Origin of the sequence: Methylobacterium ajmalii (genome assembly GCF_016613415.1) — a bacterium.
GTDB classification, from domain to species: Bacteria; Pseudomonadota; Alphaproteobacteria; order Rhizobiales; family Beijerinckiaceae; genus Methylobacterium; species Methylobacterium ajmalii.
In genome coordinates, this window is the sequence record NZ_JACWCT010000103.1 from 1 (window position 1) to 57671 (window position 57671).

48 protein-coding genes are annotated in these 57671 nt (G+C 71.3%); 26 read left to right on the forward strand and 22 right to left on the reverse strand.

Annotation, left to right across the window (positions count from 1 at the left end; all coding sequences use genetic code 11):
- The 5 genes from HPY23_RS19565 to HPY23_RS19585 all read left to right on the forward strand — a co-directional run.
- A partial coding sequence (locus tag HPY23_RS19565; RefSeq protein WP_200649665.1) for a tetratricopeptide repeat protein occupies positions 1–909 on the forward strand: 909 nt, incomplete at its 5' end.
- Between the two features lie 230 nt (positions 910–1139).
- The gene (gene ccmE, locus HPY23_RS19570) at positions 1140–1670 is read left to right on the forward strand and encodes a cytochrome c maturation protein CcmE (protein WP_091881357.1); all 531 of its coding nucleotides are present in this window, start codon (positions 1140–1142) and stop codon (positions 1668–1670) included.
- 152 nt (positions 1671–1822) lie between these two features.
- Positions 1823–3820: a heme lyase CcmF/NrfE family subunit gene (locus HPY23_RS19575; protein ID WP_091881359.1), complete on the forward strand. Its 1998-nt coding sequence runs from the start codon at positions 1823–1825 to the stop codon at positions 3818–3820.
- A gap of 4 nt (positions 3821–3824) precedes the next feature.
- A complete protein-coding gene (locus HPY23_RS19580; RefSeq protein WP_091881362.1) occupies positions 3825–4304 on the forward strand; it encodes a cytochrome c-type biogenesis protein in 480 nt (159 codons plus the stop codon).
- The gene (locus HPY23_RS19585) at positions 4301–5296 is read left to right on the forward strand and encodes a P1 family peptidase (RefSeq protein WP_091881365.1); all 996 of its coding nucleotides are present in this window, start codon (positions 4301–4303) and stop codon (positions 5294–5296) included. The genes HPY23_RS19580 and HPY23_RS19585 overlap by 4 nt, the downstream gene beginning before the upstream one ends.
- Positions 5297–5542: 246 nt before the next feature.
- Here HPY23_RS19585 and HPY23_RS19590 read toward each other — a convergent pair whose 3' ends face one another.
- Positions 5543–8062, reverse strand: coding sequence for an esterase-like activity of phytase family protein (locus HPY23_RS19590; protein ID WP_244537475.1), 2520 nt, complete (start codon positions 8060–8062; stop codon positions 5543–5545).
- A gap of 229 nt (positions 8063–8291) precedes the next feature.
- On the opposite strand from HPY23_RS19590, the gene crcB reads away from it, so the two are divergent.
- The 4 genes from crcB to HPY23_RS19610 all read left to right on the forward strand — a co-directional run bounded on the left by crcB (position 8292) and on the right by HPY23_RS19610 (position 13201).
- Positions 8292–8663 carry a fluoride efflux transporter CrcB gene (gene crcB, locus HPY23_RS19595; RefSeq protein ID WP_060846850.1) on the forward strand — a complete coding sequence of 124 codons (372 nt, stop codon included), beginning with the start codon at positions 8292–8294 and terminating at the stop codon, positions 8661–8663.
- A gap of 75 nt (positions 8664–8738) precedes the next feature.
- On the forward strand, positions 8739–9128 hold the full coding sequence (locus HPY23_RS19600; protein WP_082742477.1) for an Rdx family protein: 390 nt from the start codon (positions 8739–8741) through the stop codon (positions 9126–9128).
- A complete protein-coding gene (locus HPY23_RS19605) occupies positions 9125–11779 on the forward strand; it encodes a sensor histidine kinase (RefSeq protein ID WP_236012707.1) in 2655 nt (884 codons plus the stop codon). The genes HPY23_RS19600 and HPY23_RS19605 overlap by 4 nt, the downstream gene beginning before the upstream one ends.
- A gap of 93 nt (positions 11780–11872) precedes the next feature.
- A complete protein-coding gene (locus HPY23_RS19610) occupies positions 11873–13201 on the forward strand; it encodes a CHASE3 domain-containing protein (RefSeq protein WP_060846851.1) in 1329 nt (442 codons plus the stop codon).
- Positions 13202–13267: 66 nt separating this feature from the next.
- On the opposite strand, the gene HPY23_RS19615 is transcribed toward HPY23_RS19610, so the two are convergent.
- The gene (locus HPY23_RS19615) at positions 13268–13501 is read right to left on the reverse strand and encodes a GcrA family cell cycle regulator (protein WP_048430796.1); all 234 of its coding nucleotides are present in this window, start codon (positions 13499–13501) and stop codon (positions 13268–13270) included.
- 335 nt (positions 13502–13836) lie between these two features.
- Here HPY23_RS19615 and HPY23_RS19620 point away from each other — a divergent pair, with 335 nt between their 5' ends.
- From HPY23_RS19620 to HPY23_RS19630, 3 genes are all read left to right on the forward strand, one after another.
- Positions 13837–15483, forward strand: coding sequence for an inorganic phosphate transporter (locus tag HPY23_RS19620; RefSeq protein ID WP_060846852.1), 1647 nt, complete (start codon positions 13837–13839; stop codon positions 15481–15483).
- 92 nt (positions 15484–15575) lie between these two features.
- Positions 15576–16589, forward strand: a complete 1014-nt coding sequence (locus HPY23_RS19625; protein ID WP_091881371.1) for an NAD-dependent epimerase/dehydratase family protein — start codon at positions 15576–15578, stop codon at positions 16587–16589.
- Between the two features lie 59 nt (positions 16590–16648).
- On the forward strand, positions 16649–17902 hold the full coding sequence (locus HPY23_RS19630; protein WP_091881373.1) for a TetR/AcrR family transcriptional regulator: 1254 nt from the start codon (positions 16649–16651) through the stop codon (positions 17900–17902).
- A gap of 18 nt (positions 17903–17920) precedes the next feature.
- Here HPY23_RS19630 and HPY23_RS19635 read toward each other — a convergent pair whose 3' ends face one another.
- Both HPY23_RS19635 and HPY23_RS19640 read right to left on the reverse strand, forming a co-directional pair.
- Complete coding sequence (locus tag HPY23_RS19635) at positions 17921–18391, reverse strand: AAA family ATPase (RefSeq protein WP_091882072.1); 471 nt, start codon at positions 18389–18391, stop codon at positions 17921–17923.
- On the reverse strand, positions 18388–18948 hold the full coding sequence (locus HPY23_RS19640; protein WP_091881376.1) for a cytochrome b: 561 nt from the start codon (positions 18946–18948) through the stop codon (positions 18388–18390). Before HPY23_RS19640 ends, HPY23_RS19635 begins: the two co-directional genes overlap by 4 nt.
- Positions 18949–19139: 191 nt before the next feature.
- Here HPY23_RS19640 and radA point away from each other — a divergent pair, with 191 nt between their 5' ends.
- The 7 genes from radA (at position 19140) to HPY23_RS19675 (ending at position 27401) form a co-directional block, all read left to right on the forward strand.
- On the forward strand, positions 19140–20594 hold the full coding sequence (gene radA, locus HPY23_RS19645; protein ID WP_091881380.1) for a DNA repair protein RadA: 1455 nt from the start codon (positions 19140–19142) through the stop codon (positions 20592–20594).
- Between the two features lie 284 nt (positions 20595–20878).
- The gene (locus HPY23_RS19650) at positions 20879–21472 is read left to right on the forward strand and encodes a CvpA family protein (protein WP_091750089.1); all 594 of its coding nucleotides are present in this window, start codon (positions 20879–20881) and stop codon (positions 21470–21472) included.
- Between the two features lie 277 nt (positions 21473–21749).
- Positions 21750–23252 (forward strand): amidophosphoribosyltransferase, encoded by a 1503-nt coding sequence (gene purF, locus HPY23_RS19655; protein WP_091882075.1) that lies wholly within the window; start codon positions 21750–21752, stop codon positions 23250–23252.
- A gap of 79 nt (positions 23253–23331) precedes the next feature.
- Positions 23332–24090, forward strand: coding sequence for an SDR family NAD(P)-dependent oxidoreductase (locus HPY23_RS19660; protein ID WP_091881383.1), 759 nt, complete (start codon positions 23332–23334; stop codon positions 24088–24090).
- Positions 24091–24410: 320 nt separating this feature from the next.
- A complete protein-coding gene (locus HPY23_RS19665; RefSeq protein ID WP_091881385.1) occupies positions 24411–26498 on the forward strand; it encodes a putative bifunctional diguanylate cyclase/phosphodiesterase in 2088 nt (695 codons plus the stop codon).
- 100 nt (positions 26499–26598) lie between these two features.
- Positions 26599–27003, forward strand: coding sequence for a dihydrofolate reductase family protein (locus HPY23_RS19670; protein WP_060846860.1), 405 nt, complete (start codon positions 26599–26601; stop codon positions 27001–27003).
- 59 nt (positions 27004–27062) lie between these two features.
- Entirely contained in the window at positions 27063–27401 is a 339-nt protein-coding gene (locus HPY23_RS19675) for a type 2 periplasmic-binding domain-containing protein (RefSeq protein ID WP_091881388.1), read from the forward strand.
- Positions 27402–27510: 109 nt separating this feature from the next.
- On the opposite strand, the gene HPY23_RS19680 is transcribed toward HPY23_RS19675, so the two are convergent.
- Positions 27511–29202, reverse strand: a complete 1692-nt coding sequence (locus tag HPY23_RS19680; protein WP_091881392.1) for a methyl-accepting chemotaxis protein — start codon at positions 29200–29202, stop codon at positions 27511–27513.
- Between the two features lie 469 nt (positions 29203–29671).
- Between HPY23_RS19680 and HPY23_RS19685 the strand changes: the two genes are divergently transcribed.
- The gene (locus tag HPY23_RS19685) at positions 29672–29842 is read left to right on the forward strand and encodes a hypothetical protein (protein WP_167543911.1); all 171 of its coding nucleotides are present in this window, start codon (positions 29672–29674) and stop codon (positions 29840–29842) included.
- Positions 29843–29851: 9 nt separating this feature from the next.
- Here HPY23_RS19685 and der read toward each other — a convergent pair whose 3' ends face one another.
- The 3 genes from der to HPY23_RS19700 all read right to left on the reverse strand — a co-directional run bounded on the left by der (position 29852) and on the right by HPY23_RS19700 (position 32847).
- Positions 29852–31198: a ribosome biogenesis GTPase Der gene (gene der, locus HPY23_RS19690; RefSeq protein WP_060846863.1), complete on the reverse strand. Its 1347-nt coding sequence runs from the start codon at positions 31196–31198 to the stop codon at positions 29852–29854.
- A 104-nt stretch (positions 31199–31302) separates the two neighbouring features.
- The gene (locus HPY23_RS19695; RefSeq protein ID WP_167543957.1) at positions 31303–32115 is read right to left on the reverse strand and encodes a tetratricopeptide repeat protein; all 813 of its coding nucleotides are present in this window, start codon (positions 32113–32115) and stop codon (positions 31303–31305) included.
- Between the two features lie 138 nt (positions 32116–32253).
- On the reverse strand, positions 32254–32847 hold the full coding sequence (locus HPY23_RS19700; protein ID WP_091881397.1) for an NnrU family protein: 594 nt from the start codon (positions 32845–32847) through the stop codon (positions 32254–32256).
- A 105-nt stretch (positions 32848–32952) separates the two neighbouring features.
- Here HPY23_RS19700 and HPY23_RS19705 point away from each other — a divergent pair, with 105 nt between their 5' ends.
- A complete protein-coding gene (locus HPY23_RS19705; protein WP_091881400.1) occupies positions 32953–34116 on the forward strand; it encodes a glycoside hydrolase family 183 protein in 1164 nt (387 codons plus the stop codon).
- Between the two features lie 64 nt (positions 34117–34180).
- The gene (locus HPY23_RS19710) at positions 34181–34774 is read left to right on the forward strand and encodes a COG3904 family protein (RefSeq protein WP_139234852.1); all 594 of its coding nucleotides are present in this window, start codon (positions 34181–34183) and stop codon (positions 34772–34774) included.
- A gap of 25 nt (positions 34775–34799) precedes the next feature.
- On the opposite strand, the gene HPY23_RS19715 is transcribed toward HPY23_RS19710, so the two are convergent.
- Positions 34800–35024, reverse strand: a complete 225-nt coding sequence (locus HPY23_RS19715) for a hypothetical protein (RefSeq protein WP_139234853.1) — start codon at positions 35022–35024, stop codon at positions 34800–34802.
- Between the two features lie 154 nt (positions 35025–35178).
- On the opposite strand from HPY23_RS19715, the gene HPY23_RS19720 reads away from it, so the two are divergent.
- Positions 35179–36105, forward strand: coding sequence for an oxidoreductase (locus tag HPY23_RS19720; RefSeq protein WP_091881405.1), 927 nt, complete (start codon positions 35179–35181; stop codon positions 36103–36105).
- Between the two features lie 23 nt (positions 36106–36128).
- Here the strand turns inward: HPY23_RS19720 and HPY23_RS19725 are convergent, their stop codons facing one another.
- Complete coding sequence (locus HPY23_RS19725; RefSeq protein WP_060846870.1) at positions 36129–36539, reverse strand: phospholipase A2 family protein; 411 nt, start codon at positions 36537–36539, stop codon at positions 36129–36131.
- A gap of 306 nt (positions 36540–36845) precedes the next feature.
- Between HPY23_RS19725 and HPY23_RS19730 the strand changes: the two genes are divergently transcribed.
- On the forward strand, positions 36846–37046 hold the full coding sequence (locus HPY23_RS19730) for a hypothetical protein (RefSeq protein WP_060849328.1): 201 nt from the start codon (positions 36846–36848) through the stop codon (positions 37044–37046).
- Between the two features lie 1194 nt (positions 37047–38240).
- Here the strand turns inward: HPY23_RS19730 and HPY23_RS19735 are convergent.
- The 6 genes from HPY23_RS19735 to HPY23_RS19760 all read right to left on the reverse strand — a co-directional run bounded on the left by HPY23_RS19735 (position 38241) and on the right by HPY23_RS19760 (position 42222).
- Complete coding sequence (locus HPY23_RS19735; protein ID WP_167543913.1) at positions 38241–38399, reverse strand: hypothetical protein; 159 nt, start codon at positions 38397–38399, stop codon at positions 38241–38243.
- Between the two features lie 264 nt (positions 38400–38663).
- Positions 38664–38966: a hypothetical protein gene (locus tag HPY23_RS19740; protein ID WP_091881411.1), complete on the reverse strand. Its 303-nt coding sequence runs from the start codon at positions 38964–38966 to the stop codon at positions 38664–38666.
- Between the two features lie 150 nt (positions 38967–39116).
- Positions 39117–39701, reverse strand: a complete 585-nt coding sequence (locus tag HPY23_RS19745; RefSeq protein WP_091882079.1) for an NUDIX domain-containing protein — start codon at positions 39699–39701, stop codon at positions 39117–39119.
- A gap of 32 nt (positions 39702–39733) precedes the next feature.
- A complete protein-coding gene (locus HPY23_RS19750) occupies positions 39734–40006 on the reverse strand; it encodes a sulfurtransferase TusA family protein (RefSeq protein ID WP_091881414.1) in 273 nt (90 codons plus the stop codon).
- Positions 40007–40185: 179 nt separating this feature from the next.
- On the reverse strand, positions 40186–40620 hold the full coding sequence (locus HPY23_RS19755; RefSeq protein WP_060846875.1) for a hypothetical protein: 435 nt from the start codon (positions 40618–40620) through the stop codon (positions 40186–40188).
- 234 nt (positions 40621–40854) lie between these two features.
- On the reverse strand, positions 40855–42222 hold the full coding sequence (locus HPY23_RS19760) for a glutamate--cysteine ligase (protein ID WP_091881416.1): 1368 nt from the start codon (positions 42220–42222) through the stop codon (positions 40855–40857).
- Between the two features lie 526 nt (positions 42223–42748).
- Between HPY23_RS19760 and dnaE the strand changes: the two genes are divergently transcribed.
- The gene (dnaE, locus tag HPY23_RS19765; protein WP_091881419.1) at positions 42749–46285 is read left to right on the forward strand and encodes a DNA polymerase III subunit alpha; all 3537 of its coding nucleotides are present in this window, start codon (positions 42749–42751) and stop codon (positions 46283–46285) included.
- 366 nt (positions 46286–46651) lie between these two features.
- On the opposite strand, the gene HPY23_RS19770 is transcribed toward dnaE, so the two are convergent.
- The 6 genes from HPY23_RS19770 to HPY23_RS19795 all read right to left on the reverse strand — a co-directional run bounded on the left by HPY23_RS19770 (position 46652) and on the right by HPY23_RS19795 (position 55547).
- Entirely contained in the window at positions 46652–48724 is a 2073-nt protein-coding gene (locus HPY23_RS19770; RefSeq protein ID WP_200601775.1) for a rhamnosyltransferase WsaF family glycosyltransferase, read from the reverse strand.
- Positions 48661–50304 (reverse strand): rhamnan synthesis F family protein, encoded by a 1644-nt coding sequence (locus HPY23_RS19775; protein WP_200601776.1) that lies wholly within the window; start codon positions 50302–50304, stop codon positions 48661–48663. Before HPY23_RS19775 ends, HPY23_RS19770 begins: the two co-directional genes overlap by 64 nt.
- Before the next feature lie 86 nt (positions 50305–50390).
- The gene (locus tag HPY23_RS19780; RefSeq protein WP_091881424.1) at positions 50391–51581 is read right to left on the reverse strand and encodes a glycosyltransferase family 61 protein; all 1191 of its coding nucleotides are present in this window, start codon (positions 51579–51581) and stop codon (positions 50391–50393) included.
- Positions 51582–52158: 577 nt separating this feature from the next.
- Positions 52159–53343, reverse strand: coding sequence for a winged helix-turn-helix domain-containing protein (locus HPY23_RS19785; RefSeq protein ID WP_413231114.1), 1185 nt, complete (start codon positions 53341–53343; stop codon positions 52159–52161).
- 14 nt (positions 53344–53357) lie between these two features.
- Positions 53358–55187 carry a dihydroxy-acid dehydratase gene (gene ilvD, locus HPY23_RS19790; RefSeq protein ID WP_091881430.1) on the reverse strand — a complete coding sequence of 610 codons (1830 nt, stop codon included), beginning with the start codon at positions 55185–55187 and terminating at the stop codon, positions 53358–53360.
- Positions 55188–55280: 93 nt separating this feature from the next.
- A complete protein-coding gene (locus HPY23_RS19795; RefSeq protein WP_091881432.1) occupies positions 55281–55547 on the reverse strand; it encodes a hypothetical protein in 267 nt (88 codons plus the stop codon).
- A gap of 262 nt (positions 55548–55809) precedes the next feature.
- Between HPY23_RS19795 and HPY23_RS19800 the strand changes: the two genes are divergently transcribed.
- The gene (locus HPY23_RS19800) at positions 55810–57663 is read left to right on the forward strand and encodes an ABC transporter ATP-binding protein (RefSeq protein WP_091881435.1); all 1854 of its coding nucleotides are present in this window, start codon (positions 55810–55812) and stop codon (positions 57661–57663) included.
- Positions 57664–57671 lie beyond the last annotated feature (8 nt).

Below are 57671 nucleotides of genomic sequence, written 5' to 3' on the forward strand. Positions count from 1 at the left end.
GATCCCGGCCGCACCGCCGGCGCCGTCGGCGAGCCGGCCCTGCGCCGGCGCCGCGCCGCCTCCGCCTTCGCCCTCTCGACGGTGCCGCTCGTCGCGCTCCTCGTCTACGGGATCTACGGCTCGCCCGACCTGCCGGCCCGGCCCCAGGCCGATCGCCTGGCCCACGCGAAGGCGGCCGGCAACGATCTCGCCGCGGCGGTGGCGCAGATCGAGGCGCATCTCGCCAAGGCGCCCGAGGACGGCCGCGGCTGGGCGGTGCTCGCCCCGGTCTACCTGCGGGTCGGGCGCGTCGAGGACGCGATCAAGGCCTACGAGAACTCCCTGCGGATCCTCGGCGACGACGCGGGCCGGCTCGCCGATTACGGCGAGGCCCTGGTGGCGGCCGATGACGGCGTCGTCTCCGCCAAGTCCCGCGACGCCTTCGAGCGGGCGCTCCGCCAGGATCCCAGGGCGGTCAAGCCGCAATTCTACCTCGCCCGCGCCGCCGAGCAGGACGGCGACCGCGACAAGGCCCGCACCCGCTACGCGGCGCTCGTCGCCGCCTCCCCGGCCGAAGCGCCCTGGCTGCCGATGGTGCGCGAGAGCCTGGCCCGCCTCGACGGCACCCCGCCGCCTGCAGCCAACCCCGCCGCGGGCGCTGCCCCGGCCACGGCCCCCGCGATGAGCGAGGAGCAGCGCGGCATGGTCCGGGGCATGGTTGAGGGGCTGGCGCAGCGCCTCGCCGAGAAGGGCGGGACGGGCGAGGAATGGGCCCGGCTGGTGCGCTCCTACGGGGTGCTGGGCGAGCGGGCGAAGGCCGAGGAGACGCTGGCCAAGGCCCGCGGCGCGCTCGGGAGCGACCCCGGCAAGCTCGCGCCGGTGGAGGAGGTGGCCCGCGAGATGGGATTGGGTGCGAGGGCGGCCCCTTGACGATCGCCCCCGCCCCGCAGAGGGGAAGATCCGGGGGCGCGGGGCCTTCGGACGGCAGAGGCTCGCGAATCATCCCACGGTGCGCCCCCGCCTTTTTCCCGCCTCGCCAGGCGAGCCGGGCCGATGCACAACACACCAACAGAGCCGGCTCCCCACGCCGGCCCCTCGGGAGACGCCCCTGATGACGACAGCGACCCCCCTCCCCCGCCGCCCGCGTTGAGACCCGCCCCATGACGCGCCGGCGCCGCCGTTCCGTCCTCATCCTCGTCTGCGGCACCGTGCTGGCGGCGGCCCTCGGGCTCGTCCTGACGGCGATGCGCGACACCATCGTGTTCTTCCGCTCCCCCACCGAGGTGGCGAGCCAGAAGGTCGTGCCGGGCACGCGCTTTCGCCTCGGCGGGCTGGTCGAGGCCGGCTCGCTCAAGCGCGAGGCCGACGGGCATGTCGAGTTCGCCGTCACCGATACCGGCTCGACCGTGGCGGTGCGCTACCGCGGCCTGCTGCCCGACCTCTTCCGCGAGGGCCAGGGCGTGGTGACCGAGGGCGTGCTGCAGGCCGACGGGACCTTCCGGGCCGACACGGTGCTGGCCAAGCACGACGAGACCTACATGCCGCGCGAGGTCGCCGACGCCCTCAAGGCGCAAGGCCGCTGGCAGGAGGGCGGCGCGGGCGGCCCCGCGAAGCCCGCGGGCGGCAAGCCCCAGCAGGCGCAAGCCGGCGAGGACCAACCCGGATCGGTCTCGCGCACCGCCGTGAAATAGTCACGCCCCGTGCGGCGGAAGGTCTTGGCGGCTCGGCCCGGGAAGCGGATTAAGGTGATGCCCGCGTTCCGCCGCAGCGGGACGCCGGGTCGCGAGACCCGTCGGCCGATCGTCCGCCGCGCTCGACACCCGCTTACCGAAAGGTCGCCCCGTTGCTGATCGAGGTTGGTCATTACGCCCTCGCCCTCGCGCTCGCCCTGTCGCTGACGCAGATGGTGATGCCGGTCTGGGCGAGCCGCGCCGGCGACCCGGTCCTGCGCAGCATCACGGTGCCGGCCGCGCTCGCCACCTTCGCGTGCATCGCCTTCGCGTTCGGGGCGCTGACCTACGCCCACGTCACCTCGGACTTCTCGGTCCAGAACGTCGTCGAGAACTCGCACTCGATGAAGCCGCTGATCTACAAGATCTCCGGCGTCTGGGGGAACCACGAAGGCTCGATGCTGCTCTGGGTGCTGATCCTGGCGCTGTTCGGCGCCGTGGTGGCGCTCGCCCGCAACTCCGTCCCACCGGTGCTGCGCGCCAACACCCTCGGGGTGCAGGCCGCGATCACCGCGGTGTTCCTGCTGTTCATCCTCGTCACCTCGAACCCCTTCGCCCGGCTCAACCCGGCCCCGATGGAGGGCCGCGACCTCAACCCGCTGCTCCAGGATCCCGGTCTCGCGATCCATCCGCCGCTGCTCTACCTCGGCTATGTCGGCTTCTCGATCACCTTCGCGTTCGCCATCGCGGCGCTGATCGAGGGCCGGATCGACGCCGCCTGGGCGCGCGCGGTGCGGCCCTGGACGCTCGCCGCCTGGTGCTTCCTCACCGTCGGCATCGCCATGGGGTCGTACTGGGCGTACTACGAGCTCGGCTGGGGCGGCTGGTGGTTCTGGGACCCGGTCGAGAACGCCTCGCTGATGCCCTGGCTCGCCGGCACCGCGCTGGTCCACTCCACCGTGGTCATGGAGAAGCGCGACGCCCTGAAGGTCTGGACGGTGCTGCTCGCCATCCTGACCTTCTCGCTGTCGCTGCTCGGCACCTTCCTGGTGCGCTCGGGCGTGCTGACCTCGGTCCACACCTTCGCGACCGATCCCACCCGCGGCACCTTCATCCTCGGTATCCTGGTCCTGTTCATCGGCGGCTCGCTGGCGCTCTACGCCTGGCGGGCGCCCACCTTGCGCCAGGGCGGCCTGTTCGCGCCGATCTCCCGCGAGGGTGCGCTGGTGATGAACAACCTGTTCCTGTCGGCGGCCTGCGCCACGGTGCTGGTCGGCACGCTCTATCCCCTGGCGCTGGAATCGCTGACGGGGGAGAAGATCTCGGTCGGGCCGCCCTTCTTCAACCTGACCTTCGTGCCGCTCGCGGTGCCGCTGCTCCTCGTGGTGCCGTTCGGCCAGACGCTGGCCTGGAAGCGCGGCGACCTCGCGGCGGCGAGCCAGCGGCTGTTCGTCGGCTTCGCGCTCGCCATCGCGGTCACGCTTCTCGCCGTCGCGGTCACCTGGGGCGGGCCGGTCGGCGCGCCGCTGGGCATCGGCCTCGGCGCCTACCTGATCCTCGGCGCCGCCTTCGAGATCGTCACGCGGGCGAGGGCCAAGACGGTGGGCGTGTCGCTGCGCCGCGCCGCCGGCCTGCCGCGCTCGGCCTGGGGCACGGCGCTCGCTCATGCCGGCGTCGGCGTCACGGTGATCGGCATCGCCGCCCAGGCCTGGAGCGTCGAGGCGCTGGCGACCCTGCCGCGCGGCGGGGAGCTCCGCGCCGGCCCCTACGTCGCGGTGCTGGAGGGCGTCCTGCCCCGCACCGGACCGAACTACACCGAGACGGTGGCCCACCTCACCATCCGGGAGGGCGGCGACCCGGTCGGGGTGATCGAGCCGGGCAAGCGCTTCTACGCCTCGCGCAACATGTCGGTGAGCGAGGCGGGCCTGCTCACCCGCGGGGTGAGCCAGGTCTATGCCAGCGTCGGCGAGACCGGCACCGACGGCCGCGTCGGTATCCGCCTCTACTACAAGCCCCTGGTGCTGCTGATCTGGCTCGGCGCCGTGGTGATGGCGCTCGGCGGCGGCCTGTCCCTCACCGACCGGCGCTTCCGCGTCGGCGCCCCGGCCTCGCGGCCGGCGATCCGCGACGCCGCCGGGCCGGTGCCGCCCCATTCGGTTCCGGCGGAGTAGCCGCATGCCCGCCCCTTCCCCGGCCCTGCGCGCCCTTCTGCTCGCCCTCGTGCTCCTCGCGCCGGTCGCGGCCGGTGCGGTCCAGCCCGAGGAGGTGATGAAGGACCCCGCCCTCGAGGCGCGGGCCCGGACGATCTCGGCGGAGCTGCGCTGCCTGGTCTGCCAGAACCAGTCGATCGACGATTCCGACGCGCCGCTCGCCCGCGACCTGCGGCTGATCGTGCGCGAGCGCCTGCGCCAGGGCGACGGCGACGAGGCGGTGCTGAGCTACGTCGTGCAGCGCTACGGCGAGTTCGTGCTGCTGCGCCCGGTGCTGGCCTGGCACACCGCCTTCCTGTGGTTCACCCCGGTCCTGGTGGTCGGCCTCGGCGGCCTCGCCCTGTGGGCCGCCGCCCGCCGGCGCCGGCCGGCCCCGCCGCGGGGGCTCACCGCCGCCGAGGAGGCGGCCGTCGCCGAGTTGGTGCGCCGGGCCGAGTCGCGGTGAGCGGCGGCCTCACCGACATCGCCGGCATCCGCGTCGGCCACGCCGAGGACCCCCGCGCGCAGTCCGGCGTCACCGCGGTCGTGTTCGACGCACCCACCGTGGCGGCGGTCGACATCCGCGGCGGCGGGCCGGGGACGCGGGAGACCGATCTCCTCGATCCCGAGCGCACGGTGCCGGGGGTCGATGCCCTGGTCCTGTCCGGCGGCTCGGTCTTCGGGCTCGATGCGGCCTCGGGCGTCACCGCCTGGCTCGCCGAGACCGGCCGCGGCTTCGCGGTCGGCCCGGCCCGGGTGCCGATCGTGCCGGCGGCGATCCTGTTCGATCTCCTCAACGGCGGCGACAAGGCGTGGGGCCGCTATCCCCCCTACCGCGACCTCGGCTTCGCCGCCGCGGCGAAGGCCGGCACCGGCCCGGTGGCGATGGGCTCGGTCGGGGCCGGGCTCGGCGCCCGGACCGCGAACCTCAAGGGCGGGCTCGGCAGCGCCTCGGCTGCGGTCGAGGGCACGGGCCTGCGCGTCGCGGCGCTGGTTGCCGTCAACGCGCTCGGGCGGGTCACGGTCGGGGACGGGCCGCATTTCTGGGCCGCGCCGTTCGAGATCGGCGCCGAGTTCGGGGGCTTGGGCTCGCCCGCGACCCCGGCGCCCGACGCCTTCGCCTGGCCGGTGAAGCCGATGCCGGGCGCCAACACCACGATCGCGGTGGTTGCCACCGATGCCCGCCTGACCAAGGCCGAGGCCCGCCGCCTCGCCGTGATGGCGCAGGACGGCCTCGCCCGGGCGATCGTGCCGGCCCACACCCCCCTCGACGGTGACCTCGTCTTTTCCGCCGCGACCGGCGCCGTGCCGCTCGCGGATCCGGTCGGGGATCTGGCCCGGCTCGGCGACGCGGCGGCGCGGGTGCTGGCGCGCGCCGTGGCGTTGGGGGTCTACCACGCGCGCGCCCTGCCGGTGGCGGGGGCGCAAGGGGCATGGCGGGATCGGTTCGGGGGGTGAAGGCGCAGCGGTTCCTGCTCGAACCCGCCCCCTCTCCCGGATGACTGGAGCGTCAGCGGAAGGAGATCCGGGATCCAGCAGAGAACTTGCCGCCAAGCGGCTCAGCCTCTGCAACGTTGTAGACGGGCGGACGCTTCGCGACCTTTCGTGCTGGATTCCGGATCTCCTTCCACTTCGTTTCAGTCGTCCGGGAAAGGGCGGCGGATCCTACGGGGTGGTGGGCACCTGCTGCCGGGTGCCCACCCCTCAGAACTGGTACCGCAGCCCCGCTGTCACCCCGTGCGCGACCCCGGCCCGGGTGCCGATCGCCGCCTGGTAATCCACCCGCCAGCCGAGACGCTCGGTGAGGCTGCCCTGGAGGCCGGCGCCGGCGGTGACGAAGTCGGATTGCAGGAAGGGCACCGCCGCGGTCGCGGTGGCGAGCGGGTTCTGGACGCTGGCGAGACGGAAGAGCCCGGCGCTCCGCTGCGGACCGAGCCCGGCATTGTAGGCCACCCGCACCGAGGGGACGATGCCGGACAACCCGTAATAGGCCACCTCGGCGCCGAAGCGGGCGGTGGTCTGGAGCACGGTGAGGCCGCCATACGCGACGTTGTTGCCGGCCGCGCCCTGCTCGGTGAACCCGTCGATCCGGGCCGAGTAGTAGCTCAGGCCCGCGAAGGGCGTCAGCCGGAAGGCGGCGCGGTCGAAGACGAGGCCGGCCTCGCCGTCCAGCGCCAGGGCGGAACCGGAGGTCCGGGCCGCGGCGGTGAGCCCGTAGGCGGCCGGGCGGCGCAGGCCCGAGAAGTCGACGATCGGGGCGCCGCCGACGATGCCCTGCGCATAGAAGCTCGGGCCGTAATAGCCGCCATAGGCCGCGACCGTGAAGGCGCCCTGGTCCTGCCGGAAGCCCTGCTGGTAGGCTCCTTGCGGCCGCGACAGCGAGCCGCCGCCCCCGCCCACCGCGAGGCCGGCCCGCCACGGGCCGGTGAGCGGCAGGTCGAGGCCGGCCGAGCCCTGCGCGACGGTGCGGTCGAGGGAAAGGCCGCCGTTGCGCGGCTGGTCGGCGAACACGACGTCGCCCCCGACCCAGAGCGCCGGGCCGGCGGTGCCCCAGGCGCCCTGGCCGGCCCCCGCCGGCAGGTTGGCCCCGCGGCGCAGGGCCGAGAGATGGTCCTGCACGCCGCGCGTCGCGGAGGCCGCCGCGGTGATCGCGCCGGCCCCCAGGCCCTGCAGCACCGTCGGCGCCGTCTCCTTCATCACCGCGAGCGAGAGCGGGTCGACGTAGGTCGGCAGGGTCAGCCGGTAGGCGAGCAGGATGTTGTCGTTGTTGATGCCGGCGTCATAGGGCTGGCCGTTGATGACGCCCTGGCGGGTCAGGAAGTCGTTGTCGTTGCCGACGAGCAGGAAGTAGTCGTTGGGCGCCCGCTCGCTCAGCACCGGCACGAGGCCCATCGCCTCGATCTTCTCGGGGAGCGTGGTCTGGGTCGCCGGGCCGGTGGTCAGGTTCATCCCGAAGCGGTTGAGCTGCACCGGGTTGAGCAGGTTGACGACCTCGGTCGCCTGCACCGGGGCGAGGCCGGCCCGCAGGGTGCCGTTCGGGGCGATCGGCGTCGTGCCGTCATAGGCGCTGCCGGCGATGTTGGTGGCGCCCGCCGTGTCGACGAGGAGCACGCTCTTGTAGACGATCGGCGTGGTGTTGCCGGTGCCGAGCCCGTTCGAATCCCGCGATAGGACCAGGAACTGGGTGTCGTTGAGCGCCACCATCTCGCTCTGGGCCGCGGTGCGGTTGGGCGCGCCGCCATTGCCGCTCTGCTGATAGACCGGGAGCTGCAGCACGTATTCGCGGCTCGGCGCCGCCGGGGTCGGGGTGCCGGAGATGTCGTAGTAGAGGATGCGGGTATTGGCCCGCTGCTGCTGGTTGGGGCCGGAATCCTGCAGCGTCGCGCTCTGCAGGATGGCGACGAGGCCGCGCCCGTCCGGGGTCAGCGCCAGGGCCTCGAGGCCCTGGTTGTTGCGCCGCCCGGTGTCGGGCGGGTTGAGCGAGTTGAAGTTGAGCTGGCCGTTCGTCACCGGCTGGAGCGCCGCCGGGATGCCGATCAGGCCCTGCAGCTGGCCATTGCGGTTGAAGTAGTAGACGTTCGGGCCGTACTCGTCGCTGACGTAGAACGAGCCGTCGAGGCGGCGCGCCAGGCCCTCGGCGTCGAGGCTGATGCGCCCCGCGCTCGGGCCGGCGGCGGCCGAGGGCAGCACCGCGCCGAGCTGCGCGGTGGTGCCGGCGGCCGGATCGAGGCCGCTGAAGCGCTGGCCCTTGGCGTCGGTGAGCACGATGCCGCCGTCCGGCGTCAGGGTGACCTGGGCTTGCGAGGTCGTGGCCTGCGGCAGGGCCGCGCCCGCATAGGGCGTGAAGCTCAGGGAGAAGCGGTTGAGCCGGCCGGCATAGTCGCTGAACAGGCCGCCGTCGGGGTTGTTGTAGCCGCGGTCGGGCAGCGTGTAGAGCGTGCCCGTGTAGGTGTCGCCGCTGCGCCGCCAGGTCGCGAGGTCGACGGCGAGCGACGAGAACGAGCCGAGGGAATCGCCGAGGAAGTCGCGGGTGTTGGCCGACAGCCGGCCGACGCCCTGCAGGCCCTGGTTGACGATCGTCGTGCCGCCGGCCGCCACCGAGACCGGATCGTCCGTGCGCTGCAGGTTCGGCACCCGCGCCTCGATCGACTGGGCCTGCGCGAGACCCGCGCTCGCGAGGAGGCCGCCCGCCGCCACGGCGGCACGGATGGAGATGGTGGTCACGATTCGCCCCCGAGGCTGACTTTGCGGCAGCGATGCGGCGGGGACGTGACGGTGGCATGACGCGGCGTGGCCCCGCCGAACCGGACGGAACCCGGTGCGGCCTGCCGGCCACGGTCGCGGGGCTGGCCTCGCCTCCCCCGTCGCTCCTCTCCCGCTGCACCCCTCCTGCTCGCCCTCGGCGCCGGGCCGTGGCAGAAGGCGCCCGGCATCAAGCGGAGGCGTCGGAGCGGTGAGCTATCTGGTGGTCTTTCTCGGCGCCGGCCTCGGCGGGGCCCTGCGCCACGGCGTCAACCTGTGGGCGGCGCGGGCGGGGAGCGGCTTCCCGTTCGGCACGATGGTGATCAATGTCGTCGGCTCGATCCTGATGGGCGTGCTCACCGGCTGGTTCGCCGCCCGGGGCGGCGGGCCGCAGGCGCTGCGGCTCTTCCTCACCACCGGGGTGCTCGGCGGCTTCACCACCTTCTCGACCTTCTCGCTCGAGGCCTTCCTGCTGTGGGAGCGGGGTGCCCACGGGGCGGCGCTCGCCTACGTGGCGGTGTCGGTGGCGGCGGGCATCGCCGGCGTGGCGGCGAGCCTCGTGGTGCTGCGCCAGCTCGCCTGAGCCGTGCGCCGGATCACGCCCGGCGAGCCGGCACGGTTGACAAGTCGGGGGGATCGGGGAGGAGTCGAACCTGAAATGAGCGACAACGCCCCCCCTCCCGCGACCGAGGCCGACGCGCTCCCCGCCGGCACGCCCCCCGTCCCGGCGGAGGGCCGCCCGCGCATCGCCATCACCTACTGCACGCAGTGCAACTGGCTCCTGCGGGCCGGCTGGATGGCGCAGGAGCTGCTCTCGACCTTCCGCGACGCGATCGGCGAGGTGGCGCTGATCCCCGGGAGCGGCGGCGCCTTCGCGATCACCTGCGACGACGCCCTGATCTGGGAGCGCAGGCGCGACGGCGGATTTCCCGACATCAAGGCCCTCAAGCAGCGGGTGCGCGACCGGATCGAGCCCGGGCGCGACCTCGGCCATGTCGACCGGGCAAGCCGAGAAGACCCGACAAGCCGACAGGGCCCGACGCCTTGACCCTCCCGCGCCGCCCGCGCGCCACCGTGATGATCCGCCGCCGTCTCAGCGCCCTGCGCCGGGACGGGCTGTCGACGCAGGTCTACCTCGTCGCCCTGGTGGTCGCCCTGGTCGGGCCGGGCCTGCTATTCACCGCCATCCTGCTCGGCCGCTACGCCGCTCTCGATCGGGTCCGCTTCGAGCAGGACGCCCGCGAGAGCGTGCGCGGCATCGCGCTCACCATCGACCGGGACATCGCCGGGCTGGTCTCGGTGCTCCAGACCCTGGCGGCCTCGCCGCGCCTGCGCAAGAGCGGGCTCGACGGCTTCGAGACCCAGGCCCGGGCGGTGCGGGAGACGACGGGGCTCGACCTGTCCCTGCGCCGGCCGGACGGGACGCAGCTCGTCAACACCGCGCTGGCGCCCGGCGCGCCGGTGCCGCAGGCCCCGCACGAGGAGGATGCCGAGGTCCTGGCGACGCGCCGGCCGGTGGTCGGCGGCGTCCGGATGGGCGCCCCCGGGCGGCCGCCGACCTTCGACGTGGCGGTGCCGGTCGTGGTCGACGGGGCGCCGGCCTACGTGCTCAGCGTCACGGTGCCGGTGGAGCGCCTGCACCAGATCCTGGTCCAGGACCTCGCGCCGGGCTGGACCACCGGCATCGTCGACCGCAAGGGCCTGCTGCTCGCCCGCTCCGCGGAGCACGCGACCCTGGCGGGCCAGCCGATGCTGGCCGCCCTGCGCGGCCGCCCGACGGCGGCTTCCGGGATCTGGGAGGGGGTCGACCGGCGCCGGCAGCCGGTGCTCTACGTCGAGACCACCGTCCGGGCGACCGGCTGGATCGTCGGCGCCAGCATCCTGCGCGAGCGGGTCGAGGCGCCCCTGCGCCACTGGATCGTCGCCTTCGGCGGCTTCGGGCTCCTGGCGCTCGCCGCGTCCTCGCTCCTGGCGGTGCGGCTCTGGGCGCGGGTCGCCGGCCCGCTGCGCCAGCTCGCCACCGCGGGCGGGGCGCTCGCCGCCGGCCAGCCGGTGCCCCGGGTCTCGACGCCGATCCGCGAGATCCGCCAGCTCGCCGACGTGCTGGCCGACGCCTCCCAGAGCCTGCGCCGGCGCATCGCCGAGCGCGACGAGGCGCTGGCCGAGCAGAGCCGCAGCCTCGTCGCCCTGCGCGAGAGCGAGGCGCGCTTCCGCCACATGGCGGATTCCGCCCCGGCCATGATCTGGATGACCGATGCCGAGGGCGAGCTCGTCTTCGTCAACATGCACTACGAGTACCTGTTCGGCCGCTCGGTCCAGGCGCTGGCGCAGGGGCGCTGGCGCGAGGTCGTGCATCCGGACGACCTCCTCGGCTTCCAGCAGACCTTCCAGCAGGCCTTCGCGGCGCGCACGCCGTTCCGCCACGCCACCCGGGTGATCGACCGGCACGGGGCGACGCGCTGGATCCTGTGCGAGGGGGTGGCGCGCCTCGACGACCACGGCCGCTTCCTCGGCTATACCGGCTGCAACGTCGACGTCACCGAGGCCAAGGCGGCGGAGCTCGCCCTGCGCGAGGGCGAGGAGCGCCTGCGGCTGGCGCTGGCCGCCGGCCGGCTCGGCACCTGGGAGATCGACCTCGCCTCCGGGCAGCACCGTCTCTCGGCCCGCTCGTCCGAGATCTTCGCGCACGCCCCCCTCTCGCACGAGGGCTGGACCCGCTCGGTCCATCCGGACGACCGGGCCCGGATCGAGACGGCTCTGGCCGACCTGCTGGCGGGCGAGGCCGACTACCGCACCGAGTTCCGGATCCGGCCCGAGGCGGAGGCGCCGCACGGCAACGGCGCCCGCTGGGTCAGCGCCCAGGCGATCGTGCAGCGCGATGCCGGCGGCCGGCCGCGCCGGGTGATCGGCATCCACCAGGAGGTGACCGAGCGCAAGCGCGCCGAGGAGCACCTGCGCCTCCTGGTGCACGAGCTGAACCACCGGGTGAAGAACACGCTCGCCACCGTGCAGTCGATCGCGATGCAGAGCCTGCGCGGCATGAAGGGATCCACCGCCGAGGCGGCGAAGGCCGCCTTCGAGGCCCGGCTGATCGCCCTGGCGCGGGTCCACGACGTGCTCACCCGCGAGAGCTGGGAGGGGGCGGAACTCGCCGAGGTGGTCAAGGACGCGCTGGCGCCCCTCGGGGGCCCGGGCGGCCCGTCCGACGTGAGCGAGGGCCGGCCGCGCTTCTCGGCCGCCGGCCCGGCGGTGCGCCTGCCGCCCCGCATCGCCCTCTCGATCGCCATGGCGCTGCACGAGCTCGCCACCAACGCGGTCAAGTACGGGGCGCTCTCGGTGCCGACGGGCCGGGTCGCCCTGTCGTGGAGCGTCGCCGAGGGGCGGCTCTCCCTGTACTGGCGCGAGAGCGCAGGACCGCCGGTCGTGCCCCCGACCCGCACCGGCTTCGGCTCGCGCCTGATCGAGCGCAGCCTCGCGCGCGAGCTCGACGGCACGGTGAGCCTCGGCTTCCCGCCCGAGGGCGTGACCTGTACCATCGTGGCGCCCCTGGCCGACCCGGCGCCGCCGCTGGCGCCGCCCGGCGGTCCGAGCGAGGCGCCGCAAGAGGACGACGCCCGCCGCGGGAGCGGGGCGGCGATGCCCCGTCCCGGCGCCGGGCCCGGTCCTGAAGGCGCTCGGTTGCGGCGGGAGCGAGTGTAGGTCGGCCGGTCGATTGCGGCCGGCACCGGCCTCCCCATATCGCACGGTGAGCCGAGGGCCCGTCCCGCGCCCTGTCCCGGACGAGCCCCGCCGATGACGCCAGACGCCCCCCTTCCCGCCTCGCCGGCCCGCACGCGTCCGGCGCGGATCGGCCCCCGGGCCGGGATGACCTTCGTGGGCGCGGTGCTGCTGCTGCTCGTCGGTTCGGCGAACGGCCTCCTGCTCGCCTGGCAGAGCAGCGTGCAGCACCGCATCACCCACACCCTGTCGATCGACCGCGCCCTGATGCAGGTGCTGGCCGACCTCCTCGACAGCGAGACCGGGCAGCGCGGCTACCTGCTGACCGGAGACGCCGCCTTCCTGGTCCCCTACACCCAGGGCCTCGGCCGGGTGGCCGCCGAGATGCCGCGCCTCGCGGCGGAGCTGCGCGGCAACGGCGAGCAGGAGGCCCGGCTCGCCGCCCTGCGCCCCGCCATCGACCGCAAGTTCGCCGAGCTCGACCGCACGATCGCCCTCGACCGCGCGGGCGACCGCACCGGCGCCCTCGCCCTGGTGCGGGCCGGCGAGGGCAAGGCGGAGATGGACGAGATCCGCCGGATCGTCGAGACGATGCGCAGCCGCGAGGACGAGCTGCTGATCGGCTACCAGCAGCACGCCCACCAGATCGAGACCTGGGTCGGCCTCGGCAGCGTCGTGTCGGTCGGCATCATGGCGCTCTTGGCGGTGCTGGCTCTGCGTGAGGCGGCCCGGCGGGCGGCCCTGTCGCGCTTCCTGCCGGCGGAGCTGGCGCCGCTCCTGGAGCGCGGCGGCAGCCTCGATCAGGGCGGAGGCCTGCGCCTCGGCGAGCGGCGGCACGCGGCGATCGCCTTCGTCGACATGCGCGGTTCGACCACCATCGCGGAGCGGGCCGATCCCGAGACGGTGGCGGTCCTGATCACGGGCTTTCGCCGCTGCGTCGCCCAGGCGGCCCGGGAGACCGGCGGCCTGATCGACAAGTTCATGGGCGACGGGGCCCTGGTGGTGTTCGGGGTGCCGGAGGTCCGGGCCGACGCCGCGGCGGGCGCCCTCGCCTTCGCGGGGCGGCTCGAGGCGCTGGTCGAGGCCTGGAACGCCGCCTCTGCGCACGATCCGGTGCGGATCGGCATCGGGGTGCATTGCGGCGAGGTGTTCGTCGGCGTGGTCGGCGACGACGACCGGCTCGAGTTCACCGTGCTGGGCGATGCGGTCAACGTCGCGGCCCGGCTCGAGCAGGCGACCAAGACCTTCGGAACGACCACCCTCGTGTCGCAGGCCGCCCTCGACGCCGCGCGGGCGAGCGACGCCTCCGGGGGCGAGACTTGGTGCGAGACCTGGCGCGAGGTCAGCCGGACCGCGCTGCGGGGCCGCAGCGAGGCCTTCCCGATCTACGGTCGCGCCGCGTGAGCGCCGGGACGACGGCCCGCGGAGGAAAACCGGTTCGGGACGGGTAGCGGTCCCGGTCGGCCTCTGCTATCGCAGCCGCCCCGGACGGGTCGGCTCGAAGACGATCCGGCGGTGGAAGGCGCACCAGCTCTTTCCGTCCTGCACCGGCGCGCCGCAACAGACCGCACGGTCGTTGGGTTCGCCGATGATGAATTTGCACACGAAGGCGCCCGACTGGGCGAAGGGAACCCGGAGGCTCGGGGAGGGCTCCTCGACGGCGTCTGCGGTCACGATATGCGACATGCGCACGAGCTGGTTCATCGGGTACTGACTCGCTGGCCTTCCGTCACCCTCGACCAGAAGGGCATCGGGCCGGTTCGTTGGAGGCGACGGACCCGCGCGAAAAAGCAGCGCCGGACTCGTCGCCCATGGGACCCGCGCCTCCATGACCCGTGCGCACACGCATCGCAGCGGCAGCGGTGATCTGTCGAATTTGGGGTTGCGTTTTGCAGAACGCAAGCCCCTTAGGCATTTACACATGGTTTTCACACGCCCGGCCGCCTCCGCGGCTGTCCGCGGCGGCGCGGTTCCCGTCATCGACTTGCCATTCGGGCGCCCTATTCCTTGACGGGCAGCCCCGCCGGAGCGAGTCCACCATGTCCGACGCCGCCCTCGCCCGACGCCCTGCCGGCGCGGCGCCCGGTCCCGCCCGCACGGGGCCGCGCCTCGACCATCGCCTCCACCCGGCCGCCACGATCGGGTTCATGGCGGTGCTGGCCGCGGGCCTGGCCTATGCCGGCTACAACCTCGTCGCCGACATGCGGCAGGCCGGGCAGCCGCCGCTCGCCGTCGGGGCCTTCGCGCTGCTCGGCCTCGCCCTCCTGATCGCGCTCGCCTTCGAGTTCGTGAACGGCTTCCACGACACCGCCAACGCGGTGGCGACCGTGATCTACACCCACTCGATGCCGCCGCTGACGGCGGTGATCTGGTCGGGGACGTTCAACTTCCTCGGCGTGATGGCCTCGACCGGGGCGGTGGCCTACAGCGTCGTGACGCTGCTGCCGGTGGAGCTGATCCTCCAGGTCGGCTCGGGCGCCGGCTACGCGATGATCTTCGCGCTGCTGCTCGCCGCGATCGTGTGGAACCTCGGCACCTGGGCGCTCGGCCTGCCGAACTCGTCCTCGCACGCGCTGATCGGCTCGGTGATCGGCGTCGGCCTCGCCAACCAGCTGATGGCGCCGGGCCACGCCGCCTCCGGCGTCGCCTGGGGCCAGGCGCTCGGCGTGCTCGAATCGCTCCTGTTCAGCCCCCTCGTCGGCTTCGTCTGCGCGGCCGGGCTGCTCGTCCTGCTCAAGCGCGTGGTGCGCCGGCCCGAGCTCTACCGGGCGCCGGAGGGCGACGCGCCGCCCCCGCCCTGGATCCGCGGCCTCCTGATCCTGACCTGCACCGGCGTGTCCTTCGCCCATGGCGGCAACGACGGCCAGAAGGGCATGGGGCTGATCATGCTGATCCTGATCGGCGCCGCCCCCACCGCCTACGCACTCAACCGCACCATGCCGGATTCGAGCACGCCGGCCTTCGTGCAGGGCTCGCAAGGCGCGAGCCGGGTGTTTCGCGCCCATGCCGGCGGGGCGGCGGTGCCCGACGCGGCCGGCGCCCGGGCCAAGGTCGGCGAGGCGCTCAAGGCCGAGGCGCCGCCCAAGGCGCTCGCCGCACCCGAGGTCCAGGCGGCGCTCGCCGGCCTCTCCGACGACATCGCCGCCCAGGTCCAGGGCTACGGCGCCATCCGGCACGTCCCGGCGGAGGCGACCCAGAACCTGCGCGCCGACATGTACCTCGCGGGCGACGCGGTGCGCCTGCTCACCGGCGAGCACTCGTCCTACGCCGACGACGAGAAGCGGACGCTCCAGGACTACCGCCGCACCCTCGACGACGGCACCCGCTACATCCCGACCTGGGTGAAGGTGGTGGTCGCCCTGGCGCTCGGCCTCGGCACGATGGTGGGCTGGAAGCGGATCGTCGTCACGGTCGGCGAGCGCATCGGCAAGCAGCACCTCACCTACGCGCAGGGCGCGTCCGCCGAGGCGGTGGCCGCCGGCACGATCGGGCTCGCCGAGGCCTACGGCCTGCCGGTCTCGACCACCCACATCCTGTCGAGCGGCGTCGCCGGCACGATGTGGGCCAACGGCACCGGCCTGCAGATGGCCACCGTGCGCAACCTGGCGCTGGCCTGGATCCTGACCCTGCCGGCGGCGATCACCCTGGCGGGCGGGCTGTACTGGGCGCTGCGGCACGTCTTCTGACGCCCGCTCCGGAGGGGCGGGCTGGCAACCCGCCCCGCGGCGGTGTAACCGCCCCGGGCGGGCGCGTGTCCGGCCCGCGCCAGGGACCCGGCATGCGCTTCCTCGTGACAGGCACGGCCGGCTTCATCGGCTTCCACCTCGCCCACCGCCTGCTGCAGGCCGGCCACGAGGTCGTGGGGGTCGACGGGCTGACCGACTACTACGACGTCGCCCTGAAGCGGGCCCGGCTGGCCCGGCTCGCGGCCCTGCCGGGCTTCTCGTCGCACGAATTCCTGCTGGAGCAGCCCGGCGCCTTCATGACCCTGATGGGCGAGGCGCGGCCGGACGTGGTGGTGCACCTCGCGGCGCAGGCCGGGGTGCGCTACAGCCTGGAGCACCCGGAGGCCTACGTCGCCGGCAACGTGGTGGGCACCTTCCAGGTGCTGGAGGGCTGCCGGGCGCATCCGGTGCGCCACCTCCTCTTCGCCTCGACCTCCTCGGCCTATGGCGGCAACCCGACGGTGCCGTTCCGCGAGACCGACCGGGCGGTGTGGCCGCTGACCATCTACGCCGCCTCGAAGCTCGCCGGCGAGGCGATGGCGCATTCCTACGCCCACCTGTGGAAGATCCCCACCACCGCGTTCCGGTTCTTCACCGTCTACGGGCCGTGGGGCCGGCCCGACATGGCGCTGTTCCTGTTCACCCGGAAGATCCTGGCCGGCGAGCCGATCGAGGTCTACGACCACGGCCGCGCCGTGCGGGACTTCACCTATATCGACGACCTCGTCGAGAGCATCAGTCGGTTGATCGACCGGCCCCCTCCCCCGCCGGGCTCCGCCCCGGTCTCGGCCGCCGACACCCTGAGCCCGGTCGCGCCGTTCCGGATGGTCAATATCGGCGGCGGCCGGCCGGTGAGCGTCGCGGCGATGCTCGACGCCCTGGAGGCGTCCCTCGGCGTGCGGGCGGTCCGCCACCTGCGCGACCTGCCGCCCGGCGACGTCGAGCGCACCGAGGCCAGCCCCGATCTCCTGCGCGACCTCGTCGGCTACGTGCCCTCGACCCCCCTCGAAACCGGCATCCCGGCCTTCGTCGCCTGGTACCGCGCGCAGTACGGCATCGACCGCTAGGGGAACGCCGCGACACTCGACGGCTTGTCACGGCGCCCGCGACAGTGCTCAATCCCCCCATGCCCCGCAGCCTCGACCCCGAGACCGTGCCCGCCCCCGAGGCGGCGCCGCGCCAGACCCGGCGCTACGCCCAGAAGCGCGACGCGATCCTCCACGCCGCCGCCGCACTGATCAACGAGGCCGGGGTGAAGGGCACGACGCTCGCCGACGTCGCCCGCAGCGTCGGGCTGATGACGAACAGCGTGACCTACTATTACCGCCGCAAGGAGGACCTGGCGGCGGCCTGCTTCCTGCACACGATCGGGGTGCTCGACGGGCTGGTGGCGCAGGCCGAGGCGGCGCCCGGCGGGCCCGCGCGGCTCGCCCGCCTGCTCGACCTCGCGGTGGCCCACCGCGCCGCCATGGCGGTCGGCGAGGAGCCGGACATCGCGGTCCTCAACGACGTGCGGGCGCTCCCCGCCCTCCAGGCCGAGAGCGTGTTCTCCGCCTACAACGCGCTCTTTCGCCGCCTGCGCGGGCTGTTCGACGACGACGGGCTCGACCGGGCCGACCGCAACGCCCGCACCCACCTGCTGCTCTCGGTGCTGCACTCGACCCGGCTGTGGATCCACCGCTACGAGCCGCGGGACTACGCCCGGGCCGGCGCCCGGATGGCCGACCTCCTCACCCGCGGCCTCGCCGGCCCGGCCTCGGAGTGGCGCCCCGCTCTGCTGCCCGAGCCCGAGCCGCCGGAGGAGAGCGAGGTCTCGCCCGAGGCCTTCCTGCGCGCGGCCACCATCCTCATCAACCAGCAGGGCTATCGCGGCGCCTCGGTCGAAAAGATCTCCGGGCTCCTCAAGGTCACCAAGGGCTCTTTCTACCACCACAACGACAACAAGGACGACCTCGTCGCCAACTGCTTCTCGCGCAGCTTCGCCCAGATCCGGGCGGTGCAGGACGCGGCCGACGCGAAGGGCGGCAACGGCTGGGACCGGATCTGCACCGCGTCCGCCACGCTGGTGCGCAGCCAGCTTGGTCCCGGCGGGCCGCTCCTGCGCGTCACCGCCTTCAGCGCCCTGCCGGAAGCCCTGCGCACCGAGACCCGGCGCACCATGAACCGCCTGACCGAGCGCTTCGGCTTCTGCCTCGTCGACGGCATGGCCGACGGCTCGGTGCGCCCGCTCGATGCCGGCATCGCCGCGCAGCTCGTGTCGAGCATGGTCAACGCGGCGGCCGAGCTGCCGGCCTGGGTACCCGGGGTGACGCCGGAGAATGCGGCCGACCTCTACGCGCGGCCGTTGTTCCTGGGGCTGTTCGCGCCGGCGGCGCGGTAGGAGCCGAACGGCGCACCCTCACGGATCCGGCCGGACGACCGTGATCCGGTCGAAGCCTTCGGCGGCGGTCGGTGCCTCGAAGAGGCCGGCGACCGAGCGGACCGCCTCCTCCGGGACGCGCCGGTCGGCGGGCCGCGAGGCGTTGCGCGTCAAGGCGAGAGCGATGGGGACGTCGATCCACACAGCCTCGAGGCGGGCGCCGGCCGACCGGGCGATCTCGACGATCGGTCGGCGGTGTCGTGCGCCCGGGAGCGCGGCATCGAAGTAGACGACCTCCGGATGCCGGGCCTGGCGCCCGATCCAGGTCGTCTTGCCGGCGCCCTGCAGGCCGCAGACGATCACGACGGTACGGGGGCCGTCGTCCGCCCGGAGCGCCCGCCGCAGCGTCTCGTAGCAGGCCTGCCACGCCTGCCGGCTCCGCTCGGGCGTCCAGACCCGCCCCTCCTCGGTCTCGAGGCAGTCGTCGGGATTGATCGCGGCCGGCCTCACCCCTCGGCGGCCCGCCGCGGCCACATCCGCCCCAGCACCTCGTCGCGCCGGATCCAGGCGTGCCAGGCCACCGCCAGGACGTGGAGGGCGAGCACGATCCCGACGGCCCAGGCGATCCAGTAATGCGCGGTGTAGCCGGCGAGCGACAGGGCCTTGTCGACCGGCACGAGGCGCGGGAACGAGAACGCGCCGAACCACGGCAGGCCGTAGCCCCCGGCCGCCGAGTAGACGTAGCCGCTGACCGGCAGGAGCAGCATCAGGGCGTAGAGGCTCCAATGCGCGGCCTTCGCGGCGAGATGGGCGGAGCGGGAGGGCGGCGCGCGGTAGGCCGGCTCGCCGGCGACGAGCCGGTAGACGAAGCGCAAGGGCAGGAGCAGCAGCACCGTCAGGCCGATCGATTTGTGGATGTCCAGGATCTCGCGCCGCGGCGAGGTGCCGGGCACCTGCCAGGCGGCGTAGAGCCCCAAGGCCAAAGCCACCAGGATCAGGGCCGCCATCAGCCAGTGGAAGCCGCGCTGGGTGCGGTCGTAGGTGTGGGGATCGCGGGCCCGGGCCATGGTCGTCTCTAGCGTCCGTCGTCGTATGGCCGAGCTGTCGCGCCCGATCGGGGCGCGAGCGCGGCGGGTTCGTTTCGCGACCGTCACCGGGTGCGGGGCGGGCCCGGTTGCAACGCGGCGGCGCCCGGGACATATCAGGAACACCCCACGCAGGCCGGCGCGGCCCGAAAAACCCCGGAGATCCGCCGCCGATGGCGAAGAACCACCAGACCTTCGCCTGCCAGTCCTGCGGCGCGGTCTACAACCGCTGGCGCGGGCGCTGCGAGGCCTGCAACGGCTGGAACACGATCGTCGAGGAGACCGGCGCGGGAAGCCCGGTCTCCGGCCCGGTCGCGACCCGGCCGAGCCGGGCGCGAGGAAGAATCTTTCCGCTCGAAGGCCTGACCGGCGAGGTCAAGGAGGCACCCCGCACCTCGTCGGGCATCGCCGAGCTCGACCGGGTGACGGGCGGCGGCTTCGTGCGCGGCTCGGTGATCCTGCTCGGGGGCGACCCGGGCATCGGCAAGTCGACGCTCCTCATGCAGGCCTCCGCGGCACTCGCCAAGCGGGGCGAGCGCGTCGCCTACATCTCGGGCGAGGAGGCGGTGGGCCAGGTGCGGCTGCGGGCCGAGCGGCTCGGGCTGGCGAGCGCCCCCGTCGAGCTCGCCGCCGAGACCAACGTCGAGGACATCATCGCCACCCTGAGCCAGGGCAAGCCGCCGGCGCTCGCCATCATCGACTCGATCCAGACGATGTGGACCGAGACGGTGGAATCGGCCCCCGGCACCGTGACCCAGGTCCGCGGCTCGGCCCAGAGCCTGATCCGCTTCGCCAAGACGTCGGGCACCGCCGTGATCCTGGTCGGCCACGTCACCAAGGACGGGCAGATCGCCGGCCCCCGCGTCGTCGAGCACATGGTCGACGCGGTCGCCTCGTTCGAGGGCGACCAGGGCCACCATTTCCGCATCCTGCGGGCGGTGAAGAACCGCTTCGGCCCCACCGACGAGATCGGGGTGTTCGAGATGACCGATGGGGGCTTGGCCGAGGTGCCGAACCCCTCGGCCCTCTTTCTCGCCGGGCGCGACCTCGCGGCGCCGGGCACCGCGGTCTTCGCCGGGATGGAGGGCACGCGCCCGCTGCTGGTCGAGATCCAGGCCCTGGTGGCGCCCTCCGCGCTCGGCATGCCGCGGCGCGCGGTGGTGGGCTGGGACCCCAACCGCCTCTCGATGGTGCTGGCGGTGCTGGAGGCCCATGGCGGCATCCGGCTGGGCGGCCACGACGTCTACCTCAACGTCGCGGGGGGCTTACGCATCAGCGAGCCCGCCGCCGACCTCGCGGTGGCGGCGGCCCTCGTCTCGTCGCTGTCGGGCGCGGCGCTGCCGTCGGACGCGGTGTATTTCGGCGAGGTCGGCCTGTCGGGGGCGGTCCGCCCGGTGGCGCAGGCGCCGGCGCGGCTCAAGGAGGCGCAGAAGCTCGGTTTCGCCAAGGCGCTGATGCCGCTGGGCCGGGAGGGCGCCGGGCGCGACGGGTCCGGGATGGGTTTTCCGGCGGAGTCGCTTCGCCACATCGCCGATCTCGTCGCCGGGGTCGCCGCCAGCGGCAAGCCGGTTCGGGGCGGGCGGCGGCCCCAGCAGCGGCTGCCGGCCTATGACGACGAGGATGTCTGAGAGCCTGCTTGACGGGCCATACCACTCTCGCACCCTCCAACGTCATCCTGGGGCCGCGAAGCGGAACCCGGGATGACGAGGTGAGGTGGCGAGGCCAGCGCCGGACCGACTGGAGCGGACCACCATACAGACTCTGACAGAGGCGGAGGGCATCGCGCCGCGCCGCGTCACCGGCCCTGCCGAGGGCAGGGTGACGGATTGGCTCGGGCAGCGTATACAACGCCGGCGGTGCCGGGCAGCCGCGACCCGAGCCAACGCTCCCGCCCCCGAACCTGTTCCTGCCAATGCCGTTCTCCGTTCTCGATCTCGTCGTGCTGGGCGTCGTCGTCATCTCCGCGCTGCTCGCGGCGGTGCGGGGCTTCACCCGCGAGGTTCTGGCGATCGTGGCCTGGGTCGCGGCGGCGGGCCTCGCCTGGACCCTGCACCCGCTGCTGCTGCCGACCGTGAAGCAGCACGTCTCCAGCGACACCGTCTCGCTGGTGGTGTCGATCGCCGCGATCTTCCTCGTCACCCTGCTGGTGGTCTCGGTGATCACCGTGAAGATCTCGGACCTGATCCTCGATTCGCGCATCGGCGCGGTCGACCGCAGCCTCGGCCTCGCCTTCGGGGCCGGGCGCGGCTTCCTGATCTGCGTCATCGGCTGGGTCTTCCTGGCCTGGCTCGTCCAGGGCAAGGTGCCGGACTGGGCCCAGCAGGCCCGCAGCCGCGAGATCCTCGAGAACAGCGGCCAGAAGCTGGTGGCGATGCTGCCGGACAACCCGGAGGGCCTGCTCAAGCAGTTCCGCAAGCCCAAGCCCGAGGTCGATCCCGGCACCGACGCCCCGGCGGAGGCCGACACGCCGCCCCAGCGCCGCACCGATGCGAGCCCCCGGCGCTGAGACCGCGCACGAAGGACACACCCCGCCAAGGACGCCCGACCGGCGTCCTTTGCATGTGAGGTAAGCCCCGCAACGCACCTTTGACGCCTTGGTTCCGCCGAAGGCAGCGATTACATAGCCGGCGGCGAGGCAAACGATCGGACGCAACGCATCGGATGCGGGCGGTCCGGTTCCTGCTTCGCTCGAGGCGAATCAGGCCCGCGCGGCGACCGTCACGGGACGCGCGGGGTCGGCGAGGCGAGGCCGTGCGGTGACCGGCCACCAGGGGCTTCTCATCATGTCAGCACGCAGCGAAACCTTCCGGGGCGCTCCCGGGACGAGCGAGGCGTTCGGCGGCGATCTCGACCTCGACGGCGACACCCTGCGCGAGGAATGCGGCGTCTTCGGCATCTACGGCCATCCGGATGCCGCCGCGATCGTGGCGCTCGGCCTCCACGCCCTGCAGCATCGCGGCCAGGAGGCGGCCGGCATCGTGTCGTTCGACGGCCGGGTGTTCCACTCCGAGCGCCGCATGGGCCTCGTCGGCGACTCGTTCTCCGACCTCGCCACGATCGAGCGCCTGAAGGGCGAGACCGCGATCGGCCACGTCCGCTACTCGACCACCGGCGAGACGATCCTGCGCAACGTGCAGCCGCTCTTCGCCGAGCTCGAGACCGGCGGCCTCTCGGTCGCCCATAACGGCAACCTGACCAACGGCCTGTTGCTGCGCCGCCAGCTCGTGCGCGACGGCGCGATCTGCCAGTCGACCTCCGACACCGAGGCGATCCTCCACCTCGTCGCCCGCTCGCGCCACGTCCGCATCGTCGACCGGGTGATGGACGCGCTGCGCCAGATCGAGGGCGCCTACGCCCTCGTGATGATGACGAACAAGAAGCTGATCGGCGCCCGCGATCCGCTGGGCATCCGCCCGCTGGTGCTCGGCGAGCTCGACGGCCGCTACATCCTCGCCTCCGAGACCTGCGCCCTCGACATCATCGGCGCCCGCTTCGTGCGCGACGTCGAGAACGGCGAGATGGTGGTGATCTCGGAAGACGGCATCGAGTCGATCCGCTTCGCCCGGGCGCAGCCGCTCCGCCCCTGCATCTTCGAGTACATCTACTTCGCCCGGCCCGATTCGACCGTGAACGGCAAGAGCGTCTACGCCGTGCGCAAGAACATCGGCCTGGAGCTCGCCAAGGAATCGCCGGCCGAGGCCGACATCGTCATCCCGGTGCCGGATTCCGGCGTGCCGGCGGCGCTCGGCTACGCCCAGCAGACCGGGCTGCCCTACGAGCTCGGCATCATCCGCAACCACTATGTCGGCCGCACCTTCATCCAGCCGACCCAGTCGGTGCGCGAGCTCGGCGTGCGGATGAAGCACTCGGCCAACCGCGCCGCGGTCGAGGGCAAGCGCATCGTGCTCGTCGACGACAGCCTGGTGCGCGGCACCACCTCGGTGAAGATCGTGCGGATGATGCGCGAGGCCGGCGCCCGCGAGGTGCATTTCCGCATCGCCTCGCCGCCGATCACCCACCCGGACTTCTACGGCATCGACACGCCGGAGAAGGAGAAGCTGCTCGCCGCCACCCACGACCTCGAGAGCATGCGCGCGTATATCGGCGCCGACTCGCTCGCCTTCCTGTCGATCGAGGGGCTCTACCGGGCGATGGGCGAGGAGCGCCGGGACGCGGCCTGCCCGCAATACACCGACCACTGCTTCACCGGCGACTACCCGACGGCGCTGACCGACCTCGCGGTCGCCTCGCCGCGCCGCATGGCGCTCCTCGCCGAGGCCGACTGAGCCCGAGGCGGCCGAATCCGAGGCGGTCCTCCCGGGGGAGGCCGCCGCCAAGCCGATCGATCCCGAGCCGACCGACCCGATGACCGACACCCCTCTCGCCCACAAATCCCTCGCGGATCGCATCGCGGTCGTCACCGGGGCCTCGCGCGGCATCGGCCGCGCGGCGGCCCTGGCGCTCGCCGAGGCCGGCGCCCACGTGATCGCGGTCGCCCGCACGCAAGGCGCGCTCGAGGAGCTCGACGACGCCGTGCGGGCGGCGGGCGGCTCGGCCACCCTCGTCCCCCTCGACCTGTGCGACTACGACGCGATCGACCGCCTCGGGGCGGCGATCAACGAACGCTGGGGCCGGCTCGACATCCTCGTCGGCAATGCCGGCGTGCTCGGCAAGCTGATGCCGCTCGGCCACATCGACCCCAAGGTCTGGGCGAACGTGATGGACGTCAACGTCACGGCGAACTGGCGCCTGATCCGCTCCCTCGACCCTCTCCTGCGCCGCTCCGATGCGGGGCGGGCGGTGTTCGTCAGTTCCGGCGCGGCCTCGTCGTGCCGGGCCTATTGGGGGCCGTACGCGGTGTCGAAGGCGGCGCTGGAAGCGCTGGTGCGGACCTACGCGGCCGAGACCGAGACCACGGCGGTGCGGGCCATGCTGCTCAATCCCGGCCCCTTGCGCACCGCGATGCGCAAGGCCGCGATGCCGGGCGAGGACCCGGAGACGCTGCGCACCCCGGAGGAGCTGGCACCCCACATCGTGCGGCTGGCAAGCCCGGACTGGACCGGGAGCGGCACCATCTTCGACTTCCCGACCGGCCGCGTCCTGACGCCGCAGAAGCCGGCCTGACGAGAGTCGCCGATCGTCGGTGAGCCAATTCCGCTCCGACGAAGAGCCCGCCCGGCCCTCCGCCGGGCGAGCCGGCAGGTATGCCGCGCCGCACGGCCCGCGGGAGACCGTGCCCGTCACGCTCCGGCGGCGACGTCCTTGAGCCATCTGAACATTTATAGTTCATTTTACCAGTTGTCCGGCGCAGATCCTAGTACTGAATTTTTTCTTCTACCCGCAGCTGGGTTTAAGGTTGCATTAGCGGGCATGCCCGACACCCGATCGCAGGCATACCCGCCACCGGTGTCCCCGGGGCGGACCCGACGACGGAACGGACGACCGTGACCGCAGATACCGATGTCCTGTACCGGCTGCTCGTCCAGGGGGTGACCGACTACGCGATCTACATGCTGGATCCGGCCGGTCGCGTGGTGAACTGGAATGCGGGCGCGGAGCGCGCCAAGCAGTACGCGGCCGCCGAGATCGTCGGCCGGCACTTCTCGTGCTTCTACGGCCCCGAGGACCGGGCGGCGGGGCTGCCGGAGGCCGGCCTGGACCGGGCCCGCGAGACCGGGCGCTTCGAGGCCCAGGGCTGGCGCTTCCGCCGCGACGGCACCTCGTTCTGGGCCGACGTCGTGATCGACGCGATCCGGGACGAGGACGGGGCCCTGATCGGCTTCGCCAAGATCACCCGCGACCTGACCGAGACGCGCGAGCAGGACCTGCGGATCATGGCCGCCAAGGAGGCGGCCGAGCGCCACCGCGACGAGCACCGCGCGATCTCCGCCTTCCTCGACAGCGTCATCGCGACCATCCCGTCGAGCGTCGTGGTCCAGGACGCGACGACCGGGCTGATCCGGCTCGCCAACCGGCAGGCCGAGCTGCTGCTGTGCCGCTGCACGGGCGAGCTGGTCGGCCGCCCGGCCGCGACGGTGCTGCCTCCCCTCCTCGCCGCGCAGCTGCGGGCCGCCCTCGCGACGCCCGGCGCCACCCCGATGATCGAGGCCCCGGTCGACACCCCCTGGGGCCGCCGCACGCTGACGATGCGGGCCATGGCGATCGGCGAGGAGGGCGAGCCGCGCCACGCGCTCCTGGTGGCCGAGGACATCACCGACGAGCACGCGGCCCGCGTGCGGATCCACCACCTCGCCCATCACGACGGCCTGACGGGCCTGCCGAACCGGGAGCTGTTCCGGCAACGGCTCGGCGACGCCCTGTCGGCGCACGGCGCGGCCGAGACGGCGGTGCTCTGCCTCGACCTCGACGGCTTCAAGGGCGTCAACGACACGATGGGCCACCCGGCCGGCGACCAGATGCTGCGGGTCATCGCCCGGCGCCTCGAGGAGGCCTTGCGCCCGGGCGATACCCTGGCGCGGCTCGGCGGCGACGAGTTCGCGGTCGTCGCCCCCGTGCGGGGGGCCGCCGCGGAGGCCACCGCGCTGGCCGACCGGATGATCGCGGCGGCGCGCCGGCCGGTCGTGATCGACGGCCAGTCTTTCGCGCCCGGGGTCAGCATCGGCATCGCGCTCGCGCCCTCGGACGCCGCGAGCGCCGACGAGCTGCTGCGCTGCGGCGACCTCGCGCTCTACGAGGCCAAGCGGCTCGGGCGGGGCCGGCACGCGCGCTTCCACGGCGCCCTCGAGGCCTCCGCGCGCTACCGCCGCCTGATCGAGACCGACCTGCGCGACGCGATCGCCCGGCGCGAGCTGGCGCTGCACTACCAGCCGATCGTGCGGGCGGAGGACGGCGAGACCGTCGGCTACGAGGCGCTGCTGCGCTGGCACCACCCGGTGCGCGGCCTGATCCCGCCCCTCGACTTCGTCCCGGTCGCCGAGGAGACCGGGATGATCGACGCGATCGGCGCCTTCGTGCTGAACGAGGCCTGCCGGGAGGCGAGCCGCTGGGGGAGCGGCCGGCGCGTCGCCGTCAACCTGTCGCCGGCGCAGTTCCGCAACCCGGCGCTCGCCGCCGAGGTCGCCGCGGCGCTCGACGCCTCCGGCCTGCCCGCCGACCGGCTCGAGCTCGAGATCACCGAATCGGTGCTCCTCGACGCCTCGTCGAACAACCTGACGACGCTCGGCCGGCTCAGGCGGCTCGGCGCCCGGATCGCGCTCGACGATTTCGGCACCGGCTACTCGTCCCTGAGCTACCTGTGCACGTTCCGCTTCGACAAGATCAAGATCGACCGGGCGTTCATCCGCGGGATCTGCGACAGCCGCGAGGCACTGGCGGTGGTGCGGGCGATCACCGGTCTCGGCCGCAGCCTCGGCATCGTGGTCACCGCGGAGGGCATCGAGACGCAAGAGCAGGCGGCCTGCCTGCGCCAAGAGGGCTGCACCCAGTTCCAGGGCTACCTGTACGGCAAGCCGGTGCCGGCGTCCGCGCTGGCGGAGGTCTCCGCCCAGCCCCGGGCGGGCACCGGATCGTAGGCCCCGGAACCGCGGAGTCCGGCTGGCCGGTGGCCGGCCGACGGGCTATCAGGCGGGGCGGAGCCCCGTCCGGGCCCGCGGCCGGGAGGGCGGAGAGCCGATGATCGACGTGCGGGCGATGTGCGCCATCGGGCAGCGGGGCCAGCTCGGCCTCCACGGCCGGCTGCCCTGGGAGGGCAACACCGATCCGCTCTACGTCGAGGACGTGACGCGGTTCTTCGCGGTCACGCAGGGCCACGTGCTGATCGCCGGCCCGAAGACCATCGAGGCGGTGCCGGACTTCGCCTACCAGGACCGCACCATCGCGATCATCCGCTCGCACGAGGATCCGCGGGCGGTGCTGGCGCGCTATCCCGGCCGGCGGATCTATGTCGGCGGCGGCATCGCGGTCTGGAACGTCTACGCGCCGTTCATCCAGCAATGGGACATCACCCGCCTGCCCTACGACGGCGAGGCCGACCGCTGGTTCGACCCCGCCTGGCTGGTGGGGCGCGGGCGGGACTGAGCCCGGCCCGGCAGGGCCACGAGCCTGCGACCCGGGTCGACCCGGCCCCGGAGGAGGGCTTGATCGGCTGGGCCTTCCTGCCCGACCGGATGGCGGCGGCGAGCCCCGGCCATCCGCGCCCGGCCGAGAGGGCGAGCGTCCCGGCGGTGGTGCCGGCGTTGTCGTCGCCGGCGACGATCCGCGACGCGGTGCGCGCCTGCCGGTCTCCCTCGTCGCAGACCCTCGCCGCCGGCCGGGTTGCCTCCTGGGGCGACGTCGCGGGACCGGAGATCGCCCTGTGGGCGCTCTACCCGTCGCGGCGGCTCCTCAGCGCACGGGTCTCGGCCTTCCCGGAACACCTGCGGGAGACGGTTCCGACGGGCGGGCGGGAGGAGCCGGCCGCCTTTCTCGATGCGTGAGGCGCGCTCGCGCCGCCTCGCTCCCCGGTGGTGAAGACGACTGACGCCGCCTGGATCCTCGAAGGTGAAGACGGCTCACGCCGCCTGGATCCTCGAAGGTGAAGACGGCTCACGCCGCCTTCACGGCCGCCAGGAAGCCGCCGACCTCGCGGGTCAGCCCGTCGGAGTGGCGGGACAGGGAGAGGGCCGCCTCGAGGACCCGGCCGGCGGCGACACCGGTCTCGCCGGCCTCCCGGCGCAGGTCGCTCAGGGTCTCGGTGACGTGGCCGGTGCCGTGCGCCGCCTCGCCGACGCTGCGGGCGATCTCCTGCGTGGCCGCGCCCTGCTGCTCCATCACCGCCGCCACGGAGGTGGCGGAGGCCGACATCTCGCCGATCACCCGGCCGATGCGCTGGATGTCGGCGACGGCGGCCCGGGTCGCGGCCTGGATCGCCCCGACCTCGCCGGTGATCTCGTCCGTCGCCCGAGTGGTCTGGCCAGCGAGCGCCTTCACCTCGGCGGCGACGACCGCGAAGCCGCGGCCCGCCGCGCCGGCCCGTGCCGCCTCGATGGTGGCGTTGAGCGCCAGGAGGTTCGTCTGCGCGGCGATGTCGGCGATGACCGAGACGACGCGCTCGATGCGCTCGGCGGCGACCGACAATTCGCTCACCGTGGCGTCGGTGCGGCGGGCATCCTCCACCGCCTGCCCGGCCATGCGCGAGGTCTGGACGACCTGCCCGACGATCTCCTGGATCGCGGCGGTCATCTCCTCGCTCGCCGCCGCGACGGCGTGGACGTGGCCGGAGGTCCGCTGCGCCACGCCCGCCGCCGCGTCGGTGCGCCCGGCCCCGGCCTCGGCCCCCGCCGCCATCCCGCGGGCGGCGGCCTCCATGGTGCCGGCGGCCCCGGCGAGGTCGCGGGACAGGCTCTCGACCTTGGCCTCGAACTGCCGGGCGAGACCGTCGACCAGGGCGGCGCGCCGGGCCGCCGCCTCGGTGCGCTCGCCCTCCCGCTCGGTCAGGCGGCGCATCTCGGCGCCCGATTCCTTGAACACCTGCAGCGCCCGGGCGAGCGCGCCGATCTCGTCCCGCCGGCCGGTGCCGGCGACCGGGATCGCGAGGTCGCCCGCCGCGAGGGCGTTCATCGCCCGGGTCGTCCGGGCGAGCGGCCGTGCGATGCCCAGGACCGCGATGGCCGAGAGGACCGAGAAGGCGAGGACGAGCCCGAGCGCGGCCAAGAGGGTCAGGCGGGTCTTGGTCGCGGTGGCGGCGGCCTCGGCGGCGTCCCGGGCGGCCGAAAGCTCCGCGAGGGTCGCCTGCACCCGCGCGTCGATGGCCACGGCGGCCTTGGCGCGGCGCCCGGCATCCTGCTCGCTCGACAGCGCAAAGGCGACGTCGGTCATGCCCTGCTGGGCGTTCGTCACCACCTTGCTCGAGAAGGCGAGGTAGTCGGCGACGCGGGCGCGCAGGTCCTCGTCCTGCGCGCGCTCGTCGTCGGTCCCGGCCAGCGCGACGAGTCGCTCGGCCTGCGCGCCGGCGATCTCCTCCGCCGCCCGGTGCTGCTTGGCCAGCGCCTGGCGGACTTCGTCGCTGCCCTCGATGATGACGCTGCGCTGGGCGATCGCCGCCTCGGCGACGGCATTCTCGAGCCGCAGCGCCGACACCGCCCGGTTCGTGCGCACGTCGACGATCTCGCTCATCGTCCGGCCCATGGCGTCGAGGCCGCCGCGGGCGAGCCCGACCAGCCCGAGGGCGACGACGAGCACGAGGGCCGCCGGCAGGGCGAGCTTGGCGAGCAGCGGAAGGTCGTTGAAGCCGCGCATGTCCGGTCTCCGATCGCGGAATGCCCCGGACCGCTCGGCGGCACGTCCGGGACGCTTCGAAGACCCCAGGCTAGGGATTCGCGGGTTAAGGAGAGATGTGTATACTGCCCGGCATCCTAACATCCATCGATCGTCTTCGATGGCAAGACATCAAGTAGAGACGATTCATGTGAGATTATGAACAATATTTCTACGTTCGGCTGCAAGGCGGAATGATAGCTCCTGCTGCCGGCGGCGGGCGCGGCGTCGGGATCCTCGGGCGTGCGCTCGATCGCGGCGGGCCCCGGGTCGCGGCATGCCATCGGCCGCCGGGTCGCCGGTGTGATCGCCCGGGCGCCGCCGGACCCAACGTCAGGCTCGCCGCCGCGATTGTCCATCGCGAGGATTGCCGGTCGACGATTGTCCGTCGCCAAGACGGCGCGAACACGGTAGAGCCGTCGGCAACCAGTCAGACGCGGGTTGTCGAGCGATGAGCGAATCCACCGACCGGTTCAAGCGCGCGCCCAAGCGCAAGACCGCCCAGGCGCGCACCCTCACGGTGTCGCCCGAGGCCAAGGCGGCCTACGAGAAGATGATCCGCGACAAGGAGGAGCGCGAGGCCTACGCCCGCAACCTCCCCGCCGACCAGAAGCCGCGCTGACGCCCGCCGCTACTCGCTCTTGTCGAACGGGTTCTTCGACGTCCGGAGCGACAGGCGGATCGGCACGCCCGGCAGCTCGAAGGCCTCGCGCAGGCTGTTGACGAGGTAGCGGGTGTAGGATTTCGGCAGCGCGTCGAGCTGGTTGCCGAACAGGGCGAAGTGCGGCGGGCGCGCCTTCACCTGGGTGGCGTAGCGGATCTTGACCCGCCGGCCGGACACCGCCGGCGGCGGGTTGGCCTGCGTCGCCTCGCTGAGCCACTGGTTGATCTTGGCAGTCGAGATGCGCCGGTTCCACACCTCGGCGGTCGAGGTCACGGCGTGCATCAGCCGGTCGATGCCCTCGCCGGCGAGCCCCGAGAGCGGCACCACCGCGGCGCCGCGCACCTGCGGCAGCAGGCGGGTCGCCTTCTCCTTGAGGTCCTTCAGGAGCCCGGGCTGGTCGGCGACGAGGTCCCACTTGTTGAGGCCGATGACGAGGGCGCGGCCCTCCGACTCGACGAGATCGACGATGGTGAGGTCCTGCTTCTCGAACGGGATCGTGGCGTCGAGGAGCACCACGACGACCTCGGCGAAGCGCACGGCGCGCAACCCGTCCGAGACCGCGAGCTTCTCGAGCTTGTCGTCGATCCGGGCGCGGCGGCGCATCCCGGCGGTGTCGTGCAGCTTGATCCGGCGGCCGCGCCACTCCCAGTCGATCGAGATCGAATCGCGGGTGATGCCGGCCTCGGGGCCGACGAGGAGCCGGTCCTCGCCCAGCATGCGATTGATCAGCGTCGACTTGCCGGCATTCGGCCGGCCGACGATCGCGACCTTGAGGGGCTTGCCCTCGCCGCCCTCCTCGTCGTCCTCGTCGTCGGGCTCCGGCAGCACCGCTTCGAGCGCGTCGAGGAGGTCGCCCATGCCCTCGCCGTGCTCGGCCGAGAGCGGGACGGGATCGCCCAGGCCCAGCGCGAAGGCCTCGTAGGCGCCCGCCATGCCGGCGCCGCCCTCGGCCTTGTTGGCGAGCAGGATCACCGGCTTGTCGGAGCGGCGGACCAGCTCGGCGAAGGGCTGGTCGGCCGGCAGCAGGCCCGCGCGGGCATCGATCACGAACAGGACCGCGTCGGCCTCGGCGATGGCGGCCTCGGTCTGGGCGCGCATCCGGCCGGCGAGCGAGTCGGCCTCGGCCTCTTCCAGCCCGGCGGTGTCGAGGATGCGGAAGCGCAGGTGGCCGAGGCGCACCTCGCCCTCGCGCCGGTCGCGGGTCACGCCCGGGCGGTCGTCGACGAGGGCGAGCTTCTTGCCGACGAGGCGGTTGAACAGCGTCGACTTGCCGACGTTGGGACGCCCGACGATCGCGACGATGGGCATCGACATGGAGGTCTTCCTAAAAATAGCAGCGGGCGGGCACGCCGCGAGGCGCGCCGCCCTGTGTCTGAGGTCATGATGCGGGACGGAGACGCCCCGCGCTACGGGGATCTCTAGCGCGTCGCCGGAGCCTCGGGCGCATTAGGCTCGGGCGCGGGAGCCTCGGAGGCCGCCGGAGCGTCCTCGTGGGTCTCGGGCTCGGGGGCGGGCGTGCCCAGGAAGGCCGGCGGGCGCGGCGCGGCCGGCGCCGGGGCCGCCGCCGCGGTCACCTGCACGGGACCGCCGGCCACCAGGCCGACATAGATCTCGAGGCGCTGGCGCAGGCCGGCGGGGGTCTCGCGGTCGGCGGCGATCTGGTCGAACCAGCGCCCGGCGCCCTCGAAGTCGCCCTTCTTCAGGGCCACGAGGCCGAGCGTCTCGCGGGCGGTGTGGCGGAAGGCGCTCGACGGGGCGGCGAGGCTCTGGAGGCTGTTGAGCGCGCCCGCATCGTCCTTGTCGACGAGGAGGAGCGCCCCGCGCAGGCGGGCGAGGTCGCGCAGGGACTGGCCCACGGCGCTGTCGTCGGCGATGGTCCCGTAGGCCTTGGCGCCGGCCGCCGGATCGGCCTTGCCGGCCTCCGCCGCGGCGCGCAGGCGCGCCAGCAGACGGTAGCCGAACGGCGCGTCGGCGACCACGCCCGCGAAGGCTTTCTCGGCATCCTCCGGCGTGCCGTCCTTGGCGCGGCGCAGGGCCTCCTCGAAGCGCAGGCTCGCCGCCTCGGATTGCTGGGCTTGCGCGTGCTGCCAGTAGCGCCAGCCGCCGACACCCAGGACCACCAGCACCGCGAGACCGATGAACACGCCGCTGTAGCGCGACCAGATCTGCGCCAGGCGGTCGCGCCGGTACTCGTCGTTGACCTCGCGGATGAACTCGTTCTCGCTCATGATCTCTTTGGCTCGATCTCTTGGCTCGCCGCCACCAGTGAGCCGGTGGGCTCTTCGCCGCGACCGTGCGACAGGGCCGGTCGCGTAGCACAGTCCCGGCGGGAAGTCAGGCCTGGCGAACGATTGCGCCCGACGCGGGACTCAAGCCTGGCCGGGCCAGACCGCGACGCCGATGAGCCAGGGGTGCAGCACCCGGGCGAAGACGAACCAGGCGGCGACGCCGATGACCACGGCGAGCGCGTCGTTGCGCCAGCCCGCCGGCGCGGCCACGGGGCCGCCATGCGGCCGCACCTCGTCCCGGCGCTTGGCGCTGATGCGGGCCATCACCGCCCAGGCCAGGATCGTCCCGAACAGGACGATCGAGCCGAGATCGCCGTTGGCGAGAAGGTGGGCGGTGGCCCAGATCTTCACGCCGAGCAGCATCGGGTGCTTCGCCTTCGCCTTGATCCGGCCCGGCAGGTAGGCGGCGACGAAGGAGATGAAGGCGAGGAGCACCAGCAGCAGGGCGAGGTGCCGGGTCCAGACCGGCGGCGACCACACCTCGATATAGCCGTGCGCCCGGTACTGGCCGTAGCCGTAGCCGAGCAGCACGAGACCGGCGAGGGCGGCGACCGAGTAGCCGATCTTGTAGGGCCCCTCCCCCACCCGCCCGATCAGGGCGGCGCGGGGCCCGCGCAGCATCGTGAAGGCGTGGGTGCCGAGGAAGAGCACGAGGCCGGCGAGCAGGAGCAGCATCGGGATGAGAAACCTTGCGGGGACAACGGCTCGATTCGCGGAAAGGCCGCAAGCAAGCCTCAAGCACTCTGGCGCAGGCTCTGCGGCCAAGTCCAGGGACGCCGCATGCTCCTCCGCCTCATCCTCGCGTGTCTCTGCGTCGCGGCCGTGACGGCCGCCGACGCCGTGGACGCCGCCGAACCGCCGCTCTCGGCGCTGACCCTGGTCGGCGCGCCCCGCACGGTGTTCAAGGCCGGCCGGGACGCCTGCGACGGGCACGACGTGCCGGACGCCCCCGCGCGCGCCGTCCGCGAGGCCGATGGCGGGATCGCGCTGTTCGGGATGCATTACCGCAACCGGGCCCTGCGCGGGCGCGACTTCGACACCTTGAAGCTCGACTGCGCGGTCGTGCTCGATTCCGCCTTCAAGCCGGAGCCCGAGGCCTTCGACGACCGGACCTGGATCACCGCCACCTGGACCGAGGACGGCCGGCGGATCGAGGCGCTGCTGCACGAGGAGTACCATGCCGACGAGCACGGCCGCTGCCGCACCACCGGCGTGCTCGCCTGCTGGTACAACGCCGTGCTGGCCGCCCGCTCGACCGACGGCGGGCGCAGCTTCACCCGCGCGACGCCCCCGACGGTCGTGGCGGCGGCTCCCTTCCGCCAGGAGGTCGAGCAGGGCCGCCACCGCGGCTTCTTCAACCCCTCGAACATCGTCGCCGACGGACGCTACCGCTACTTCTACGCCTCGACCACCGGCTGGACCGGCCAGCCCTTCGGCGTCTGCCTGTTTCGCAGCGACGACGTGAGCGATCCCGCCCGCTGGCGCGCCCATGACGGCAAGGACTTTTCCGCCCGCTTTCCCAACCCCTATCTCAAGAGCGCCAAACCCACCGGCACCTGCGCCCCGGTGGCGCCGTTCCCGGCCCCGGTCGGCTCGGTCAGCCGCCACCGCGGCACCGGCGCCTGGATCGCGGTGTTCCAGGCTGCGTCCGGCGGCGTGTTTCCGCGCTCGGGGATCTACTGGAGCACCTCGCGCGACCTGCTGGCCTGGGACGCGCCGCGCCTGCTGATCGCCGGCTCCACCCTCTACGACGATCCCTGCGGAGCCGGCGGCGAGCTCGTCAGCTATCCCTCCCTCATCGATCCCGCCGCGCCCGGCCGCAACTTCGACACGGTGGGGGACAGCGCGACGCTCTTCTATGTCACGCTCAAGACCAGGGGCTGCGAGATCACCTCCGAGCGCGACCTCGTGCGGCGGCAGGTCTCGATCAAGGTCTGGCCGTGAGACCGCTAGTCTTCGCCCTCTCCCTCCGTCAGGATATCTGGACGGACATGCGGGAGGAACGGCGATGCGGTGGTGGGCTCTGGCGGTCGCGGCGCCCCTCTCGCTCGCGGGGGCCGATCCCACGCCCGCGATGAGCCTGTCGGAGAGCGGCGACCGGGTGACGCTCGTCGGCTCCATCGTGCCGGGCGACGGCGAGGCCTTCGCCCGTTTCCTCGCCGGACCGCACGCCCGGCTGCTGCGGGTCGTCTATCTCGACAGCGGCGGCGGCAAGGTGCTGGAGGGCATCGCCATCGGCCGGGCGATCCGCCGGGCTGGCCTCGTCACGGCGGTCGACGCGCAGGCCGCGCGGTGCGACAGCGCCTGCACGCTGATCTTCGCCGGCGGCGTGCGGCGCCACTATATCCACGGCGAGGACGTCTACGAGGGAATGTCGGGCCGCTCCGGCCTCGGCTTCCACACCGCGCATCGCCCTGGCAGCCGGACCGAAGCCACCACGCTCAACGCGCACGGCACCGAGAACATGCGGCGGTTCTACGCCGAGATGGGCCAGCCCGGCGCCGCGACGCTGGTCGACAAGGCGGCGTTCAACACCCTGTATCGCCCCTCCGGCAGTACCGCGCTCGGCCTCGGCATCGCTACGAGCCTCCAGGCGCCGTGAGCGGCGCCGGACGGACAGCATGCCCTCACACGGCCGGCGGCTCCGGCAGGTAGCCGGCATCGCGCAACGCCGCCTCGACGGCGTCGCACAGGGCGCCCTCGGGATCGTCGTTGACGGCGGGCGGGGGCGTGAGCGGCACCATCGGGGCGAAACGGGCCGCGTCCTCTGGCGGGGCCGCCAGGATGGCGTCCTGCGGGATATCCCCGCCGGGAGACGGTGCGCGCAGGGTCGAGAAGAGCCGGCCGATCATGCGGGTCGTTTCTCGCGTCCTCGGGATCCTTTTGGCGTGCAAGGAACGTGCGAGCGCGCCGTTTCGATCCGTGCGGCCGGTGCGTCGCCCCTTTTCGCCGCCCGCCGCACCCCCATCTCGTCAACTCCTCGTCCCGTCACGGGAGCCCCCGCGGATGCCCTGGACCACCGCCCTGATCCCGCCCCAGGCCGGGCGCCGCGCGCTCGTCACCGGGGCGACGAGCGGCATCGGCTACGAGGCGGCCCTCGCGCTCGCCGGCGCCGGCGCGGAGGTCGTGATCGCGGCCCGGGACGCCGGCCGGGCGGAGGCGTCCGCGCGGGCGATCCGGCGCGCCCATCCCGGAGCGCAGGTCGGCTGGCGCCTCCTCGATACCGGGCGCCTCGCCTCGGTGCGGGCCTTCGCGGACGGGTGGCGCGCCGAGGGCGGCCCGATCGACCTCATGCTCCTGAACGCCGGCATCGCCGCGGTGCCGCGGCGCGAGGAGACCGAGGACGGGTTCGAGCGGCAATTCGCCACCAACTATCTCGGCCACTTCGCCCTGACCGGGCTGCTGCTGCCGCACATGCGGAGCGGGGCCGGGGCGCCGGCCCGGGTGGTCGCGGTGGCGAGCATCGCCCATCGGTCGGGCGTCGTCGCCTTCGACGACCTGCAGCGCCGCCGCCGCTACGGGCCGCAGGCGACCTACCGGCAGACGAAGCTCGCGATGCTGATGTTCGCCCTCGAGCTCGACCGGCGCCTGCGCGCCGCCGGCTCGTCCGCCCGGTCGCTCGCGGCCCATCCGGGCCTCGCCGCCACGGAGATCGCCCGGCGCGGCGACCGGGCCGGGCCGCTGGCGGCGCGCATCGGCAAGGGCCTCCTGGGGCTCCTCGGCCAGTCCGCGGCGCGCGGCGCCCTGCCGCTCCTCTACGCCGCCACCGCGCCGGAGGCCGAGGGCGGCGGCTATTACGGCCCGGACGGCCCCTGGGAGATCCGCGGCGATCCGGGACCGGCCGGGATCGCGCTCCATGCCCGCGACCCCGAGGCGGGCGCGCGGCTCTGGGCCGTGTCGGAAGCGCTGACGGGCGTCGCCGTCCGGCCCTGAGATCCGGCGATCCGGGATCGCCCCTACTCGTCGTCCCCGTCGACCGCCGGGGCCGGGACGGTGTGCCCGATCGTGCGGAGCGCCGGGGCGGAGGCCACCCGGGAGCGGGCGGGCATCATGCCGGCCGCGAAGGCGACGAAGCCGGCGGCGTCGCGCAGGTCGGCCGACTGGCGCGGATCCCGGGCGATCAGGGCGGCCTCCCGCTGCAGGCGGGCGTTGCAGGCCGGCGAGGGCAGGCCGCCGCTGGGCGTGCAGGCGTCGTGCCGGGCGCAGGCCGCATCGAGGGCGTCGACGGGCGGCAACGGCGCATTGTTGCCCGGGCCGCAGTAATTGCCGTGGATGAGGAGGGCTGGCGGCCGGTCCTGGGCGAGGGCAGAGCCCAGGGCGGCGGTGGACAGGCCGCAGGCGAGGATGAGCGGGGTGGCGAGGCGCATCGTCGAGGAGTCCCTTCGCATAGCGAGACGATCCTTGGGATCCGGCAATCCCTCGGAGCGAGCCGTCCAGGGTGGATCGGCCCAGGATGGATCGGCTTCAGCCGACATGTGGCGGCAAACGGGGGACCCACGGCGCCGGTTCCGGGGTTGCGTCGGACGGTCTCGCTTCCCGGGGCGGTTGCTCGCCGGATCGGGGGCGCATGACGACCTGATCCGTGCCGGATCCACGAGAAAGAGCACCCGGCAAGACTTGCCGGGCCGGGCCGGATGCCAAATGTAGGACGGATGATCGCATCCGATTCCGACATGCCCGGGTCGCGCGAGCCGTCCGGCGGCAGCCCGACCCTCGACGCGGCGAGCCGGGAGCGGCTCGGCCGCTACCTCCAGGCCCTCTACGAGCCCGTGCTCGACGAAGGACTCGATCCGCGCCTCGCCGAGCTGATGCGCCAGCTCGACCGCGACCGGGCCGAGCCGAACGAAGGATCGCCCGGCGGGCCGGATCATTGAGGCCGGCCGGCCCCGAATGCGCCCGACGGGTCGCAGGCATGGGCATGCGCGCATCGGCCGCTGAGCGGGCCGCCGGGCGTGAATCGGCAGGGGGTCCGTCCAGCAGATCCGGTTCCGAGCGGCGCTGATCGGCCTGCTCGGCGTCGGCTTGGCGGGTTGTCGCGGCGCTCGTCGGCCCGCTCCCACCGGAGGCGTACACGGCCTTCTCGGTGATCGGATCATCGGGCTGCAATCGCGAGTCTCCGGTACCGTCCGGGTCGCCGCCGTGGTGGTGGCGACGCTTCGGCACTGGATCGGCCACATCGCGGGCTTTGGCCGCATGGGCGACATCCATCGGGTCGAGGAGGCCGCCGCCGGGCGATACGGGCCTTCGCGGCCGACCCGCCGTCACGGTGCCGGCCGGGGCAACCTCGGTCTTCGCGGATGAGACCGGCACCGTCAGCCATCGAGCAGCACCGGCGTTTGACCGGCCTCCGCGCCTCGGCCTGATCGCGTTGTCGGAAATCGCCAGCCGGGCGCGCTCATCGACGACCCCGGCACGGCGACCGACGCGCTGAACGCCCTCCTGCCCGTTCTACGGCGCGATCACCGGTTGGAAGGGGCCGGGCGCGGAGTGAGCGTCGTCCCGGGGATCCGTCGGCACGATTCGTCGATCATTGCGCTGCGCTTCCGGCGATGGGAAAGCCATGCCGGGCGGCCGGGCGGGCGATCCCGAAAGCGGGCGTCAGCGTCGATCGGGGCATCCTGCGATCGGCGGGGTCGCGGTAGACCGGCCGGTCGATCGCTGCGGACCCCGAATCCGCAGCGCAGATCCGGACCGCGCTTACCCGGCTCCAACGACCGTCACGACGAGAACGTCACGACCGGAATTCCGCCCGGGAAAAGGCCGCCGAACGGGCTCCGCGAGACCGCCGGCCTCGCGGGTCGGCCGATCCCCGCGGCGGATGCCGCATGCGGAGGGACGATCGCGTGCGCGCACGGCCAGCCGCACGTGGCGCGGGTGGCATATCTTGCCGGCAGGGCGGATCGATTGGACGATCCGCCGCCCGCGTCTTCACTGGCGCCAGCGAGGACCCATGTGGGGGTGGATCGGGCGCGGGATGCGGGTGACGTTAGGGCAGAGCCGGACGAATGGCCGGCTTTGCCCGTCTCGAAGGCACGAACGGATGGGCCCGCCGCGCCGGAGTCGCGAGATCAGTGGATCGATTGATCGGACTTGCGCTCGCTTTGGGCGAGCGAGGCCTCGTAGCTCTCGGCCTGGGCACGGGTCAGGCCGCTCATCAGCACGAGCGTGCCGCGATAGACCGTGTAGGTGCCGTCCTGCGTGGGCTTGACGCGAATGACGTGGGACATGCGCTGGCTCCCTTGCGCGAATCACAACTGATTTTCTTGGATTTGAACGTGACGTTAACAACTCGGGGGATGCGCGCAAGGGGGGTGAGCACGAAACCGCCCGGATCTCGACACGATCGGACCAAAGTACAGCCGCGCAAGAAAGGCCGCGGAGCCTCCTCGGCAAGGAAGACGTGAAGTTGATCACTTATGATGCAATGTTGCCGGCTTAAGAGGCAGCCGTCGACATCATGCAGAAACGATCGGAGAGCGCGTCCCCACCGTTCAGGACGGGGAGCGGACGCTCGAAACGTGCACCGTCGGCGCGGTCTGGGCCGAGGGTGCCAGGGTCGGCGCGCGGCCCGGCAGGGTCCACCACCCGACCGCCGAATGCACGGCGAGCGTGAGGCAGAGCAGGACCAGCATCGAGAGCGCGTGCCGGGTCATGCTCGGCTCGGCAGGGGCCGGCGCGGCCTCCGTCGTCCTCGCCGGCGCACCGTCCAGCGGTTCGGGCGCCAGCGGCAGCAGCGAGTCGTAGAACCCGGCCGGCTGGCCGGTCGCGCGGTGGAAGGGTCCAATGTTGAACATCGGCGTCTCCTGTCGAGGCCCCTGCGACGGAGGCTATCGGAACCGCCTAAAGTTAACACCTGATGAACGACGCGCTACCCCTGATCACGAACCCGTGAACGAGCGGGCTTGTACACCAGCCGTTCAGGAAGCCGGCGTTGCGGCTTTTCCTCAGTCCTGTTCTCGCCCCGTCGCGACGGACGGGTCGGCGAACAGGTCGGGATGCCGCAGCCGCAGGGTCTGGAGGAGGCACAGCGTCTTCATGTCGGCGATGGCGCCGGCATCGGCCTCGGCGGCGAGCGTCGCCAGGGCAACCTCCACCACCTCGATGCTCTCGTGCTCCTCCGCCAGCCCGCCGCCGGCGCCTTCCCGGTCGGCGGCGCGGTAGGGGGCGAGGAACAGGTCCATCCGCTCGGTCGACAGGCCCGGCAGCGACCAGACCCGACCGGCGGGCTCGAGGATCGACAGCCTGAGGCCGACCTCCTCGAAGGCCTCGCGGCGCGCGCAGGCCTCCGGGTCGTCCTCCTCGCGCAGGCCCGCCGGCGCCTCGAGGAGCGAGGCGGTGCCGTCGACGAAGCAGGGCGGCGTGCGGAACTGCCGCACCAGCAGGGCGACCCGGCGCTCGCGATCGTAGGGCAGCACCGCGACCGCGGGCCCGTGATCCTCGACCTCGCGGCCGATCCGGCTGCCGTCCGGCATCCGCACCTCCGCCACGAGGTAGCGCGCCCAGCCCTCGTAGACCGTGCGCGTGCCCATGATGCGCGGCGCGTCGTCCTGGCTGTCCCGGCTCACGCGGCATCCTCCCCGGTCTCGCGATGCGGCGTCTCGCCGGTCCCGGCCCCGCGGTGGATCTCGAAGATCAGGACCCCGTCGTCCCGCAGCATCCGATCGAGGTGGTCGCCGCGCTCGCGCAGCAGGTTGGGAATGTCGATGGCCGCCATCGGGTCGGTGCAGCGTACCGACAGCCCCTCGCCCGGCGCGAGGTCGCGCAGGGCCTTGGCCGTCCGCAGGACAGGCAAGGGGCATTTGAGCCCGCGCAGATCGAGGTCGTGTCGTCGCATGGTCGCCCGAGTTGCCGCACCGCGCCGCGACGGCCCTGTGCCGCCCCCTGCGACGGTTTCGTGTCGCGTGACGATGGTTGGAGCACATCCGGCCCGCACGAGAAAGCCCGGCGCGGGGGCGTCCCGCGCCGGGCTCTCCTTCTCAACCCAGCCGGCTCGGCCTGGCTGGGTTGCGCCGATCAGTAGCCGTAGCCGTAGTAACCGCCGTAGGACGGGTAGCTGTAGCCGTAGGACGGGTAGCCGTAGCCGTAGCCGTAGCCGCCGACCGGGGCGTAGCCGCCGCCGTACCCGCCGTAGCCGTAGGCCGGGTAGCCATAGCCGTAGGACGAGGCCGAGCCGGCCGCGATGGCGCCGCCGATGATGCCGAGCGCCGCGCCGGCCGCCAGCGCGCCGCCGGCGCCGATGCCGCGACGGTAGCCGTAGCCGCGATAGCCACGGTAGCCGCCACCGTAGTATCCGCCGCCGCGCCAGCGCACTTGGTCGACGGTCGCGCCCGAGCCGGCGACGGCGGCCGAGGTGGCGGCCGGCAGCGGGGCGGCCTGCGCCCCGACGGTGCCGGCGGTGAGGGCGGCGGCGGCGCCGGCCGCGAGGGCGAGGGTGGTGATGCGCGACATGTCTGCGTCTCTCCAAGCGTCTGAGGAACGTGCCTCGTAGGCCTCAAGAACGGGCAAGGGGCCGGGTCTGTTCCAGGATCGGGAGAGAAGAATTGACCGTCCGTCAGGCGGCCCCGGTCGCGCTTACGGTTAGCCGGCGCCAGGGGATCGACTGGGGCGACGGTACGGAACCGGCGATTTAAGCTTGAGCATAAGCCCGGCGCGCGTCCCGCGCCGGGCCGGTAGACCGGGCGGTCAGAAGGCGCAGGCGCCGAAGACCGGATCGACCGAGCCGTTCCAGGGCCCGTGATAGAGCGCCAGCAGATCCTCGGCCCGGGTCCGCGTCGCCGCGATGGCCTGGAGGGGGGCGAGATGGAGCGTCTCGTCGCGGCCTTGCGCGTCGCGGCGCGCCCGCGCCTTGAGGCCGGCTTCGGCGAGCGCCAGCGCGTCGCGGGCCAGCTCGCGCAGGGTGCGCTTGCCGGCCGGCGCGTCGAGGCCGAGGCGCGGCGCCTCGGCGCGCATCGTCTCGCGCTCCTCGGCCGAGAGCTCGCGCACCAGCTGCCAGGCGCCGTCGAGCGCGCCCTGGTCGTAGTAGAGCCCGGTCCAGAACGCGGCCTGCGCGGCGATCATCGCGGCATCGCCGACATCGGCGCCGCGCATCTCCAGGAAGCGCTTGAGGCGCACCTCCGGGAAGGCGGTCGAGGCGTGGTTGGCCCAGTCCGACACCGTGGCGCGCTCGCCCGGCAGGGCGGAAAGCCGCCCTGCCATCAGGTCGCGGAACGAGGCGCCGCTGACGTCGTGATAGGTCTCGCCGCGCTTGACGAAGTACATCGGCATGTCGAGGAGCCAGTCCGCGTAGGCCTCGTAGCCGAAGCCGTCGTCGAACGCGAAGGGCAGCATGCCGGTGCGGTCGCGGTCGGTGTCGCGCCAGATCTCGGAGCGGCGCGACAGGAAGCCGTTCGGCTTGCCGTCGGTGAAGGGCGAGTTGGCGAAGAGCGCGGTCGCCACCGGCTGCAGCGCCAGCCCGACCCGCATCTTCGTCACCATGTCGGCCTCGGACGCGAAGTCGAGGTTCACCTGCACGGTGGCGGTGCGCAGCATCATGTCGAGGCCGAGCGAGCCGACCTTGGGCATGTAGCCCTTCATGATGCGGTAGCGGCTCTTCGGCATCACGGGCGTTTCCTCCCGCGTCCATTTCGGGCTCATGCCGAGGGTGAGGAAGCCGATGCCGAGGGGATCGGCGGTCCGGCCCACGGCGTCGAGGTGCTGGCTCAGCTCGTGGGCGGTGGCATGCACGTCCGGCAGCGGCGCCCCCGAGAGCTCGAACTGGCCGCCGGGCTCGAGCGAGATCGCGCCGCCGCCCTCGACCGCGGACAGCCCGATCACCCGGCCCGCATCCTCGATCGTCTCCCAGCCGGTGAGCCCCCGCAGGCCCTCCAGCAGGGCCTCGATCCCGTTCTCGCCCTCGTAGGGCACCGGCGCGTGGTCGGCGCGGTAGAACGGGACCTTCTCGTGCTCGGTCCCGATGGCGAAGGCGTCGTGCGGTTTCTCGCCCGCCGAAAACCACTCGATCAGCTCGGACCGCGCACTGAGCGGGGTCGCGTCGGACACGTCGCGCGCCATGCGCCACCTCGTGCTTGAAGAACGAAAAACCGATGATGCCGGCGGGCGCGCGGCCCACCGCCAAGGTTGCGCCTAAATAGGCCGCGGACGACCTACCCGCAACGCGACCGACCGCATACCCCCGGAGACCCATCCCCGCGACACATGCGTCCGGGGTGGCGGTGCCCCGTCAACGCTCCGTTCACCACCGCGACCGGATTCGGCCCCGGCCCCCTTTGACATGGAACAAAACAAGAACAAACATACGGGCGTCGAAAGGGGACAGACCATGAACATACGCAAGATCCTCCTCGCTGTCACGGAGGTCGCTTCGATGGGCCTGCTCACCGGCGCGGTGGTGCTGTGGGCGGTGGCGCTCTCGCCGATGCACTGAGCCGACCCGGCTTTGCGCGCCGTGGCCCACGGGCCACGGCCCGGGTCGTTCGGCCCGAATCCGGTGGATTTCGCGCCGGTGGTGCGCCGGCAGCCGTGACTCTTAAGGCCTCGGGGGGAATCCTGCCGCGCTCATGTCAGCGCGAGAGTCGCCTTGCAGATCCTGAAGCCCGTCGGCTACGTCCACCTGCACGTCCACTCCTCGTATTCCCTGCTCGAGGGCGCGCTCAAGATCGGCGACCTCGTGAAGGCCGCGGGCGCCGACCGGCAGCCCGCCCTGGCGCTCACCGACACCAACAACCTGTTCGGCGCTCTCGAATTCTCCGAAAAGGCGGCCGGGTCCGGCATCCAGCCGATCGCCGGGATGCAGCTCAGCGTCGCCTTCGAGGCGCCGGAGGCGAACGCCAAGCTGAACGCCAGTCACCCGCACATCGTGCTGCTGGCCAAGGACGAGACCGGCTACGGCCACCTGCTGCGGCTCGCCAGCCGCGCCTATTTCGACAACCACCTCGGCGAGGTGCCGCGGGTCTCGGCCCAGGCGCTCAAGGACTGCGCCGGCGGCCTGATCGCGCTCACCGGCGGCATGGGCGGCCCGGTCGATGCGGCGTTGCGCGCCAACCGCCCCGAACTGGCGCTGGCTCGCCTCGAATCCCTCAAAAGCGCCTTCGGCGAGGACCGTCTCTACGTCGAGCTGCAGCGCCACGGCCTCTCCGACGAGCGCGCCGTCGAGGGCGAGCTGATTCGGCTCGCCGACCGGCACGGCCTCTCGCTGGTGGCAACGAACGAGCCCTACTTCGCCAAGCCCGAGGATTACGAGGCGCACGACGCGCTGCTGGCCGTCGCCGAGGGGCGGCTCGTCTCCGACGACAAGCGCCGGCGCCTGACCCCGCGCCACGCCTTCAAGACCCGCGCCGAGATGGCCGAGCTGTTTCGCGACCTGCCCGACGCGCTCCAGGCGACCGTCGAGATCGCGATGCGCTGCGCCTACCGGGCGCGGACCCGCAAGCCCATCCTGCCGAGCTTCGGCGCGCCGAGCCTGACGACCCCGTCGCAAGGCACGAAGGAGGGCGCCGCCCTCCAGGCGCAGGTCGCCGCCGCGACGACGGCGGTGGCCAAGGAGATCGCCCCCGACGAGGCCGCCGAGCTGCGCCGCCAGGCGGAAGAGGGCCTGACCGAGCGCCTGCGCCAGCACGGCCCGGCCGAGGGCCTGACGGAGAAGGATTACCGCGACCGGCTCGAATACGAGATCCGCGTCATCACCAACATGAAGTTCCCGGGCTACTTCCTGATCGTCTCGGACTTCATCAAGTGGGCCAAGGAGCACGACATCCCGGTCGGCCCGGGCCGCGGCTCGGGCGCCGGCTCGCTGGTGGCGTGGTCGCTGCTCATCACCGATCTCGACCCAATCCGCTTCGGCCTGCTGTTCGAGCGCTTCCTCAATCCCGAGCGCGTCTCGATGCCGGATTTCGACATCGATTTCTGCGTCGAGGGCCGCGAGCGGGTGATCCGCTACGTCCAGGAGCGCTACGGCGAGGAGCAGGTCGGCCAGATCATCACCTTCGGTACGCTCCTCGCCCGCGGCGTCTTGCGCGATGTCGGCCGGGTGCTGGAGATGCCCTACGGCCAGGTCGACAAGCTGACGAAGCTGGTGCCGCAGAACCCGGCCAACCCCGTGACGCTGGCGCAAGCCATCGAGGGAGAGCCCAAGCTCCAGAGCGCGATCGAGGAGGAGCCGGTCGTCGCCCGCCTGATGAGCATCGCCAAGAAGCTCGAGGGGCTGCACCGCCACGCCTCGACCCACGCCGCCGGCGTGGTGATCGGCGACCGGCCGCTGGAAGAGCTTGTGCCGCTCTACCGCGATCCGAAGACCGGGATGCGGGTGACCCAGTTCAACATGAAGTGGGTCGAGCAGGCGGGCCTCGTCAAGTTCGACTTCCTCGGCCTCAAGACCCTGACGGTGCTCCGCGCCGCGACCGACCTCTTGAAGCTGCGCGGAATCGAGGTCGATCTGCCCTCGCTGCCGATCGACGACACCCTCACCTACGAGCGCCTGAGGAAGGGCGAGACGGTCGGCGTGTTCCAGGTGGAATCGGCCGGCATGCGCAAGGCGCTGGTCGAGATGAGCGCCGACCGGTTCGAGGACATCATCGCGCTGGTGGCGCTCTACCGCCCGGGCCCGATGGCCAACATCCCGGTCTATTGCGAGCGCAAGCTCGGCCGCGACGCCGGCAACGAGAAGAACTGGTACCCGCACGAGAAGCTGGAGCCGATCCTCGCCGAGACCTTCGGCATCATCGTCTACCAGGAACAGGTGATGGAGGTGGCCAAGGTGCTCGCCGGCTACTCGCTCGGCGACGCCGACCTCCTGCGCCGCGCCATGGGCAAGAAGATCAAGGCGGAGATGGACGCCCAGCGCGACCGCTTCGTGAAGGGCGCGGTCGAGCGCGGCCTCGATAAAGCTAAGGCCAACGAAATCTTCGACCTTCTGGCCAAGTTCGCCGATTACGGCTTCAACAAGTCGCACGCCGCGGCCTACGCGCTGATCACCTACCAGACCGCCTATCTCAAGGCGAACTTTCCCGTCGAGTTCATGGCCGCCTCGATGTCGCTCGACATCGACAACACCGACAAGCTCGCCGAACTGCGCCAGGACGCGCAGCGCCTCGGCATCAAGGTCGAGCCGCCGAACGTGAACCGCTCCGGCGTCGTCTTTGAGGTGCATGACGGCGCGATCCGCTACGCGCTGGCCGCCATCAAGGGCGTCGGCCGCGCCGCCGTCGAGGCGATCGTCCAGGCCCGCGGCGACACACCCTTCCGCGATCTCGGCGACTTCGCCCGGCGCCTCAACCCGAAGCAGGTCAACAAGCGCACGCTCGAAAACCTCGTCGCCGCCGGCGCCCTCGACGCGATCGAGCCCGACCGGGCCAAGGCCTTCGCCGCCGTCGAGCCGATGATGCGGCTCGCTCAAGGCGCGGCGGAAGCCGAGACCGTCGGCATGATGGACATGTTCGGCGGTGTGATCGCCGCCGAGGTGAATTTACGCATCCCGGCTTACGAGAACTGGCCGATGGCCGACCGGCTCAAGCGCGAGTACGACGCGGTCGGCTTCTTCCTCTCCGGCCACCCGCTCGACGAGTACGGCGACCTGCTGCAAAAGCTCCGGGTGCAGACCTGGGCCGAGTTCTGCCGCTCGGTCCGCGCCGGCACCTCAACGGTCGGCCGCGTCGCGGCGAGCGTGCTCGACCGCGCCGAGCGCCGGACCAAGACCGGCAACAAGCTCGGCATCGTCACGCTCTCCGACCAGACCGGCCATTTCGAGGCGATCATCTTTTCCGAAGGCCTCTCGCATTACCGCGACATGCTGGAGCCCGGCGCCGCCCTGGTGCTCCAGCTCCAGGCGAGCACCGAGGGCGAGGACGTCCGCGCCCGCATCCAGACCTGCGAACCCCTCGACCAGGCCGCCGCCCGCCACCAGAAGGGCATGCGCATCTACCTGCGCGACGAGCGCCCGATCTCCAGCGTGCAGCAGCGGTTGCAGGTGAAAGGGGAGGGGGAGGTGTCGCTGATCCTGATCCTCGATGGGGGTGAGCGGGAGGTGGAGGTGAAGCTCGGGGGGAAGTACCAGGCGACGCCGCAGATTGCGGGGGCGCTGCGGGCGGTGCCGGGGGTGGTGCAGGTGGAAGTGAGTTGAGGGGTTCTAGGAGCCCGCGAGAACGACTCTCGTCTATCGGGTCCATTGCGGCAGCGCGCGACGGCAGCGCCTTCGGCCTGGTGAATGTTCGGTACCGGTTCTTGGATGGCTTCTTGAATCGGTTCAAGGCAGTGCCGCCTCCGAACTGGCCGTCATGGGAATAGCTTTGTGGAACGCTGCTCCGCGCAGCACCGGCAAGTTCCAGGCTTATCTCTAACTTAGAGCACTTCACGATCGCGGTGCAATCGCGAAGCTCTCTAGGTCTGTAATTTTGCCGGATTTTCTGCGACGAAGCGGTATCTGCTTAGTCGCAGAAAATGCTCTAATCATGCCCCGTCGTGGCTCGGGCGACGTGCGTCGATGGAGTCATCGACGGGTCGTCGTCTTCGCGGCGTGGCCGGCTTGCCGCCCCCGCACTGTCGCGTTGTTCTGGGCCAGGCGTCGCGTGAGGGCCTCTCGGCTGATACCCCGCGACATCGCGTAGGATTCGTCGCGGTGCTTCATCCCGGTGATCGCCCCGACCTCGTCCGGATGCAGTGAGAGCCCGAATTCCTCGGCCCAGAACGCCCCCTCAGTGGCCGAGACCGAGAACTGCCGTTCAGTCGGGAAATCGTGGGAATGATAGACCACGGCGCTATCGACATAGGCTTTCTGGAAGCCGAGCTTGAGCATCTCGAACGCCCAGACCTGATCCTCGCCCCACTCCACCTCCGGATAGGGGATTTCCTGCCAGACCGCGCGGGCCATAGCGGAGTTGTTGTCCGAGTAGAACATCAGGGTCGCCCACCACGCGACACTGCCCGGATGGATCCAGCTCGGGAGGCCAATGTCGAGGTCCACGACCGGCGATATCAGAGCGAGCTGATCGAAATGCTCCTTCATGTCGCGCCGCGTGAAGGGATCGTGCTCCGGATAGGCCTCGTGGCGGCCGATCACCCCCGCGACCCGCGGGCCCATCGCGAAGCCGCCGATGAGGTTGGCGAGCCAATGCTCGTCCTTGGGACGGGCATCCTGAGTGAGCACCGCCACGTACTCGCCCTCGGTCTGCGAGATGGCGTAGTTGCGCGTCCGGCCATGCTGGAACTCACTGTTGGGGATGGTCTCGAGGCGGATCCCCCGGTCGGCATAGCGCCGGACGAGGTCGCAGGTTTGGTCCCGTGAGCCGCTATCGACGACCAGCACGTCGTAGGCGAAGTCGCAGGACTGGCGAGCTAGCATGTCGAGAACCGGTCCGAACGCTTCGCCGGCGTTGTAGGACGGGATCACGATCGAGGCCTTCCTGCGGTTGACGAGGGCGGGGGCACGCGCCAGCACTGTCCCAGCATCGATCGGACGGCTGCCGACCTGCTCCAGGCGCTCCAACAGCGCGGATTCGACCCGGCGCGCGCTCGTCTCCCACGACAGGCCCGACACGTAGGTCAGACCGGCTGCCACCTGGGCCGCCCGCTTCGCAGGATCCTTCGCCAGGGCCTCGATGCAGGCGGCGATGGCGGATGGTACAGGCTTGGCGAGCGATACCTCGTCACCCGAGAATACCGCGCGCGTGCTCGGCACGTCGAGCTCCACCAGGGGCAGTCCACAGGCCATCATCTCCAGGGGAACCAAAGAATAGTTCGTAGCCGAGAAGACGATGCCGATATCGGAACAGCGGTAGAGGTCGCTCAGTCCCTCGCTAGACAGGATGCCATGATTGACGAACGGGAACTGGATCTCGCTGACGTCGAGATCGTCCTGGCCGAACAGGTGGACCTCAATGCCGGGAAGGCGCTGCGCCAGGTCGTTCAGCGCCGCGATCCCAAGGCGTACGGCGCGCCTCGGCGTATAGCCTCGCGCGTAGAAGGCGATTTTGATCGCCTGCGACGGAGCCGCAATGTTCGGGCGTGGGAAGTAGATGTCGTGGTCGACGGCGAGGTCCCAAGCGCGTGCCCAGATCCCGCGCTCCTCCATCAACTGTTGCAGCCAGCGCCCGGCAGCGAGGCAGGAGAAGCCGAAATCGTAGGTGAGTTCGGCGATCTGCTGGATCTCACCGGCCGGGTAGAAAGCTGGCTCATAATCCTGCACGAAGTAGAAGCGTTCCTGGAACGCGGCGGCGGTCGCAGCCGGGAAGGCGGTCCAGCAATCCGTGGCGATCAGTACGTCGCCCGAGAGCTGTCGCGTATCGTCGGGCAAGAACAGGACGTTCACCCGATCGCCGATCGGCTGATACCACTCCCGAATCCTGGACTTGGCATGCGCCTGGTCTCTGAAATGCACTGCGTTCTGGAGCCAGATCGTCTGCCGGTGGCCGAAGGTTTCGAGGAACCGGACCATTCGGAAAATCGACATGTGTCCGCCTGCGCCGGGGCTGCCGAAGCTCGGGACGATCCAGTGGATGTTCAGGCTGCGCGGGTCGTGCCGACGGTAGCGCGGCCGGAGCGGAACAAGTTCCTCGCGCGCCACCAGCGGGGTATCCCGCGGCCAGCGCTTCGCGATCGGCGCTCCGGCATTCCGCATCGGTGGGGACTGAACGCTCGGAGGCGGCAGGCGGTGACGGGTTTTTGTCGCGTAGCGCAGCGGCCGGTACCCCCCGGCGGCGATGAACAGGCCGATGATCCGCTCCAGCGCGTGTGCGAAGTTCCCTCGACGTGTCCCGCTTCCTCCTCGAAGGCGGCGCCGTCCTTCAGGATCTCGGCGAGCGGGAGGATGGCCTTCGTCCTGTACCACGCCATTGAGCCCGCAGGATAATCCCGCTGGTCGACGGAGCGTGGAAAGATGTCATGCGATTTTAGGAAATCTTCGATGGTCCGGCTGTTGTACTCGACCTCCATGAATTGTTTAATCTGGAAGTAATTGTTGGGATAGACGGCGCCTACCTTTTCATCGGCCGCGAAGGCGGACACGACCCGCGCCACAAGGCTGGCATCACCCAGAAGGCTGTCGAGCAGGTAGCGCCGCCACGCCGCTCCCCAGGCGATGTGCGGGCTAACCTTGGTATGCAGATGGCCGACCACGTCGAAGCGGGACCAGACATCGGCGCAGTCGACCAGGAACGGCTTGAGATCGCGCCCGATATTGGCGACGACACGCACCTCGTGCGACTGCAGCAGCCCTTCGCGCTGCAGCAGGTTTTCTACGTAGGTCGCATCCGCCTTCGTCACCGCCGTGACTAAGATGTGCGCTGAATGCGGCAGGTTGTGCAACCCAGGCAGAAACTCCTGGAACAATTCCGGGTAGTAGCAATGGACGTGAAGGCAGAGCGACAGCTTGTCATCGCCTGCAATCACTACATCGTCGAGGACGATCTGGTGGTCCGGATGCGTCGTATGGCCGGCCTTGCGGCCGTAATTCACGTAATGTAACAGTGGGTTATCGTGCTGCTGCGCGCCACGCAGGTAACGGCGGCGATAGTATTGCGTATCGAAGTTCGGCGCAAGGTCGCGGTTCTCACCGTATCCGTGATCCATGTAATGATCGAACGGATCGTAGCCGGCCCAGCTCGCCTCATCATTCATCGAGACGTAGAAAGTTTCGTCGAACAGCGCACGACACTGGGCGACGATGTCTGGATCCGAGCGCCACCCAGCCTGCGATAGTGGTGCGGTGAAGGTCTGGGCCGGCGCCGTGGTCTGATACCGGCCGTAGAGGCGCAGGCAGACCGCCGCCGCGTCGACACCGGGCTCCGCGGCCTCGGGGTGCGAGGCGGTGAAGGCCGGGACATCGAACTTCGGGTCTGGCTGACGCTTCTCTGCCGCGCCGTGGCGGAGATAGTGGATGAGTGGATTGGCATCCGAATTCGACACGTCGCGGTACTGCGCGCGATAGTAACGTGTATCGAAATACGGCGACGGATTGAGACCTGCCCTCCAACCGGTCCTGCAGTAATGCTCGGCTGCATCAACCGAATCGTCGATGTTGGCAGCAATACGGTAGAACACTTCGTCGAAATAGACAGTGCCTGCAATTTCGGCGGCTTCACGCCGAATCTTAACGTCTTTATTGCCTGCCTTATTTAGGCGACGGAGAATAGTTGTGATTTGCATAATTAACCCAAAATTTAGGCGTTGACGACATAGCGCGACACGAGTCGCGGCGTACTCAACGGTAGGCGTACTGGCAGCTAGACTCGCTAGCGGATGAGCGCATCGATCGCGGCATCGAGTTGTTGCGGATCGATGGAGAACGATTTCTGGTATAAGTTATGGGGGTCGTCCGCGTCCGGGGTCCCGAACAGCACGTGATAAGCGTGGTTGCATACTGCTGCCTGGTCCCAGAAGAAAGGTTCATGCCAACCGCTCGGCGCAAGGTAGAGCAGCGGTGTGCCCGGTAGGCAGAACGCCGTGCTCGTCATGCTCGCCCCCATGATCCCAACAACGACCTCGGCTTGCGCGAAAGCCTCGATCTGTTCGCGTAACGACAGGCCCTCAGTGGTGAGTTCCGTGAAACCGCGCGAACGGAATATCGCCGAGAGATCCGCGGCATTGGTGAGGCGGCGCGGCCACCGGTCCGCTCGGTTCACGAAGAGCCGTCGCATCGGCAAGCCACTCGCAACCGATCGCCTACCGAGATCCCTAACATAGGTCATCGCATGCGGATTCTTGAGAAACGGGTGCAAGGAGCAGGGTGTGACGTACAGTAGGTCCTTCACTCTGAGCGGGATATCGGGATCTATGAAGCGGCTCACGCAGGGTCGCGAGCCTGCAGCGAGAACCATGCCCTCCTGCCTGACGGCATCAATTGCCTCGCTCATCTGTGAGAAAATACAGATGGTGGGACGATCAATAAACTCAAGGCCGGCATGACGCGATAGATCATCAACTAACCAATGGCCATAATTAAAAGACCCAACCGATCCAAAAAATACGACCTGTGAAACGCTATCTTCGATCGCATGGATAGTTTTGCTTTTCAATTGTTCAGCAAGCGCGGTTCCCTTTTCCTGTCGATCAATGATGCGAAAATTTTCGTACAGCGGCGATATTTCGTTATTTGATTGAACAAATATCATATTTTTCCAGATGATAGCTGTCTCGATGCGAACTAAATAAGATGGGCTTGAACTCGTATATCGATTGTTAATATCTGTGTAATGCTTTAAAAGCTCGTCGACATCGCCGGAAGTCGGCCCAATGACACGCTTAGGCAAGGGGCGCCTGATGGCTTGGCGTGCGAAGATAGGACGCAAGACTTGAAATTCTGACTTCGCAGGAGCAGATACTTCATGGATGCGCTCGAATGAAATGTGAGGATCGTGCCATTCTTCTTGTATATAAAGATTGTGGGGAGCGCAGGATACGCCTTCGTGAGCTTGACGGTTCATTGGGACATCCGGCTTCGCGGTATTCAAAGAAAATTTTACGTCGCCATGATGTAGTACCGCAGGAATGTCAACGCACCTCTCGACGCGAGATTGGCCGAAGGTTATCGGTCGTTATCAGGATTTATGAATGTATTTTAATGATGATATAAAATACAAATCTTTATAATATTGGTTATATTTAAATAATAACTACATATTTTAAATATAAAAATTTATTAATTTCAAGTTATATTAGATATAAATACAAAATAGAAAACATAATTGTAAATTATAGAAACGATTAGGGGATGAAAGGGAGATTTGTTTTACTATTTATAGCAGAATTTTATTAATGCCCTATCGTCGAATTACATCATAATTGAATAAAGCGCATTGATATGCTGAATTCGATTTGGCAGGCGCACTACGCGAACGGCCTGATCATCGTGCGTTTTACAAGACGTGGGGCTCGGCCGACGGCTCGTCGGCATTACATTCAGGCAGGATACCACCTATGCGCGCCGAGGCATCGTCGTCGCCGCGACAACGAGCGATCTGGCAACTGCCACCGCTTAGTCCCTGCGACTTGGCCGGACATTCATGCCGGATCCGATTCTTCCGGCTGTCCATGACGCGGGGAGCGGAGGTTCACGTCGTTGTGGACGAGCCAAGTGGCCAGCAGTCGCAATTCCCCCTCCAACGCCTCCCGCGCCCCCTCCACCACCCCCGGCTCCCAATGCACGGCATGCACCAAGAGCCTCCCCCCAGCCCGATCCGTCTTCAAATCCACCCGCCCCACCAAGGCCTCCCCGAACAGGAAAGGCAGCACGTAATACCCGTACTGCCGCTGCGCCGCCGGGGTGTAGATCTCGATGCGGTAGCGAAAACCGAACAGGCGCTCGGTGCGGGCGCGCTCCCAGACCAGGGGGTCGAAGGGGGCGAGCAAGGCTCGGGCCGAGACGCGGCGGGGGGTTTGGGCGTCGCGGTGGAGGTAGGCGGGGGGCCAGCCGGGCACCTCGGCCGGGAGCAGGAGGCCCTCCTCCACCAGCCGGGCGATGGCCGCGGCGGCATCGGGCGCGTCGAGGCGGAAATAGTCGCGGAGTTCTGACGCCGTGGCGAGGCCGAGCGCCCGGGCGGAGAGGGCGACCAGCTGGGCCTGCGCCTCCGCCTCCGGCACGTCGGGCAGGGAAAAGATGTCCGGTGGGATCACCCGCTCGGTGAGGTCGTAGACCCGCTCGAAGCTGCGCCGCCGCGTCGCGGTGGTGACGTGGCCGGCGTAGAACAGCCATTCGAGCATGCGCTTGGGCTCGCTCCATGCCCACCAGCCGGCCCGGCCGGTCTGGATGTCGGAGGCCGAGAGCGGGCCTTCGTCGCGCAGCCGCGCGAGCAATGCCATCGCCTCGAGCCGGCGCTCGGTGGCGAAGGTCCGCATCGCCCGGTAGCCGGCCTCGCCCCGATCGGCCCGGGCCATGCGCCAGCGCAGGAGCGGGTGGAGCGCGAGCGGCAGGAGCGAGCATTCATGCGCCCAGTACTCGAACAGCCGCCGGTCGCGCCTTGGGCCCCAGGCGCGGCGGTCGAGGACGCTCGTGTCGTAGGCGCCGAGCCGCGAGAAGGCCGGCAGGTAATGCGCCCGCACCAGAACGTTGACGCTGTCGATCTGGTGCAGGCCGAGCCGGTCGATCGTGGCGGCGAGGTGCCGGGGACCGGCGGTGGCAGGGCGTGCGGCATGAAATCCCTGCGCCGCCAGGGCGACCCGGCGGGCTTCGGAAGGCGTCAGCCGCACGATCCCCATCGGTTTTAGATCTTCCGCACGGCCCCGTGGGCGGCGCTGGTGGTCATGCTGGCGAAGGCCCGGAGCGCGGCGCTCACCTTGCGCTTGCGCGGGGCGGCGGGCTGCCAGCCCTTCGCGGTTTGCGCGGCGCGGCGGCGTTCGATCTCGTCGGAATCGACCGCGAGGTGGATGCGCCGGTTCGGGATGTCGATCTCGATCCGGTCGCCCTGCTCGACGAGGCCGATCAACCCGCCTTCCGCCGCTTCCGGCGAGACGTGGCCGATCGACAGGCCCGAGGAGCCGCCCGAGAAGCGCCCGTCGGTGACGAGCGCACAGGCCTTTCCGAGGCCCTTCGACTTCAGGTAGCTCGTCGGATACAGCATCTCCTGCATGCCGGGGCCGCCGCGGGGGCCCTCGTAGCGGATCAGCACCACCTCGCCGGCCTTGACCTTGCCGCCCAGGATGCCTTCGACCGCCGCGTCCTGGCTCTCGAAGACGTGGGCCGGGCCGGAGAAGCTGAGGATGCTGGCATCCACGCCGGCGGTCTTCACGATGCAGCCGTCTTCCGCCAGGTTGCCGTAGAGCACCGCGAGGCCGCCATCCTGCGAATAGGCGTGGGCTGAATCGCGCACCACCCCGCCCTCGCGGTCGAGGTCGAGCTCGTCGAAGCGGGAGGCCTGGCTGAAGGCGACCTGGGTCGGGATGCCGCCGGGGGCCGCGCGGTAGAACTCGCGCACGCTCTCGCTGGTGGTGCGGGCGACGTCCCAGCGCGCCAGCGCCTCCTTGAGGGTGCCGGAGCCGACATTGCCGACATTGGTGTCGATCAGGCCGGCCCGGTCGAGCTCGCCGAGGATCGCCATGATGCCGCCGGCGCGGTGCACGTCCTCCATGTGGACGTTGGCGACGGCGGGCGCGACCTTGCACAGCACCGGCACCCGGCGCGACAGCCGGTCGATATCGGCCATGGTGAAGGGCACCTCGCCCTCATAGGCCGCGGCGAGCAGGTGCAGCACCGTGTTGGTCGAGCCGCCCATGGCGATGTCGAGGGTCATGGCGTTCTCGAACGCCGTCATCGAGGCGATCGCGCGCGGCAGCACGGACGCATCGTCCTGCTCGTAATGGCGCTTGGCGAGATCGACGATGAGGTGGCCGGCCTCGACGAACAGGCGCTTGCGGTCGGCATGCGTCGCCAGGACCGAGCCGTTGCCGGGCAGCGACAGGCCGAGCGCCTCGGTGAGGCAGTTCATCGAGTTGGCGGTGAACATGCCCGAGCACGAGCCGCAGGTCGGGCAGGCCGAGCGCTCGATCACCTGCACGTCCTCGTCGGTGACGCGGTCGTCGGCGGCGGCGATCATCGCGTCGACGAGGTCGACCTTCTTGATTCCGGTCGAGAGGTGGACCTTGCCGGCCTCCATCGGCCCGCCGGAGACGAAGACCACCGGGATGTTGAGGCGCAGCGCCGCCATCAGCATGCCGGGGGTGATCTTGTCGCAGTTCGAGATGCACACCATGGCGTCGGCGCAATGCGCGTTGACCATGTACTCGACCGAATCGGCGATCAGGTCGCGGGACGGCAGCGAGTAGAGCATGCCGTCGTGGCCCATCGCGATGCCGTCATCGACCGCGATGGTGTTGAACTCCTTGGCGACGCCGCCCGCCGCCTCGATCTCCCGCGCCACGAGCTGGCCGAGGTCCTTGAGGTGGACGTGGCCGGGCACGAACTGCGTGAACGAGTTCACCACCGCGATGATCGGCTTGCCGAAATCGGCGTCGGTCATGCCGGTGGCGCGCCACAGGCCGCGGGCGCCGGCCATGTTGCGGCCGTGGGTGGTGGTGCGGGAGCGATAGGCGGGCATGGGAACTCTTCTAAGGGAGGCTCCCTCGCGTCATGCCGCCGCCGGCCCGTCTCCCGCAAGTCCTTCCATGCAGGTCTGGTCCGCGACCGGTCGCTACTTCGAGCAGCCGATGCAGATGCCCTTCATGATCGCGTCCTCGCGCTTGGCCTCCCGGCGCATCTGCGGCGAGACGGTGGCGGTCTCGTTCGGACCGAGCGCGCCGGGCTTGGGCACCGTCTGCCCGGTGCCGGCGGTGTTGGGCGCCTTGATCGTCGAGGCCGGCCCGCCGCCGGTGCCGGTCTCGCTCACCTGCGCGAGGGCGGGGAGCGGGGCGAGGATCGCGAGGGCGAGAAGGGGCGTGAGAAGGGTGCGGGCCGACATGGGGTGGGTCCTTCGAAAAACCTGGCCTGAGTCGACGCGGGGCACACGGCGAAGTTCCCGACGCGTGGTCACGCTTCGCGCGCGCGAACCCTTCCCCGCAACGCGGGATCCCCTCTCCCGTGTGGGAGAGGGGATCCCGCGCGCGATTCCCAAAGGGATTTCCCCCGGCCAGCCCCGCCTCCGCGGGAAAGGGATCGGGTGCGCGGGCCATCGACGCGGGGCGGCCGGCGAAAGCGGGGGCGGCCAACCTATATCCGCCCTCATGGACACCCCCGCCGAGAGCCGCCTCGATCGCCTGCGCCGCGCCGCCAGCGCCCGGCTCGGGCCTTTGCGCCACCTGCCCGCCCTGTTTCGCCTCGCGCTCGCGACCGATCCGCGGCTGACGGCGGCGAGCCTCGCCCTGCGCCTCCTGCGCGCCGGGCTGCCGGCGCTGATGCTCTACATCGCCAAGCTCGTGGTCGACGCCGTGGTGGCGGGACGTGCCGGGCCGCCGCCGGAGGCCGGGTGGCTCGCCGATCCGCGGCTGCACCATCTCGGGATGCTCGTCGGGATCGAGCTCGGGCTCGCGGTCCTGTCGGACCTCCTCGGGCGGGCGACCGCTTACGTCGACGGCGTGCTGGCGGAGAAAGTCGGCAACGCCACCTCCCTGCGCCTGATGACGCATGCCGCCGCCCTCGACCTCGAGCAGTTCGAGGACAGCGCGATCCAGGACCGGCTCGAGCGGGCCCGGCGCCAGGTGGCGTGGCGCTCGAACCTGATCGGGCAGTTGCTCGGCCAGCTCCAGGACCTCGTCACGGCGATCACGCTGGCGGTCGCGGTCGGCACGATGCTGCCGGGGCTGGTGCTGCTCCTGGTGCTGGCCCTGATTCCGGCCTTCCTCAACGAGCTGCACTTCAACGCCCGCGGCTACCGCCTGGCCTTCCGCCGCAGCCCGGACCGGCGCGAGACCGACTACCTGCGCTACCTCGGGGCGGACGCGGCGAGCGCCAAGGAGGTGAAGCTGTTCGGCCTCGCCGCCCACCTCGCCGCGCGCTTCCGCGACCTCGCCGCCCGGCTCCTCGCCGAGAACCGGGAGCTCGCCCGCCACCGGGCGCTCGCCGGCGGCGCCTTCGCGACGCTCGGCACGCTCGCCTACTACGCCGCCTACCTGGTCATCGCCGGGGAGGCGCTCGCCGGCACGCTCACCGTCGGCGACCTCACCTTCCTGGGCGGCGCCTTCCTACGGCTGCGCGGCCTCGTCGAGGGGCTCTTGCTCGGCGCCTCGCAGGTGATGGGCCAGGCCCAGTATCTCGACGACCTCTTCTCGTTCTTCACCATCGCGCCGACGATCCGCTCCGGGTCGCGCCCGGTGCCGGAGCGCCTGCGCACGGGCTTCGTGTTCGAGGATGTGGGCTACCGCTATCCGGGCCAGAGCCGCTGGGCGGTGCGCCACCTCTCGCTCGCGATCGGGGCCGGCGAGGTGGTGGCGCTGGTGGGCGAGAACGGCGCCGGCAAGACCACGATCGTCAAGCTGCTCGCGCGGCTCTACGCCCCCACCGAGGGGCGCATCCTCCTCGATGGCCGCGACCTCGCCGAATACGACATCGAGTCCCTGCGCGCCCGGATCGGCGTGATCTTCCAGGATTTCCTGCGGTTCGACTTCACGGCCGGCGACAACATCGCGGTCGGGCGGATCGAGGCGCGGGAGGACCGCGAGGGCATCGCGGCCGCCGCCCGGCGGGCGCTCGCCGATGCGGTGATCGAGCGGCTGCCGGCGACCTACGACCAGCGCCTCGGACGGCGCTTCGAGGACGGGGTCGAGCTGTCGGGCGGCGAGTGGCAGAAGGTGGCGATCGCCCGCGCCTACCGGCGCGACGCCGCGATGCTGGTCCTCGACGAGCCGACGGCGGCGCTCGACGCCGCGGCCGAGGCCGAGATCTTCCGCCGCTTCGCCGACCTCGCGGCGGGCCGCACCGCGCTCCTGATCTCGCACCGCTTCTCCACCGTGCGCCGGGCCGACCGGATCGTGGTGCTCTCCGGCGGACGGGTGCTGGAGGAGGGCACGCATGCCGACCTCGTGGCCCGCGGCGGCCGCTACGCCGAACTCTTCGAGCTGCAGGCGGCGGGCTACCGCTGAGGCGCTCC

Coding starts and splice junctions, on each gene's coding strand:
- HPY23_RS19660 (WP_091881383.1), top strand. CDS start 23,332: ATGACCGACACCCCTCTCGCCCACAAATCCCTCGCGGATCGCATCGCG.
- der (WP_060846863.1), bottom strand. CDS start 31,198: ATGTCGATGCCCATCGTCGCGATCGTCGGGCGTCCCAACGTCGGCAAG.
- HPY23_RS19625 (WP_091881371.1), top strand. CDS start 15,576: ATGCGCTTCCTCGTGACAGGCACGGCCGGCTTCATCGGCTTCCACCTC.
- HPY23_RS19800 (WP_091881435.1), top strand. CDS start 55,810: ATGGACACCCCCGCCGAGAGCCGCCTCGATCGCCTGCGCCGCGCCGCC.
- HPY23_RS19600 (WP_082742477.1), top strand. CDS start 8,739: ATGAGCGACAACGCCCCCCCTCCCGCGACCGAGGCCGACGCGCTCCCC.
- HPY23_RS19755 (WP_060846875.1), bottom strand. CDS start 40,620: ATGTCGCGCATCACCACCCTCGCCCTCGCGGCCGGCGCCGCCGCCGCC.
- ccmE (WP_091881357.1), top strand. CDS start 1,140: ATGACGCGCCGGCGCCGCCGTTCCGTCCTCATCCTCGTCTGCGGCACC.
- HPY23_RS19780 (WP_091881424.1), bottom strand. CDS start 51,581: ATGAACCGTCAAGCTCACGAAGGCGTATCCTGCGCTCCCCACAATCTT.
- HPY23_RS19700 (WP_091881397.1), bottom strand. CDS start 32,847: ATGCTGCTCCTGCTCGCCGGCCTCGTGCTCTTCCTCGGCACCCACGCC.
- radA (WP_091881380.1), top strand. CDS start 19,140: ATGGCGAAGAACCACCAGACCTTCGCCTGCCAGTCCTGCGGCGCGGTC.
- HPY23_RS19730 (WP_060849328.1), top strand. CDS start 36,846: ATGCCCGGGTCGCGCGAGCCGTCCGGCGGCAGCCCGACCCTCGACGCG.
- HPY23_RS19680 (WP_091881392.1), bottom strand. CDS start 29,202: ATGCGCGGCTTCAACGACCTTCCGCTGCTCGCCAAGCTCGCCCTGCCG.
- HPY23_RS19650 (WP_091750089.1), top strand. CDS start 20,879: ATGCCGTTCTCCGTTCTCGATCTCGTCGTGCTGGGCGTCGTCGTCATC.
- HPY23_RS19745 (WP_091882079.1), bottom strand. CDS start 39,701: ATGGGCACGCGCACGGTCTACGAGGGCTGGGCGCGCTACCTCGTGGCG.
- HPY23_RS19710 (WP_139234852.1), top strand. CDS start 34,181: ATGCGGTGGTGGGCTCTGGCGGTCGCGGCGCCCCTCTCGCTCGCGGGG.
- HPY23_RS19795 (WP_091881432.1), bottom strand. CDS start 55,547: ATGTCGGCCCGCACCCTTCTCACGCCCCTTCTCGCCCTCGCGATCCTC.
- ilvD (WP_091881430.1), bottom strand. CDS start 55,187: ATGCCCGCCTATCGCTCCCGCACCACCACCCACGGCCGCAACATGGCC.
- HPY23_RS19725 (WP_060846870.1), bottom strand. CDS start 36,539: ATGCGCCTCGCCACCCCGCTCATCCTCGCCTGCGGCCTGTCCACCGCC.
- HPY23_RS19630 (WP_091881373.1), top strand. CDS start 16,649: ATGCCCCGCAGCCTCGACCCCGAGACCGTGCCCGCCCCCGAGGCGGCG.
- purF (WP_091882075.1), top strand. CDS start 21,750: ATGTCAGCACGCAGCGAAACCTTCCGGGGCGCTCCCGGGACGAGCGAG.
- HPY23_RS19670 (WP_060846860.1), top strand. CDS start 26,599: ATGATCGACGTGCGGGCGATGTGCGCCATCGGGCAGCGGGGCCAGCTC.
- HPY23_RS19715 (WP_139234853.1), bottom strand. CDS start 35,024: ATGATCGGCCGGCTCTTCTCGACCCTGCGCGCACCGTCTCCCGGCGGG.
- HPY23_RS19610 (WP_060846851.1), top strand. CDS start 11,873: ATGACGCCAGACGCCCCCCTTCCCGCCTCGCCGGCCCGCACGCGTCCG.
- HPY23_RS19685 (WP_167543911.1), top strand. CDS start 29,672: ATGAGCGAATCCACCGACCGGTTCAAGCGCGCGCCCAAGCGCAAGACC.
- HPY23_RS19740 (WP_091881411.1), bottom strand. CDS start 38,966: ATGTTCAACATTGGACCCTTCCACCGCGCGACCGGCCAGCCGGCCGGG.
- HPY23_RS19705 (WP_091881400.1), top strand. CDS start 32,953: ATGCTCCTCCGCCTCATCCTCGCGTGTCTCTGCGTCGCGGCCGTGACG.
- HPY23_RS19620 (WP_060846852.1), top strand. CDS start 13,837: ATGTCCGACGCCGCCCTCGCCCGACGCCCTGCCGGCGCGGCGCCCGGT.
- HPY23_RS19615 (WP_048430796.1), bottom strand. CDS start 13,501: ATGAACCAGCTCGTGCGCATGTCGCATATCGTGACCGCAGACGCCGTC.
- HPY23_RS19640 (WP_091881376.1), bottom strand. CDS start 18,948: ATGGCCCGGGCCCGCGATCCCCACACCTACGACCGCACCCAGCGCGGC.
- HPY23_RS19750 (WP_091881414.1), bottom strand. CDS start 40,006: ATGCGACGACACGACCTCGATCTGCGCGGGCTCAAATGCCCCTTGCCT.
- HPY23_RS19580 (WP_091881362.1), top strand. CDS start 3,825: ATGCCCGCCCCTTCCCCGGCCCTGCGCGCCCTTCTGCTCGCCCTCGTG.
- HPY23_RS19760 (WP_091881416.1), bottom strand. CDS start 42,222: ATGGCGCGCGACGTGTCCGACGCGACCCCGCTCAGTGCGCGGTCCGAG.
- HPY23_RS19735 (WP_167543913.1), bottom strand. CDS start 38,399: ATGTCCCACGTCATTCGCGTCAAGCCCACGCAGGACGGCACCTACACG.
- HPY23_RS19775 (WP_200601776.1), bottom strand. CDS start 50,304: ATGCAAATCACAACTATTCTCCGTCGCCTAAATAAGGCAGGCAATAAA.
- HPY23_RS19720 (WP_091881405.1), top strand. CDS start 35,179: ATGCCCTGGACCACCGCCCTGATCCCGCCCCAGGCCGGGCGCCGCGCG.